Origin of the sequence: Citrobacter sp. wls708, from assembly GCF_005281255.1 — a bacterium.
In the GTDB taxonomy this organism is placed as follows: domain Bacteria; phylum Pseudomonadota; class Gammaproteobacteria; order Enterobacterales; family Enterobacteriaceae; genus Citrobacter; species Citrobacter werkmanii.
Window position 1 is genome coordinate 1 of record NZ_SZXE01000039.1, and the last position, 57,251, is coordinate 57,251.

Annotated in this window: 57 protein-coding genes and 2 pseudogenes (1 of these 59 running past the window's edge); 20 read left to right on the forward strand and 39 right to left on the reverse strand. The window is 51.8% G+C overall.

Annotated features, from left to right (window positions below):
* Nucleotides 1-190 precede the first annotated feature (190 nt).
* On the reverse strand, nt 191-1,564 hold the full coding sequence (gene mdtK / locus FDW97_RS20615; RefSeq protein WP_038640359.1) for a multidrug efflux MATE transporter MdtK: 1,374 nt from the start codon (nt 1,562-1,564) through the stop codon (nt 191-193).
* A 217-nt stretch (nt 1,565-1,781) separates the two neighbouring features.
* Between mdtK and FDW97_RS20620 the strand changes: the two genes are divergently transcribed.
* Nucleotides 1,782-2,423 carry a riboflavin synthase gene (locus FDW97_RS20620; protein ID WP_038640361.1) on the forward strand — a complete coding sequence of 214 codons (642 nt, stop codon included), beginning with the start codon at nt 1,782-1,784 and terminating at the stop codon, nt 2,421-2,423.
* Between the two features lie 47 nt (nt 2,424-2,470).
* Here FDW97_RS20620 and cfa read toward each other — a convergent pair whose 3' ends face one another.
* Together cfa and punC are read right to left on the reverse strand one after the other, a co-directional pair.
* Nucleotides 2,471-3,619 carry a cyclopropane fatty acyl phospholipid synthase gene (gene cfa, locus FDW97_RS20625; protein ID WP_085049407.1) on the reverse strand — a complete coding sequence of 383 codons (1,149 nt, stop codon included), beginning with the start codon at nt 3,617-3,619 and terminating at the stop codon, nt 2,471-2,473.
* A gap of 290 nt (nt 3,620-3,909) precedes the next feature.
* Complete coding sequence (gene punC / locus FDW97_RS20630) at nt 3,910-5,115, reverse strand: purine nucleoside transporter PunC (protein ID WP_087856345.1); 1,206 nt, start codon at nt 5,113-5,115, stop codon at nt 3,910-3,912.
* 113 nt (nt 5,116-5,228) lie between these two features.
* On the opposite strand from punC, the gene punR reads away from it, so the two are divergent.
* Nucleotides 5,229-6,161 (forward strand): DNA-binding transcriptional activator PunR, encoded by a 933-nt coding sequence (gene punR / locus FDW97_RS20635; protein ID WP_038640367.1) that lies wholly within the window; start codon nt 5,229-5,231, stop codon nt 6,159-6,161.
* Here the strand turns inward: punR and purR are convergent.
* Nucleotides 6,158-7,183 (reverse strand): HTH-type transcriptional repressor PurR, encoded by a 1,026-nt coding sequence (gene purR, locus FDW97_RS20640; protein WP_038640368.1) that lies wholly within the window; start codon nt 7,181-7,183, stop codon nt 6,158-6,160. The genes punR and purR overlap by 4 nt on opposite strands.
* A gap of 297 nt (nt 7,184-7,480) precedes the next feature.
* On the opposite strand from purR, the gene cydH reads away from it, so the two are divergent.
* Nucleotides 7,481-7,570, forward strand: a complete 90-nt coding sequence (gene cydH, locus FDW97_RS20645; RefSeq protein WP_003029209.1) for a cytochrome bd-I accessory subunit CydH — start codon at nt 7,481-7,483, stop codon at nt 7,568-7,570.
* A 175-nt stretch (nt 7,571-7,745) separates the two neighbouring features.
* Nucleotides 7,746-8,915, forward strand: a complete 1,170-nt coding sequence (locus FDW97_RS20650) for an MFS transporter (protein WP_137351553.1) — start codon at nt 7,746-7,748, stop codon at nt 8,913-8,915.
* 39 nt (nt 8,916-8,954) lie between these two features.
* Here the strand turns inward: FDW97_RS20650 and sodB are convergent, their stop codons facing one another.
* Complete coding sequence (sodB, locus tag FDW97_RS20655) at nt 8,955-9,536, reverse strand: superoxide dismutase [Fe] (protein WP_137351554.1); 582 nt, start codon at nt 9,534-9,536, stop codon at nt 8,955-8,957.
* Nucleotides 9,537-9,663: 127 nt separating this feature from the next.
* Nucleotides 9,664-10,494: a C40 family peptidase gene (locus FDW97_RS20660; RefSeq protein WP_137351555.1), complete on the reverse strand. Its 831-nt coding sequence runs from the start codon at nt 10,492-10,494 to the stop codon at nt 9,664-9,666.
* Nucleotides 10,495-10,828: 334 nt separating this feature from the next.
* Here FDW97_RS20660 and grxD point away from each other — a divergent pair, with 334 nt between their 5' ends.
* On the forward strand, nt 10,829-11,176 hold the full coding sequence (grxD, locus tag FDW97_RS20665) for a monothiol glutaredoxin 4 (RefSeq protein ID WP_003832760.1): 348 nt from the start codon (nt 10,829-10,831) through the stop codon (nt 11,174-11,176).
* 53 nt (nt 11,177-11,229) lie between these two features.
* On the opposite strand, the gene rnt is transcribed toward grxD, so the two are convergent.
* From rnt to FDW97_RS20685, 4 genes are all read right to left on the reverse strand, one after another.
* Nucleotides 11,230-11,877 carry a ribonuclease T gene (rnt, locus tag FDW97_RS20670; protein WP_038640374.1) on the reverse strand — a complete coding sequence of 216 codons (648 nt, stop codon included), beginning with the start codon at nt 11,875-11,877 and terminating at the stop codon, nt 11,230-11,232.
* 95 nt (nt 11,878-11,972) lie between these two features.
* Nucleotides 11,973-12,380 (reverse strand): lactoylglutathione lyase, encoded by a 408-nt coding sequence (gloA, locus tag FDW97_RS20675; RefSeq protein WP_038640376.1) that lies wholly within the window; start codon nt 12,378-12,380, stop codon nt 11,973-11,975.
* Nucleotides 12,381-12,477: 97 nt separating this feature from the next.
* A complete protein-coding gene (locus FDW97_RS20680) occupies nt 12,478-13,575 on the reverse strand; it encodes an alkene reductase (protein WP_137351556.1) in 1,098 nt (365 codons plus the stop codon).
* 54 nt (nt 13,576-13,629) lie between these two features.
* Nucleotides 13,630-14,229, reverse strand: coding sequence for a TetR/AcrR family transcriptional regulator (locus FDW97_RS20685; RefSeq protein ID WP_038640379.1), 600 nt, complete (start codon nt 14,227-14,229; stop codon nt 13,630-13,632).
* Between the two features lie 100 nt (nt 14,230-14,329).
* Here FDW97_RS20685 and FDW97_RS20690 point away from each other — a divergent pair, with 100 nt between their 5' ends.
* The 3 genes from FDW97_RS20690 (at nt 14,330) to sodC (ending at nt 16,121) form a co-directional block, all read left to right on the forward strand.
* Entirely contained in the window at nt 14,330-14,569 is a 240-nt protein-coding gene (locus tag FDW97_RS20690) for a DUF1289 domain-containing protein (RefSeq protein WP_038640381.1), read from the forward strand.
* Between the two features lie 49 nt (nt 14,570-14,618).
* Entirely contained in the window at nt 14,619-15,515 is an 897-nt protein-coding gene (locus tag FDW97_RS20695) for an aldo/keto reductase family oxidoreductase (protein ID WP_137351557.1), read from the forward strand.
* 81 nt (nt 15,516-15,596) lie between these two features.
* Entirely contained in the window at nt 15,597-16,121 is a 525-nt protein-coding gene (sodC, locus tag FDW97_RS20700; RefSeq protein WP_137351558.1) for a superoxide dismutase [Cu-Zn] SodC, read from the forward strand.
* On the opposite strand, the pseudogene FDW97_RS20705 reads toward sodC, so the two are convergent.
* The 3 genes and pseudogenes from FDW97_RS20705 to FDW97_RS20715 all read right to left on the reverse strand — a co-directional run bounded on the left by FDW97_RS20705 (nt 16,097) and on the right by FDW97_RS20715 (nt 19,236).
* Nucleotides 16,097-18,137, reverse strand: a pseudogene (locus FDW97_RS20705) (FUSC family protein). The gene sodC and the pseudogene FDW97_RS20705 overlap by 25 nt on opposite strands.
* Nucleotides 18,134-18,997, reverse strand: a complete 864-nt coding sequence (locus FDW97_RS20710; RefSeq protein WP_038640386.1) for an HlyD family secretion protein — start codon at nt 18,995-18,997, stop codon at nt 18,134-18,136. The pseudogene FDW97_RS20705 and the gene FDW97_RS20710 overlap by 4 nt, the downstream one beginning before the upstream one ends.
* Before the next feature lie 2 nt (nt 18,998-18,999).
* The gene (locus FDW97_RS20715; RefSeq protein ID WP_038640388.1) at nt 19,000-19,236 is read right to left on the reverse strand and encodes a DUF1656 domain-containing protein; all 237 of its coding nucleotides are present in this window, start codon (nt 19,234-19,236) and stop codon (nt 19,000-19,002) included.
* A 192-nt stretch (nt 19,237-19,428) separates the two neighbouring features.
* On the opposite strand from FDW97_RS20715, the gene slyA reads away from it, so the two are divergent.
* Nucleotides 19,429-19,869: a transcriptional regulator SlyA gene (gene slyA, locus FDW97_RS20720; RefSeq protein ID WP_019076732.1), complete on the forward strand. Its 441-nt coding sequence runs from the start codon at nt 19,429-19,431 to the stop codon at nt 19,867-19,869.
* Nucleotides 19,870-19,915: 46 nt separating this feature from the next.
* On the opposite strand, the gene slyB is transcribed toward slyA, so the two are convergent.
* The gene (gene slyB, locus FDW97_RS20725; protein WP_003029175.1) at nt 19,916-20,383 is read right to left on the reverse strand and encodes an outer membrane lipoprotein SlyB; all 468 of its coding nucleotides are present in this window, start codon (nt 20,381-20,383) and stop codon (nt 19,916-19,918) included.
* A 273-nt stretch (nt 20,384-20,656) separates the two neighbouring features.
* On the opposite strand from slyB, the gene anmK reads away from it, so the two are divergent.
* The 5 genes from anmK (at nt 20,657) to pdxY (ending at nt 25,237) form a co-directional block, all read left to right on the forward strand.
* Nucleotides 20,657-21,778, forward strand: a complete 1,122-nt coding sequence (anmK, locus tag FDW97_RS20730; protein WP_121529009.1) for an anhydro-N-acetylmuramic acid kinase — start codon at nt 20,657-20,659, stop codon at nt 21,776-21,778.
* Nucleotides 21,779-21,871: 93 nt separating this feature from the next.
* Nucleotides 21,872-22,195, forward strand: coding sequence for a C-type lysozyme inhibitor (gene mliC, locus FDW97_RS20735; RefSeq protein ID WP_038640393.1), 324 nt, complete (start codon nt 21,872-21,874; stop codon nt 22,193-22,195).
* A gap of 59 nt (nt 22,196-22,254) precedes the next feature.
* Nucleotides 22,255-22,911, forward strand: coding sequence for a pyridoxamine 5'-phosphate oxidase (pdxH, locus tag FDW97_RS20740; RefSeq protein WP_038640396.1), 657 nt, complete (start codon nt 22,255-22,257; stop codon nt 22,909-22,911).
* Between the two features lie 126 nt (nt 22,912-23,037).
* Nucleotides 23,038-24,312 carry a tyrosine--tRNA ligase gene (gene tyrS, locus FDW97_RS20745; protein ID WP_038640399.1) on the forward strand — a complete coding sequence of 425 codons (1,275 nt, stop codon included), beginning with the start codon at nt 23,038-23,040 and terminating at the stop codon, nt 24,310-24,312.
* Between the two features lie 64 nt (nt 24,313-24,376).
* Nucleotides 24,377-25,237 (forward strand): pyridoxal kinase PdxY, encoded by an 861-nt coding sequence (pdxY, locus tag FDW97_RS20750; protein WP_061381401.1) that lies wholly within the window; start codon nt 24,377-24,379, stop codon nt 25,235-25,237.
* A 107-nt stretch (nt 25,238-25,344) separates the two neighbouring features.
* Here pdxY and gstA read toward each other — a convergent pair whose 3' ends face one another.
* The 12 genes from gstA to blr all read right to left on the reverse strand — a co-directional run bounded on the left by gstA (nt 25,345) and on the right by blr (nt 35,604).
* Nucleotides 25,345-25,950 carry a glutathione transferase GstA gene (gene gstA / locus FDW97_RS20755; RefSeq protein WP_137351560.1) on the reverse strand — a complete coding sequence of 202 codons (606 nt, stop codon included), beginning with the start codon at nt 25,948-25,950 and terminating at the stop codon, nt 25,345-25,347.
* Between the two features lie 104 nt (nt 25,951-26,054).
* A complete protein-coding gene (dtpA, locus tag FDW97_RS20760; protein WP_038640405.1) occupies nt 26,055-27,560 on the reverse strand; it encodes a dipeptide/tripeptide permease DtpA in 1,506 nt (501 codons plus the stop codon).
* A 613-nt stretch (nt 27,561-28,173) separates the two neighbouring features.
* Complete coding sequence (gene nth, locus FDW97_RS20765) at nt 28,174-28,809, reverse strand: endonuclease III (RefSeq protein WP_137347238.1); 636 nt, start codon at nt 28,807-28,809, stop codon at nt 28,174-28,176.
* On the reverse strand, nt 28,809-29,501 hold the full coding sequence (locus FDW97_RS20770; protein ID WP_038640410.1) for an electron transport complex subunit E: 693 nt from the start codon (nt 29,499-29,501) through the stop codon (nt 28,809-28,811). Before FDW97_RS20770 ends, nth begins: the two co-directional genes overlap by 1 nt.
* A 3-nt stretch (nt 29,502-29,504) precedes the next feature.
* Nucleotides 29,505-30,125: an electron transport complex subunit RsxG gene (gene rsxG / locus FDW97_RS20775; protein ID WP_038640412.1), complete on the reverse strand. Its 621-nt coding sequence runs from the start codon at nt 30,123-30,125 to the stop codon at nt 29,505-29,507.
* A gap of 9 nt (nt 30,126-30,134) precedes the next feature.
* A complete protein-coding gene (rsxD, locus tag FDW97_RS20780; protein WP_038640414.1) occupies nt 30,135-31,187 on the reverse strand; it encodes an electron transport complex subunit RsxD in 1,053 nt (350 codons plus the stop codon).
* Nucleotides 31,188-33,212 carry an electron transport complex subunit RsxC gene (rsxC, locus tag FDW97_RS20785; protein WP_137351561.1) on the reverse strand — a complete coding sequence of 675 codons (2,025 nt, stop codon included), beginning with the start codon at nt 33,210-33,212 and terminating at the stop codon, nt 31,188-31,190.
* A complete protein-coding gene (gene rsxB / locus FDW97_RS20790; RefSeq protein ID WP_032943340.1) occupies nt 33,205-33,783 on the reverse strand; it encodes an electron transport complex subunit RsxB in 579 nt (192 codons plus the stop codon). The genes rsxC and rsxB overlap by 8 nt, the downstream gene beginning before the upstream one ends.
* Complete coding sequence (rsxA, locus tag FDW97_RS20795; protein ID WP_003029144.1) at nt 33,783-34,364, reverse strand: electron transport complex subunit RsxA; 582 nt, start codon at nt 34,362-34,364, stop codon at nt 33,783-33,785. Before rsxA ends, rsxB begins: the two co-directional genes overlap by 1 nt.
* Nucleotides 34,365-34,440: 76 nt before the next feature.
* On the reverse strand, nt 34,441-34,881 hold the full coding sequence (locus FDW97_RS20800; RefSeq protein WP_038640418.1) for a DUF2569 domain-containing protein: 441 nt from the start codon (nt 34,879-34,881) through the stop codon (nt 34,441-34,443).
* Nucleotides 34,882-34,972: 91 nt separating this feature from the next.
* Nucleotides 34,973-35,188 (reverse strand): transcription modulator YdgT, encoded by a 216-nt coding sequence (gene ydgT, locus FDW97_RS20805; RefSeq protein WP_008784684.1) that lies wholly within the window; start codon nt 35,186-35,188, stop codon nt 34,973-34,975.
* Nucleotides 35,189-35,478: 290 nt separating this feature from the next.
* Complete coding sequence (gene blr / locus FDW97_RS20810; protein WP_038643149.1) at nt 35,479-35,604, reverse strand: division septum protein Blr; 126 nt, start codon at nt 35,602-35,604, stop codon at nt 35,479-35,481.
* Between the two features lie 240 nt (nt 35,605-35,844).
* Between blr and FDW97_RS20815 the strand changes: the two genes are divergently transcribed.
* On the forward strand, nt 35,845-36,885 hold the full coding sequence (locus FDW97_RS20815) for an oxidoreductase (protein ID WP_038640423.1): 1,041 nt from the start codon (nt 35,845-35,847) through the stop codon (nt 36,883-36,885).
* Nucleotides 36,886-36,962: 77 nt separating this feature from the next.
* Here the strand turns inward: FDW97_RS20815 and add are convergent, their stop codons facing one another.
* The 6 genes and pseudogenes from add to FDW97_RS20845 form a co-directional block, all read right to left on the reverse strand.
* On the reverse strand, nt 36,963-37,964 hold the full coding sequence (gene add, locus FDW97_RS20820; protein ID WP_137351562.1) for an adenosine deaminase: 1,002 nt from the start codon (nt 37,962-37,964) through the stop codon (nt 36,963-36,965).
* Between the two features lie 161 nt (nt 37,965-38,125).
* Nucleotides 38,126-39,136: a cytochrome d ubiquinol oxidase subunit II gene (cydB, locus tag FDW97_RS20825; RefSeq protein ID WP_137351563.1), complete on the reverse strand. Its 1,011-nt coding sequence runs from the start codon at nt 39,134-39,136 to the stop codon at nt 38,126-38,128.
* Nucleotides 39,136-40,542: pseudogene (locus tag FDW97_RS20830) on the reverse strand (cytochrome ubiquinol oxidase subunit I). The gene cydB and the pseudogene FDW97_RS20830 overlap by 1 nt, the downstream one beginning before the upstream one ends.
* A gap of 50 nt (nt 40,543-40,592) precedes the next feature.
* Nucleotides 40,593-41,099 carry a ferritin-like domain-containing protein gene (locus FDW97_RS20835; RefSeq protein ID WP_038640433.1) on the reverse strand — a complete coding sequence of 169 codons (507 nt, stop codon included), beginning with the start codon at nt 41,097-41,099 and terminating at the stop codon, nt 40,593-40,595.
* A 24-nt stretch (nt 41,100-41,123) separates the two neighbouring features.
* Complete coding sequence (locus FDW97_RS20840) at nt 41,124-41,621, reverse strand: ferritin-like domain-containing protein (protein ID WP_137351564.1); 498 nt, start codon at nt 41,619-41,621, stop codon at nt 41,124-41,126.
* A gap of 92 nt (nt 41,622-41,713) precedes the next feature.
* Nucleotides 41,714-41,899, reverse strand: a complete 186-nt coding sequence (locus FDW97_RS20845) for a general stress protein (protein WP_006684659.1) — start codon at nt 41,897-41,899, stop codon at nt 41,714-41,716.
* Nucleotides 41,900-42,384: 485 nt separating this feature from the next.
* Between FDW97_RS20845 and FDW97_RS20850 the strand changes: the two genes are divergently transcribed.
* On the forward strand, nt 42,385-43,584 hold the full coding sequence (locus FDW97_RS20850; protein WP_137351587.1) for a zinc-dependent alcohol dehydrogenase: 1,200 nt from the start codon (nt 42,385-42,387) through the stop codon (nt 43,582-43,584).
* Nucleotides 43,585-43,652: 68 nt separating this feature from the next.
* Here FDW97_RS20850 and FDW97_RS20855 read toward each other — a convergent pair whose 3' ends face one another.
* On the reverse strand, nt 43,653-44,825 hold the full coding sequence (locus FDW97_RS20855; protein ID WP_137351565.1) for a MalY/PatB family protein: 1,173 nt from the start codon (nt 44,823-44,825) through the stop codon (nt 43,653-43,655).
* Nucleotides 44,826-44,835: 10 nt separating this feature from the next.
* Nucleotides 44,836-46,428, reverse strand: a complete 1,593-nt coding sequence (malX, locus tag FDW97_RS20860) for a maltose/glucose-specific PTS transporter subunit IIBC (RefSeq protein WP_038640441.1) — start codon at nt 46,426-46,428, stop codon at nt 44,836-44,838.
* A 169-nt stretch (nt 46,429-46,597) separates the two neighbouring features.
* Here malX and FDW97_RS20865 point away from each other — a divergent pair, with 169 nt between their 5' ends.
* Nucleotides 46,598-47,626, forward strand: coding sequence for a Mal regulon transcriptional regulator MalI (locus FDW97_RS20865; protein ID WP_038640443.1), 1,029 nt, complete (start codon nt 46,598-46,600; stop codon nt 47,624-47,626).
* Between the two features lie 45 nt (nt 47,627-47,671).
* Here the strand turns inward: FDW97_RS20865 and FDW97_RS20870 are convergent, their stop codons facing one another.
* Nucleotides 47,672-49,180, reverse strand: a complete 1,509-nt coding sequence (locus FDW97_RS20870) for a YdgA family protein (protein WP_121530007.1) — start codon at nt 49,178-49,180, stop codon at nt 47,672-47,674.
* 106 nt (nt 49,181-49,286) lie between these two features.
* On the reverse strand, nt 49,287-50,462 hold the full coding sequence (gene manA / locus FDW97_RS20875; protein ID WP_087856361.1) for a mannose-6-phosphate isomerase: 1,176 nt from the start codon (nt 50,460-50,462) through the stop codon (nt 49,287-49,289).
* Between the two features lie 262 nt (nt 50,463-50,724).
* Between manA and fumB the strand changes: the two genes are divergently transcribed.
* Nucleotides 50,725-52,371 carry a class I fumarate hydratase gene (fumB, locus tag FDW97_RS20880; RefSeq protein WP_137351566.1) on the forward strand — a complete coding sequence of 549 codons (1,647 nt, stop codon included), beginning with the start codon at nt 50,725-50,727 and terminating at the stop codon, nt 52,369-52,371.
* 140 nt (nt 52,372-52,511) lie between these two features.
* Nucleotides 52,512-53,915 carry a class II fumarate hydratase gene (gene fumC, locus FDW97_RS20885; RefSeq protein ID WP_085049350.1) on the forward strand — a complete coding sequence of 468 codons (1,404 nt, stop codon included), beginning with the start codon at nt 52,512-52,514 and terminating at the stop codon, nt 53,913-53,915.
* On the opposite strand, the gene tus is transcribed toward fumC, so the two are convergent.
* Together tus and rstB are read right to left on the reverse strand one after the other, a co-directional pair.
* Nucleotides 53,912-54,841: a DNA replication terminus site-binding protein gene (gene tus, locus FDW97_RS20890; protein WP_038640452.1), complete on the reverse strand. Its 930-nt coding sequence runs from the start codon at nt 54,839-54,841 to the stop codon at nt 53,912-53,914. The genes fumC and tus overlap by 4 nt on opposite strands.
* Before the next feature lie 74 nt (nt 54,842-54,915).
* The gene (gene rstB, locus FDW97_RS20895) at nt 54,916-56,217 is read right to left on the reverse strand and encodes a two-component system sensor histidine kinase RstB (protein WP_137347245.1); all 1,302 of its coding nucleotides are present in this window, start codon (nt 56,215-56,217) and stop codon (nt 54,916-54,918) included.
* Between the two features lie 65 nt (nt 56,218-56,282).
* On the opposite strand from rstB, the gene FDW97_RS20900 reads away from it, so the two are divergent.
* Nucleotides 56,283-56,627, forward strand: a complete 345-nt coding sequence (locus FDW97_RS20900) for a DUF1294 domain-containing protein (protein WP_085049349.1) — start codon at nt 56,283-56,285, stop codon at nt 56,625-56,627.
* A 25-nt stretch (nt 56,628-56,652) separates the two neighbouring features.
* Here FDW97_RS20900 and FDW97_RS20905 read toward each other — a convergent pair whose 3' ends face one another.
* Nucleotides 56,653-57,251, reverse strand: the 3' portion of a protein-coding gene (locus tag FDW97_RS20905) for an MBL fold metallo-hydrolase (RefSeq protein ID WP_121529024.1). Its footprint extends 193 nt past the window's final position; only the last 599 of its 792 coding nucleotides appear in the window; its start codon lies beyond the right edge, outside the window — the gene reads right to left on this strand; its stop codon occupies nt 56,653-56,655.

Sequence of the window (57,251 nt, forward strand, 5' to 3'; positions counted from 1 at the left end):
TAAAGGGCGTGGCGAAGAACGCCCTTTACTCGTTCACGGGTATCGATGCTTCAGAGAAACGATGAACATGAGGTGAACGGAATCCTTTCTCTGGGATGGCATATTCATTACTTCCGCCAACACAGGTTGATACTTCCTGAAACTTAAGCGTTAACTGAACGGCATTGGCCTGACGGCGGCTATTGTGAGCTTATCGTGCAGCGCGTTGCAAAATGACGGCAGACGGCTGGCGTTGCAGATAACGCATCCGCAGCATCATTAATACGGCCGCAGAGGTCAGACCGATAATAAAGCCCATCCAAAAACCTGCAGGTCCCATCCTGTCGACCACCAGATCGGTAAGCGCCAGAATATAGCCGCTTGGCAGACCCAGCACCCAGTAGGCTGTAAAGGTGATAAAGAAGATAGAGCGCGTGTCTTTATAACCGCGCAGGACACCGCTGCCAATAACCTGGATAGAGTCCGATATTTGATACACTGCGGCCAGCAACATGAGTTGCGCCGCCAGAGCGACAACTTCCGGATTATCGTTGTAGAGCAGGGCAATGTGCTCACGGAAGGTCACGGTGAAAATCGCCGTTATTACCGCCATGCAGACACCAACGCCCAAACCCGTTCTGGCCGCCGTTTGCGCCTCAAGCGTGGAACCTTGACCCAAACGATAACCGACACGAATAGTGACGGCGGCAGCCAGCGACATCGGCAAAACGAACATTAACGAACTAAAGTTCAGCGCGATTTGGTGCCCGGCCACATCGACGATCCCCAGCGGGGAAACCAGTAGCGCAACCACAGCAAACAACGTCACTTCAAAAAATAACGCCAGCGCGATGGGTAAACCCAGTTGTACCAGACGCTTCATCACTGCAGTGTCTGGCTTCTGGAATCCTCGCTCATTACGGATGTCACGCATTGAACGCGCGTGTTTGACGTAAGACAGCATGGCGGCAAACATCACCCAGTAAACCGCCGCCGTGGCCACGCCACAGCCTACGCCGCCAAGTTCCGGCATACCTAAATGACCATAGATGAAAACATAGTTAACCGGGATGTTCACCAGCAGGCCGATAAACCCCATCACCATCGCCGGTTTAGTCTTGGCCAGGCCTTCGCATTGGTTACGGGCTACCTGGAAAAACAAATATCCCGGCGCGCCCCACAGCAATGCGCGCAGATAACCGACGGCTTTATCGGCCAGCGCCGGGTCGATGTTATGCATGGAGCGGATGATATAACCCGCATTCCATAGCACGACCATAATCAAAACGGAGACGCTACCAGCCAGCCAGAATCCCTGGCGTATCTGATGGGCGATACGATCGCGGCGGCCGGAGCCATTGAGTTGGGCGATTACCGGCGTCAACGCCAGCAGGAGTCCGTGGCCAAACAGAATAGCCGGCAGCCAGATCGACGTACCAATGGCGACGGCCGCCATATCCGTCGCGCTGTATCCGCCCGCCATGACGGTATCGACGAACCCCATTGCGGTTTGAGCGATTTGCGCAAGAATCACCGGTATTGCCAGAGCTAATAACTGACGCGCTTCACTTACATACTTTTGCACGTGTACACCACTATATTGTTGTTATTTGAGAGACTAAAAAAGCCGCCTTATATGGCAGCAAGGAGAAAAAGCTGGGGAAATTTCAGTCTATTGTAGCGAGGAATACGTAATTCTCCAGTGAAAAAACAGGCAGCGGTGGCGCACTGCTGGCAACCTGAATTTCCACCTGCTATTGTGCTGGGCAGAGATGTCTTAATTGAGTTCAGGAGTGAGAAGTATGTTTACGGGTATTGTGCAGGGCACCGCAAAATTGGTGTCCATTGATGAAAAACCAAATTTTCGTACGCATGTCGTGGAGTTGCCTGAATATATGCTTGATGCGCTGGAGACCGGCGCATCGGTTGCCCACAATGGCTGTTGTCTGACGGTAACCGAAATCAACGGTAATCACATAAGCTTCGATCTGATGAAAGAGACGCTGCGTATCACCAACCTGGGCGACCTTAAGGTCGGGGATATGGTTAACGTTGAGCGTGCGGCAAAATTCAGCGATGAGATTGGCGGGCATTTAATGTCAGGCCATATTATGACCACCGCCGAGGTGTCGAAAATTCTGACTTCGGAAAATAACCGGCAGGTATGGTTTAAAGTTCAGGACCCATCGCTGATGAAATATATCCTGTATAAGGGGTTTATCGGCATTGACGGCATCAGCCTGACGGTCGGCGAAGTCACGCCAACGCGCTTTTGCGTGCATTTGATCCCGGAAACGCTGGAGCGTACGACGCTGGGTAAGAAAAAGCTGGGCGCGCGGGTTAATATCGAAATCGATCCGCAAACGCAAGCGGTTGTTGATACCGTTGAACGTGTGCTGGCTGCGCGTGAAAGCGCCATCAGTAACATAGCGGGCGAGGCCTGAGTCCGGCCTGAAACAAAATGCCCCCGTGAGTACGGGGGCGGCAGCCATTAGCGGGGGACGCGCAGACCGTGTTCGACACCGCGGGAGAAAACCACCTGCCAAAGCTGGATATCGCGAGCACGAAACGCACCGGCGCAGGCGTTCAGGTAATAGCTAAACATCCGTTTAAAACGCTCGGTATAGTTATCGGCGATTTCAGGCCAGGAACGCATGAAGCGTTCGTGCCATGCCATCAGCGTGGTATCGTAATCCGCGCCAAAATTATGCCAGTCTTCCATCACAAAATGCGGCTCGCTGGCGTTGGCAATCTGGCGAACTGACGGTAAACAGCCGTTCGGGAAGATGTATTTATTGATCCACGGATCAACATTATTGTCGGTTTTATTCGAACCGATGCTGTGCAGTAAAAACAGACCGTCCGGCTTTAAATTGCGATCGACAACGTCGAAATAGGTGTTGTAATTTTTCGGGCCGACATGCTCAAACATGCCGACGGAGACAATGCGATCAAATTTGTCGTTCAGGTCGCGGTAATCTTGCAGCAAAATGGTGACATCCAGTCCCGCGCAACGCGCTTGCGCCATTTTCTGCTGCTCTGCTGAGATGGTCACACCTACCACGCTCACACCGTATTGCGATGCCATAAAATGGGACAAGCCACCCCAGCCGCAACCAATATCGAGCACCCGCATTCCCGGCTTTAACTGCAATTTTTCGGCAATCATTTTTAACTTCGCCTGTTGGGCAGATTCCAGGGTATCGGCATCTTTCCAGTAGGCGCAGGAATACTGCATGTAAGGATCAAGCATGCGGCTAAAGAGGTCGTTGCCCAGATCGTAATGTTCTTTGCCGACAACCCAGGCGCGCTTTTTGGTCTGTAAATTAAACAGTCGTGCCGTGGCGATACGTAAGGTATCTTTGAAGTGGCGGGGGAGTTGATTTTCAAGCCCGGCGCGCAATACCTTGGTGAAAAATATGTCCAGCCGATCGCACTCCCACCAGCCATCCATATAGCTCTCACCCAAACCTAACGATCCTTCCTGCAGTACGCGTTTGAAAAAATCGGGGTTCTTGACACGAATATCCGCCGCAGCCGAACCATTAATGGTAATGCCTGCACGGCTCAATAATTCATTGGTGATGCGGTACCAGTCATCATCCGGTACGCTGACGTCTTCTATACACGATGAACTCATAGCTTCTCCATCACTGGTCGGTGATCAGAACCTTAAAACAGCGTAGACGCTTTTTTGGGCTTTGTGAGAAATCTCACGGAATTAATCCGCGAATCTTTAATCCGACGTAGAACAGAGGAAGGGAGGAACCCTTACCGAAAAGGCCATCCGTGGAAAAACGGGAACGTTCTTGTCCCCGTTAATACCTAAAAATTATCGTTTTTGTAACAACTGGAAATCAGTATAAGCCTGATTTTTTGACGATTCAATAGAAAATTGTTAGCGGGCTAACTATGTGCCCGCGACAATTATTAGTGAGACTCACCGTGGGCAATTTGCGCCCGGTCATCTGTTTGACGGGTGTTATCGGTCTGCGATTGCATTTTGTAACCGAAGGCTGCCAGCAGCACTGTTGTCAGCATCACGCTGGTGGTGGTGAGCAGCGGGGTGGCGATCAGCCACGACACCACAAGACTTGCCAGGAAGCATAAACCCAGTTGCAGCGTATTTTGCAATGCGGCTGCGCGTCCTGTGGCCTGTGGGAAAGGACGTAACGCCTGAGCGACAACGATAGGATAGATTGCGCCGTTGGCAATCGCCATTACGCAGAATGGGATCAGAATTTCAGCCAGCGCAACATGATGAATAAAGCCGGTAGCCCAGGTGGCAACAACGCTGATGGCATAAAGAATCAGTAACCATGGTAGCATCTGACGACCTTGCCATTTTTGCAGCGCCGCACGGCAACCGTAACCACCAATTAAGAAGGCGATAGTTTGCGGAACATAGCTCAGGCCAATCACTGCCGGGCTGTAGCCCATTTCGCTAAGGATAAACGGTGAACCCGTTAGCCATGCGAAAAAGCTTGCGGAGCAGGCGGCATAAATCAGTACGTTTCCACGATAAGCTTTCGAGCGCAACAGTGTGGCGAAAGTCAGTTTATCCTGGCTGTCGTCGCGTGCTTTAACCGTCGGTTTTAAACGCAGGGCCGGAAGCATCAGAATCAGGGTAATAGCAAACAGGGTGGCGAAAATGGCCTGCCAGGATAAATGGACCAGAATCCAGCTGCCCAATAACGGCGCGAGAGCCGGTGATAACCCGACCAGCGGCATAATGGTGGCAAAGATGCGGTTTACTTTTTGTGAAGGGTAATAGTCTGTAACCAGCGCCTGCCAGATAACCGACGCGGCACAGACGCCAACGGCCTGAATAAAGCGTAGCGCCAGCAAACCAGTGGCGTTTTCAACCCACAGCATACCCAGACTACCCAGCGCAAAAATAGATAAACCCAACAGTAAAATCGGTTTACGGCCATAGCGGTCCGAGAGCGGTCCCCACAGTAGTTGTGCGACGGCGAAACCCGCTAAAAATAAACTTAGGCTGGCGCTGACGGCAGATGCAGGGGTTTGCAGATCGGACTGAATCGCGGCAAAGGCGGGCAGATACATATCTGTCGCCAGAAAACCGAGCACGCTAAGGCCCGCCAACCAGACTAAAAAACCTTTCCCAGGTTGCATCATCATTTCTCTTTTTTTAGCAATAGAACAATGCCGCTGAGTGTAGTGAGTGTAATTCACGCTGTGAAACGCTAATATTTGCTTACTGATTTCAAATTTTTTGTAGGCAGAATATGTGGTCGGAATATTCACTTGAAGTGGTTGATGCGGTTGCACGCAACGGCAGTTTCAGTTCAGCCGCGCAGGAGTTACACCGCGTACCTTCGGCGGTAAGCTACACCGTGCGCCAACTGGAGGAGTGGCTGGCTGTACCGCTTTTTGAGCGACGCCATCGCGATGTGGAATTAACGCCTGCCGGCGCGTGGTTTTTAAAAGAAGGGCGCTCTGTTATCAAAAAAATGCAGATCACTCGTCAGCAATGTCAACAAATCGCCAACGGCTGGCGAGGACAACTGGCAATCGCGGTAGATAACATTGTCCGTCCCGAACGTACCCGGCAGATGATTGTAGATTTCTATCGCCACTTTGATGATGTGGAACTGCTGGTTTTTCAGGAAGTCTTTAATGGTGTCTGGGATGCGCTTTCCGATGGGCGTGTAGAGCTGGCTATTGGTGCCACACAGGCCATCCCGGTAGGGGGGCGCTATACCTTCCGCGACATGGGCATGCTGAGCTGGAGCTGCGTGGTGGCCAGCCATCATCCGCTGGCGTCAATGTCGGGGCCGCTAAGCGATGATACGTTGCGCAACTGGCCGTCACTGGTGCGCGAAGATACCTCGCGTACATTACCGAAGCGTATAACCTGGTTACTGGACAACCAAAAGCGCGTTGTGGTGCCTGACTGGGAATCTTCCGCAACCTGTTTATCTGCGGGATTGTGTGTAGGCATGGTACCAACACATTTTGCCAAGCCGTGGATTGATAGCGGTAAATGGGTGTCGCTGCAGTTGGAGAATCCCTTTCCTGATGCCGCGTGTTGTCTGACATGGCAACAGAACGATACCTCGCCAGCACTGAGCTGGTTGCTGGACTATTTAGGTGATAGCGAAACGCTGAATAAAGAATGGTTGCGGGAGCCAGATGAGGCCCCCGCACAACAGGCTTAACGACGATAATCGCGGAATGGACCGTCAGCAACGGAGCGGCGTTCTACCAGGCGCGGATGAACCTCGATAGACTGCGACTCTTCGCGTTTATTCACGATGCGGTCTAACAGCATATTAAAGGCCGTTTCACCCAGTGAATCCTTAGGCTGGTGAATGGTGGTCAGCGCTGGCGTGAAGAAACGGGCGTTGCGCACGTTATCATAACCGATGAGCGAGACATCCTGCGGTACGCGCAGTCCCATCTCATCAGCGGCGCACAGCGCGCCCATCGCCATGATATCGCCACCGCAGAAGACGGCGGTCGGACGATGCGACTGTGAAAGAATTTGCTGCATGGCGCGATAACCGGATTCAGGTTCAAAATCGCCCTGTACAATCCAGTTTTCGGGAACCTTAATCAGCGCTTCTTCCATCGCTTTCATAAAGCCAGCCAGACGACCGGCCCCGGTATTCCGCTCCATCGGGCCCGGGATCGCGCCAATCTCGCGATGGCCGCGTTCTATCAGATACCGACCCGCCATGTAACCGCCCTCGAAAGCGTTATCAATGACCGTATCGGTAAAATCAGCTTTAGCTTCGCCCCAGTCCATGACAACCATCGGAATATGGCGATACTCTTCGAGCATCGAAAGCAGTGATTCCGGATACTCAGAACACATCACTAACAGACCATCAACGCGCTTTTGCGCCATCATCGACAGATAGGCCTGCTGCTTTTCAAGACTGTTCCATGCGTTGCCCAGAATCAGGGTATAGCCTTTCTGGAAACAGTTTTTCTCAACGGCTTCGATAATTTCGGCGAAATAGGCCGCTTCGCTGCTGGTCGCCAGCAAGCCAATAGACTTGGTGTGATTCACCTTCAGGCTGCGCGCAACTGCGCTTGGAGAATAGTGCAGCTCTTTGATCGCCGCCCAAACCGCATTACGCGTTTCTTCCGCGACAAAGCGCGTCTTGTTAATTACGTGTGATACGGTTGTAGTGGAAACGTTTGCTCGCTTCGCTACATCTTTAATTGTTGCCATTACATCTCACTCCAGACCATATCCTAAGCTCCTGAGAATACTCCAGGTAAACGTTTGCCTTCACACACCCTTAACGCAACGTAGGGGTTGCGGCACGCCGGGAAAACGACACGGAACGTCAGGAAGGGGTCAATGGCCGGTACGCTAATCAAGTAAGCGTGGAATTTTGTCTGATCTTAACGAAAAGGGGAAGAGTTAAAAGCAGTTATCAATATAAATCGTGAGAGATTTTTGCTTTCAAGTGTGTAAAAATGCGCAATATCACTTTTTGTGTGGGAATAAAAAGGAGAAAACTTGATGAGCACCGATCTGAAATTTTCGTTAGTGACTACCATTATTGTTCTGGGTTTGATCGTCGCGGGTGGCCTGACCGCAGCACTGCATTGATTTCCCCGAGGGAGTTAGCTCTCCCTCATCCTTTCCGCATCTATTCCCCCTCTATTGTTTGCGAATAAGCAAAAGTCTTTTGCAATTTTGTTAACTTTATTAATTTTGCGATCAATGTCATGCTTTTGACTCTTATTTTATGTCGCGCCACGGCTCGACGTTACGGAGTCGATATATGAAAATCAATTATCCCTTACTGGCGCTGGCGATTGGCGCGTTTGGCATTGGCACCACCGAATTTTCGCCAATGGGATTATTGCCCGTGATTGCCAAAGGGGTGGATGTCTCGATTCCCGCGGCCGGGATGCTGATTAGCGCGTATGCGGTTGGCGTGATGGTGGGGGCTCCGCTGATGACACTGCTGCTGTCCCATCGCGCGCGACGTAATGCGCTGATATTCCTGATGGCTATTTTCACGCTGGGCAACGTGCTTTCCGCTATCTCGCCGGATTACACCACGCTGATGCTGTCACGTATTTTGACCAGTCTTAATCACGGCGCCTTTTTTGGTCTCGGCTCTGTGGTCGCCGCAAGCGTGGTACCTAAACATAAGCAAGCCAGTGCCGTGGCAACCATGTTTATGGGGTTAACGATTGCCAATATTGGCGGTGTTCCCGCGGCGACGTGGCTTGGTGAGACAATCGGCTGGCGGATGTCGTTTATGGCGACGGCGGGTCTGGGCGTCATCGCTATGGTCAGCCTGTTCTTCTCATTACCGAAAGGTGGGGCAGGAGCGCGCCCTGATGTCCGCAGCGAACTGGCGGTACTTATGCGCCCACAGGTGCTGTCGGCTCTGCTGACCACTGTGCTGGGAGCAGGCGCGATGTTCACGCTTTATACTTACATCTCGCCGGTGCTGCACAGCATTACCCATGCCACACCGGCGTTTGTGACCGGAATGCTGGTATTAATTGGCGTCGGATTCTCGATCGGAAACTATCTTGGCGGCAAACTGGCGGATCGTTCTGTCAACGGTACGCTTAAAGGCTTTTTGCTGTTGTTGATGGTTATTATGCTGGCCATTCCCTTCCTCGCGCGTAATGAGCTGGGGGCGGCGGTCAGTATGGTCGTCTGGGGCGCGGCGACGTTTGCGGTGGTTCCGCCGTTGCAGATGCGGGTGATGCGCGTTGCCAGCGAAGCGCCAGGGTTATCATCGTCAGTCAATATTGGCGCGTTTAACCTGGGAAATGCGTTAGGTGCGGCAGCCGGTGGGGCGGTGATTTCCGGTGGTCTGGGCTACAGTTTTGTACCCGTGATGGGAGCGATTGTGGCGGGGCTTGCGTTACTGCTGGTCTTTATCTCGGCAAGAAGGCAATCTGAAGAAGTCTGCACTGCCTCCAGCTAAGGCTAAAACGCAGAAGGGGGTCCCTTCTGCGTTATCATTTTATGCTGCGAAGTTCTTCGCAACAAATTCCCAGTTCACCAGCGCCCAGAAGTGCTCCAGGTAGCCAGGACGGGCATTGCGATAATCGATGTAGTAGGCGTGTTCCCATACGTCAACGGTCATCAGCGGCGTCGCGTCGGTCGTCAGCGGAGTACCTGCGTTGGAAGTAGAAACGATAGCCAGTTTGCCATCCTTTCCTTTAACCAGCCAGGTCCAGCCAGAACCGAAGTTTTTGATAGCGGCATCGGTGAATTGCGCTTTGAAATCCGCAAAGCTGCCAAAGGAGGCGGCAATTGCATCGGCCAGTTTACCGGTCGGCTCGCCACCTGCGTTCGGCGCCAGGCAGTTCCAGTAGAACGTGTGGTTCCATACCTGTGCAGCATTATTGAATACACCGCCTTCAGAGCTACGAACGATCTCTTCCAGTGATTTACCTTCAAACGCCGTGCCTTTGATCAGGTTGTTCAGGTTGGTCACGTAGGTTTGATGGTGTTTGCCATAGTGGTATTCCAGCGTTTCGGCAGAAATGTGCGGTGCCAGAGCATCTTTGGCATACGGTAATGCAGGTAATTCAAACGACATTGCTTCTCTCCTTATTATTTATATTGAGTACACACAATAGCCTCATTGTGAGTAAGGATAGGGTAGCAAATTGAAAGGTTATGCAAAAGAAGAACTTACCCTACAGCATGTTCTGTAGGGTAAGTTTTTAGCGAATTGTTTTTGGTGTCATTACCCGACGCGCGCCGACATAGTGGCGCTGCCAGTAATCTTCGCTCAGAGAAGTGATTTGAATTTCCTGACCGCTGCGCGGTGACTGAATAAATTTACCGTTACCCACGTAAACTCCGACGTGATCGGCTGTGCCGCGACCTTGGGTGCGGAAAAAGACCAGGTCACCGTTTTTCAGCTCGCCACGTTCAATCGGTGCGGCGTCACGCAGGTGGTACATTTCATTCGCCGTACGCGGAATGCGGAATTTAACCAGATCTTTATAGGCGTAATAGACCAGACCGCTGCAATCAAAGCCGGTTCTTGGCGAAGAGCCGCCCCAACGGTAAGGTTTGCCGATTTGGTTCATCAGGGTGGACATAGCGGTTTTCGTCGCTTTCTGCACTTTGACTTTATGCGCCTCAGCAAGCGTTGTCGGTGCGGCGGTTTTCACCTTCACACAGCGCGGCTTATGACCTTTGCGCGGCGTACATTTTTCAGTCCAGGTAACGGCAGCGGTTTGTGCTGCGGCAGTTTTACTGCGACGGTTTACCGTTTTAGTCGATTTTGCCGGAGTGGCTGTGCGTTTTTTAGAAGAGGAGGCTGTTTTGCTACTGGTTTTGCTGGTGGTTTTTGTCGCCGATTTCTTGTTGGTCCTGGCTGTTTTTTGGCTGGTTGTTGCGCTTTTCTTTTTATCTACCGTTTTGACGGTGTGGGAACTGGTAGGTGTCGTCCTGGCCTGCTTGGAAGCATGCGCCATAGGCGTAAAAGGCAGTGTAGTAAAAAGTAAAGCACAGAGCGTGATCGAGATTCGGTTTATCCGCGCCACTGAGCAGTCCTCTGTTAAGGCAGGTCTATCATACCTGCGTGTGATTTTCAAAACTTGATGATTCTAATCTATCGAAACGGGGAAAGTTAATAGCTTTTTTGGTTTAACGCGGCGTTTCGTTACCGACCGCAAAAAAAAACAGCAAATCAAAGTGTAGCCGGTGAATAAATAATCAAAACCATACACTTCGAGCGGGTAAGTAAGATTAAGAATGCAACTTTTAACGGCAGGCGATAAAATAATAACGCGTAATGAAAATGTTATTTTCCGTTGCCTGCCTGACCCGCTACAATGTCAGACTACTGCCGTAAAAGAAGTTTAAGGAAGCAAGATAATGAGCACCACTATCGAAAAAATCCAGCGCCAGATCGCTGAAAACCCAATTCTCCTGTACATGAAGGGTTCCCCTAAACTGCCAAGCTGCGGTTTCTCCGCTCAGGCCGTACAGGCGCTGTCCGCCTGTGGTGAACGCTTTGCTTATGTTGATATTCTGCAGAACCCGGATATTCGCGCCGAGCTGCCGAAATACGCAAACTGGCCGACCTTCCCGCAGCTGTGGGTTGATGGCGAGCTGGTTGGCGGTTGTGACATTCTCATTGAAATGTACCAGCGCGGTGAGTTGCAGCAGCTGATTAAAGAAACAGCGGCGAAATACAAAACCGAAGAGCCGGACGCTGAGTAATATCAGCTGAAATAAAAAAGCGACCTGTGAGGGTCGCTTTTTTTATCGGTCCGTTATGCGTCTTCCGGCACGGGGAGAGGCCAGCCGCCGAGGCGTTTCCAGCGGTTAACGATTTCGCAAAACAGCACGGCCGTACGTTCGGTATCATACAGCGCCGAGTGCGCCTGAGTGCCATCAAATTCCATTCCTGCCGCCAGGCATGCTTTTGATAACACAGTTTGCCCCAGCGACAGACCGCTTAATGCCGCAGTATCAAAGGTAACGAACGGGTGAAACGGGTTACGTTTCAGTGAGGCGCGTTCTGCAGCGGCCATCATAAAACTGTGGTCGAATGTGGCGTTATGCGCCACCATGATTGCCCGATTGCAGCCGCTGTCTTTAATGCCTTTACGTACCATTTTAAAGATGGCATGCAGAGCGTCGTATTCGCTGACCGCGCCACGTAAAGGATTGTTAGGGTCAATACCGTTAAAGGCGAGCGCTTCAGGCTGCAAATTTGCCCCTTCAAACGGCTCTACGTGGAAATGTAACGTCGTGTCCGGCATCAGCCAGCCTTGTTCATCCATTTTCAATGTGATGGCTGCGATCTCAAGCAGCGCATCGGTTTTGGCATTAAACCCTGCAGTTTCGACATCAATGACGACAGGGTAAAAACCACGAAAACGGTCACACAGACCGGAAAGTTGAGCGTTATCGGACATCTGGGTCTCTTAATACGGGAAAATTGCAGCGCGTATTATGGCAAAATGATGATGATAAAACTACGGGCACAGACGATCTGCGCCCGAGGGGGAGGTTAGTCGCCCAGGCCGCGCCCGGCGTCTTTCTCTTCAATTAATTCAATTTTGTAGCCGTCCGGATCTTCAACAAACGCGATCACGGTTGTGCCGCCTTTTACCGGGCCAGCTTCACGCGTCACGTTACCACCGTTCTGACGAATACGTTCGCAGGCTTCAGCCGCGTTGTCTACGCTCAGGGCGATATGACCGTAGGCTGTGCCCAGCTCATAGTTGTCAACGCCCCAGTTATAGGTCAGTTCGATCACGGCTTCACTGGTTTCAGGACCGTAGCCAACAAAGGCCAGAGAGTACTTGTATTCAGGGTTTTCGCTGGTACGCAGCAGCTTCATGCCCAGCACGTTGGTATAAAACTCGATGGAACGCTGCAGGTCACCCACGCGCAGCATGGTATGAAGTAAACGCATCTTTTTCCCCTTCGAAAATGGCTAATACATTCAAAATGTTGTTTTAGTATAGCGGCGTTGTTACGCCGCTATCAATGGCAGAACGGAGATTGTGACGTTAGAGGGTCGGGTAATCGGTGTAACCTTCCGCGCCGCCGCCGTAGAAGCTTTCGGCACGCTGTGGGTTCAGTTCCGCTTTATGTTGCAGACGCGCCACCAGATCCGGGTTAGCGATATAAGCGCGACCAAAAGCAACGGCGTCGATCAGACCTTTCTCGATCAGCGTTTCGGCTTTTTCAGGCGTGTAAGCGCCCGCGCCAATGATCGGACCGTGGAAACGTGCACGCACTTTCTCGCGGAACGCGTCGGAATACGGCTCACCACCGGCCCAGTCCGGTTCAGACATATGCAGATAAGCGATACCGCGCTTGCCCAGTTGTTCAATCAGATACAGCGCGTCGGCTTCTTCATTCGGACCGTTGTCGACGTTCTGGAAAGAGCCAATCGGAGAGACGCGAATGCCAATGCGCTCGGCACCCCATTCTTTAATACCGGCATCGACAACTTCCAGTACCAGACGCGCACGATTCTCGACGCTACCGCCGTATTGATCGGTACGCTGGTTAGAGGTTGGTGACAGGAACTGGTGCAGCAGGTAGCCGTGGGCGGAGTGCAGTTCTACCATGTCGAAACCCGCTTCACGCGCGTTAGCAATTGCCTGACGGAAATCATTAACGATACCCGGAATTTCTTCCGTTTCGAGTGCGCGCGGCATAGTCGTATCGGCACGCGTCGCCAGACCGTTTTCATCGCGCAGTGAGGTGCGGGTACCGGCGCTAATCGCGGAAGGTGCTACCGGTGGCTGGCCGTTTGGCTGCAGACTGGCGTGGGAGATGCGCCCGGTGTGCCACAACTGGACAGCAATATGACCTTGCTCAGCATGTACGGCTGCAGTGATTTTCTTCCATGCGGCAATCTGCGCTTCGCTGTGTAGTCCCGGCGCACCGGCATAGCCTTTCGCCTGGGCGGAAATCTGCGTCGCTTCACTGATGATGAGTCCCGCGCTGGCGCGTTGACGGTAATACTCGGCCATCAGCGGAGTAGGGATGTCGCCAGGCTCAATGCTGCGCAGACGCGTCAATGGCGCCATAAAAACGCGGTTTGCTGCCGTAATAGCACCCACTTTCAGTGGGGAAAACAATTTTTCAGATGACATGTGGTACTCCTGAATAGACCGGTCGTCTAGTAATAAAAGAAATAAAAACGCCTGTTAAACGGCAGGCGTTGTAATGATGGTTTTAACGTGCGCCAGCGCATTTTCCAGCGGCGTGGCGCTACGAGAAATCTTGGCCTGAAGATTGGCGCCCAGCCACAGCGCATACAAAACCTGCGCCTGCTGTAATGGCTCGCCAACAAAAGACAGACAATGATTGGCCTGACCTTTCTCCAGCGCCTGCGCCAGCAACGCAATAATGTGTCTCGCGCCTTTATCCATCGCGGTACGCATATCTTCTGACAGATCGCACACTTCGGCAGACAGTTTAACGGTTAAACAACCGCTAATAATGCCGTGCTGGCTAAACTGATTCAGGGTTTCCTGATAGTAAGCCAGAATCCTGTCGCGGTAATTTCCCGCCCCCGTATCAAAATGCGTAGCCAATCGCTGATGATAAGCCGCATAGTGGCGTTCCAGCATCGCGACGCCGAACGCTTCTTTTGAGCGAAAATAGTGATAAAACGAACCCTTAGGCACTTCAGCTGTTTTCAGTAGCTCACTCAGGCCCATGCCGGTGAAGCCACGCTGCATGCACAGCAGCTCGCCAGTCGCCAGAAGATGTTCGCGTGTATCGTGTTCAGTGACTTTGTTCATGAAAGAAGCATAATAGACCAGTCGGTCTAATGCAATAGCGCTTGCGAGAAATTCAGTTAACGTCTTCAATAGATATATCAATCTTACTACAGGAGGGGATGTGGCCGAACAGCTGGAATTTTTCCCCGTCCAGAGCCCATGCCGTGGTATATGTCAGTCTGACGAGCGCGGCTTTTGCCGTGGCTGTTTTCGTAGCCGGGATGAGCGTTTTAACTGGCAAAAAATGAGCGATGCCGAAAAGCAGGACGTGCTGCGTCTTTGTCGTCAGCGCCTGATGCGTAAATTACGTGCAAACAAACCCAACCCGCCGGAAGAACCGCAACAACCTTCACTCTTTTAAAAGCGTAATTGCGTATACTCGATGCACATTCATTTATAAGGAAGCTGCTATGGTTCAGCGTATTACTATTGCGCCGCAAGGCCCGGAATTTTCTCGCTTTGTGATGGGTTACTGGCGCCTGATGGACTGGAATATGTCCACGCGTCAGTTAGTCAGCTTTATTGAAGAGCATCTTGACCTGGGCGTTACCACCGTCGATCACGCCGATATCTACGGCGGATACCAGTGTGAAGCAGCGTTTGGCGAGGCGATGAAGCTGGCTCCGCATTTACGTGAGAAAATGCAGATTGTCACCAAATGCGGGATCGCCACGACGGCACGCACGGAAAATGCGCTCGGGCACTACATTACCGACAGCGACCATATTATTGCCAGCGCGGAACAATCGTTAAAGCTGTTGGCGACCGATCATATTGATTTGCTGCTGATCCATCGTCCCGATCCACTGATGGATGCAGACGATGTGGCCGACGCATTTAAAAAATTGCACCATAGCGGCAAAGTGCGTCACTTTGGCGTCTCTAACTTCACCCCTGCGCAGTTCTCGCTGCTGCAATCGCGTCTGCCGTTTACTCTGGCGACCAACCAGGTTGAAATTTCACCGGTGCATCAGCCACTCCTGCTGGATGGCACATTAGATCAATTGCAACAGCTGCGTATCCGCCCGATGGCCTGGTCCTGCCTGGGGGGCGGTCGTCTGTTTAATGACGATGCCTTCCAGCCGCTGCGCAATGAACTGGCCGCGATCGCAGAAGAGTTGAACGCACAGTCTATTGAGCAGGTGGTGTACGCCTGGATCTTGCGTCTGCCTTCGCAACCGCTGCCGATTATTGGTTCGGGTAAAATCGAGCGTGTTCGTGCCGCCATTGAGTCCGAAGCGCTGAGCATGTCTCGCCAACAATGGTTCCGCATCCGTAAAGCCGCGCTCGGTTATGACGTACCTTAATCGCGTTTTTGGCGCTTCACCGTTCAAATTTGTGTCACTGGTTTACACTTATCAATCAGACACCTTTTAGACGGAGGTCTTATGAAGCGTTTGAGTTTAGCCATTATTACCTTACTGACCTGTGCAGGTGCGCAGGCTGCCAGTGAAGAAAAAGTGACGATGAATCTGGTGACGTCGCAAGGCGTCGGCCAGGCGATTGGTACTGTCTCAATTACTGAAACCGGAAAGGGGCTGGAATTTACCCCCGAGTTGAAAGCGTTGCCGCCGGGTGAACATGGTTTCCATGTGCATGCCAACGGCAGTTGCCAACCGGCGATTAAAGACGGGAAGGCGTCAGCGGCGGAATCAGCGGGAGGGCATTACGACCCTCACCAAACGGGTAAACACGAAGGCCCGGAAGGTGCCGGTCACATGGGTGACCTGCCGCTGCTGGTGGTGAATAACGACGGTAACGCCACAACACCGGTCGTTGCGCCGCGGCTTAAATCCCTGGATGAGGTAAAAGGTAAGGCGCTGATGATTCACGTGGGCGGCGATAATATGTCCGATCAACCGAAACCGCTTGGCGGTGGCGGAGCGCGCTACGCCTGTGGCGTTATCAAATAATCAGCTGCTTAGCGTACCCGGTGGTGGTGCCTGTTCAAGCTGTGACAGCGAGCAATGCAGCCGCCAGACGAGGGCCGACAACTCCTGCGCAGCAGGTTGGTGATGGTGGGCGAGCGTATCGCAGATACGCTGTAGCTCGTTTAGCGTGGCATTCAACGGTCGTTGTTGGACGCCGCGCTCACTCATCACGTCGCGAAGCAACGCGATACATACGTCCCTGACGCGAGCCAGCGGATCTGAGCGCGCCTCCCAGGTACGCAGTTGCCACACCACATGCGAGCAGTTCAGCAAGACAACCCCCCAACGTAATAACCAACGCCTCGCCAGCGCATCCTGACTGTTACTCAGTTGGCTGACGTGATGATAGGTCAACGACTCAAATTCATTCTCACTGAGTGCAGGATGTCGGCTGAGCTGATCGACAAAATCCCGACGCAGGGCGCGAATATGACGGCGGCTTTTCCGCGCATCCGATCCGGGCCGTAGAATGGCGAATGCCAGCCATGACAGCGCCACGCCGGTGATTTTCGCCAAATTGTCATTCAGAAAATCAGCAAAATCGTATACCGGGGGATTCGTTACCGCGATGAATGATCCCATAAACACGATAAGCTGCCCCCAAAGCCCCGCCAGCGCAGGCATTTGTAGCTTTAACAACTGCATGGTGGCGAGGAGCGGGAAGAGAAACAGGATGAACTGCCAGAGGTCGGTAATCTGTACCATCAAACCAAACTTGACCACAAAGCTAAACAGCGACAACAGAACCAACGTGCGCATTAACAAGGAAAGTGATTTGAAGGGCGTGGCAACGGCGGAATACAACACGCTGCTGATGGCCGCGAGCGTGAGTGCGCCAGATCCTGATTCCCATTGTGCGCCAATGCTCCATGCGCCGATAAGCATCAAAGTGCAGAACGTGCGCAACCCGCTCCAGATAGCTTCCGCATTATCGGTATGGCGGGCAAGCCCTGGCGTACGAGCAACATTGATACGTTCAGCGGTAACGCCATTTTCCAGCAAATGCAGGTAATGGCTGCTACGTAAGTAGAGGCGGCAAAAATAGCGCAGCCGTTGCCAGAAGGCGACGTGTCGATAATCGCGGGCATCGACGGGCCGTAGTGGGGCGATGATACGCGCGACGGTATAGCTGTCGGTATTGGATTTGACCAGCGCGCCAAGTAATTGCTCAATGATATCGCGGGTATTAGCGGGAGGATTAGGCCAGTTCAGCAGCATTCTGCGCAGGCTGGAAATCACGCTGGTCATACGTAGCTGCTGATGCAACAGCGAATTGAGTAAGGCATTTTGGCGGCGAAAGCGGTAGTGACTCCAGAACGCCTGTATACGCAACAGGTTCATAGTCAGAATCTGGCCGATAACACCTTCATGTGCCGTGCGGATGGCATCCGTTGTCTCCGGTTGCCAGAGCAAACTGGCATGTTCCAGCAAACGCGTATGCATGTTTTTCAGTGCTGTAAGCAACGTGGTGCCATCGGAGGTGCTGGGTAGGATCATCATCATCATACCCCCGCACAAGATGCCGACAATGACCTCGCATACGCGGGCCTGCGCGATATCCCATAACTGCGTGATCTCGACGGTATTGACCATGGGAAACGCGATGATCGCCGCCGTGTAACCCGCCAGTTGAAAGGCGTAGGCGACGTTATTAGTAAAATGCGCGCAGGCCCAGGTACAAAAGCCGATCCAGACTGACATGCTCAGCAGAAAAAGCCACGGTTCATTAAGGGTATGGCCGGCAATAATCAGTGCGGCTGTCGCGCCAAGTAAACTACCGGCTACACGGCCCAGGCTTTTGCTGATCACCCCGCCGACGGTAGGGAAACTCACCACCGCCGCGGAAGTCATCGCCCAATAGGGCTCGTCCAGATTGAGATAATAGGCGAAGGTTAACGCCAGACACATTGCAATGGTGTTACGCAGCGCATAACGCCACTGTGCCGGCGTGGCTTTAAACCATGGCCAATTGCCTGGCGTCAGGGGGGGCATTTTCATTTACGCTGGCCGATGGAGACGCTACAGGTGGTACCAGAAACCAGTGTGACATCCTGCGGTAAAGCGTCAAATTCAATGCGTACAGGGACACGCTGCGCCAGACGTACCCACGGCACGTTAGGTTTGATGTCGGGAATCAGACCGGAATCGCTTTCAACACTTTGGTCATAAATTGCGCGACCGATGCTGGAGACGTGACCCTGTAACTTAACGTTGCCGCTATAGAGTGTAATTAACGCTGGTGCGCCTTCGCGTATGTGACGCAACTTCGTTTCTTCAAAATACCCCATCACATAAAAAGAGTGGCTGTCGACAAGAGCAAACAGCGGCTTACCGGTTGAGGCGTAGTCGCCGGTGCGGGTTGAAAGGTTGGTGACCCAGCCCGCTACGGGCGCTTTGACGACCGTTTGCGACAGTTGCCATTGCGCCTGGCGCAAACTGGCCTCGGCTGCTTCAACGCTTGCCTGCATCGCTTTTACGTTGAGGTTGGCGGTATCCAGATCTTCGGCTGAGATATAATTTTGCGATAAGTGACGACGGCGATTGGCTTCGTTATTCGCTTTTGCCAGATCGGATTGTGCTTTCGCCAGCTGTGCTTGCGCATTCAGTTCAGCAATGTGAAACGGCGTCTTGTCGATAGTAAACAGGACATCACCTTTATTCACGAACTGGTTATCTTTTATATTGAGTTCATTAATGCTGCCCGAAACCTGCGGTGTGATGCTGACCTGTTCTGCGCGCACTTTGCCATCACGTGTCCAGGGCGATTGCATATAGTAATTCCACATCCACCATCCGGCAAAAACTGCGATTGCAGCGACTATAATGGTTGAGAAGTATTTAATGGTTTTGAGCGACATAATCACCACACAATCAGCATAACAAAGGCCAGACCTACGCTAAGCGTAAAGAGAGACAGATCCATCAACAGGGGATGCCAGATCTCACCGGAATAAATCCAGTCGCGCAGCAGGCGATGAACAACCAACCAGAGAATAAACCCTGCGACAAACGCCTTGAAAATGGGAGGGAAGTAGACAGATGCACCGATCATTAAATCTTGTAGGGGCAATCCTGTTGCATTAAACATAAACTTCACGGGCAAAATCCTTGACGGAAGAGAGCATTGCTATAGGTTTAGCAAAAAAGAGACGATGAGTCTCTGTAACACATAATGTCTGAAAAAATGTCAACCGGTAAGCAAATTTGGCAATACATTTGTTTTGAGAATACAAATGCTGCACACTATTCTAAAATCAGTACAATAACTTAGCAAGCTAATTATAAGGAGATGAAATTGGAATCGCCATTAGGTTCTGATCTGGCACGGTTGGTGCGCATTTGGCGTGCTCTGATTGACCATCGCCTGAAACCTCTGGAGTTGACGCAGACGCATTGGGTTACGCTGCACAACATTCATCAGTTGCCACCGGATCAATCGCAGATCCAGTTGGCTAAAGCGATTGGCATCGAACAGCCTTCGCTGGTACGTACGCTTGACCAGTTGGAAGAAAAGGGACTCATTTCACGACAGACTTGCGCCAGCGATCGTCGGGCAAAGAGAATTAAACTGACTGAGAAAGCCGAACCACTGATCGCAGATATGGAAGCGGTTATCAACAAGACACGTGGAGAGATTCTGGAAGGGATTTCAGCTGAGGAAATTGATCTGCTGATAAAACTGGTCGCCAGACTGGAACACAATATTATTGAACTGCAGTCTCAGGGCTGAGACGAGAGATGACGTGTGGCCAGAGCCTGACCACACGTAAATTCGATTAACGTGGAGACACGGTAACCTGGCTGCCGTTGTTCGCCATAACAACACGCTGACCCGCAGAGAATTTGGTCGCGCCCTGTTTCTGAACCACCATGATGGTATTACCATCATCCTTACGGATTTCCAGTTCGACACCCTGAGTTTTATTCATCGCGCCTTGCACGCCCTGGCCCGCAACGCCACCGGCAACTGCGCCTGCAGCCGTCGCTAATGAACGACCCGTACCGCCGCCGACGGTGTTACCCAGGAACCCGCCGAGCACCGCACCACCGATAGCGCCAATTACGTTTGCGTCATCGCCACCCTGGATTTGCACCGGACGAACATGAACAATCGTACCGTAGGTAACGTTCTGAACTTGTTTCGCTTCGGATGCGGTATATACGTCGCCTGAAAGGCTATCATTGTTCACGCAGCCCGCTAAAGATACGCCCATTAATGAAACAATCAGCACACGTTTAATCATTTACAAATCTCCTTTGTCACCACGAAACGCTAATAAAGCCCCATCATGGTTAAATTATATGGCATTTGTGAGCCTGAGGTCACATGTTCCACTGGCACAATATGAAAATCTTAACCGAAATCGGATCAACCGAGTATAAACGAATCATTCATATAATTGATGTAATTAAGCGACCGTTGGCATGATTTCCTCTCAAAAATCATTCAGGAAGCATGGCATTAGTCTGCACTTTATGGTTGAGTGTCAAGGCTAATTTGCTTAAAAGGATGACGTATGAAATCGGGCCGTTTTATCGGTGTTATGTCTGGAACCAGCCTTGATGGCGTCGATGTTGTGCTGGCGACAATAGATGAAACGATGGTTGCACAGCAGGCGAGTCTGACCTGGCCTATCCCTGGTCATGTAAAACAGGCGATTCTGGATATCTGCCAGGGGCAGCAGCTTACGCTTTCTCAGTTTGGTCAATTGGACGCGCAACTGGGTTATCTTTTTGCTGAGGCGGTAAATGCGCTACTGGCGAAGGAAAAATTGAAACCGCAGGATATCGTGGCGATTGGTTGCCACGGACAAACCGTGTGGCATGAACCGAACGGCGCCGCGCCGCACACGCTGCAAATTGGTGATAACAACCAGATTGTCGCGCGTACCGGGATAACCGTCGTCGGCGATTTTCGTCGACGTGACATCGCGCTCGGTGGGCAGGGCGCGCCACTTGTTCCTGCGTTTCATCAGGCACTGTTGGCTCATCCTACGGAACGGCGGATGGTGCTGAACATCGGCGGAATTGCCAATTTGTCTCTGCTTATTCCGCAACAACCCGTTCGTGGATACGACACCGGGCCGGGCAATATGCTGATGGATGCCTGGATCTGGCGGCAATGCGGTCAACCTTACGACAAAGATGCGCAGTGGGCCATTTCAGGAACGGTAGTCCTGCCGTTGCTGCAAAATATGCTTAACGACCCTTATTTTTCCACGCCTGCGCCCAAAAGCACTGGTCGTGAGTATTTCAATTACGGCTGGATAGAGCGTCATCTGGCGCAGTTCCCGGGAATCAGCCCACGCGATGTACAGGCGACGCTTGCCGAACTGACGGCCGTCACCATTTCAGAGCAGGTCTTGTTAAGCGGCGGCTGTGATCGCCTCATGGTATGTGGCGGTGGAAGCCGTAATCCGCTGCTGATGATGCGTCTGGCTGCATTATTGTCAGGTACCGAAGTCACCTCTACCGATGAAGCCGGGATCAGCGGCGACGATATGGAAGCGTTAGCCTTTGCCTGGCTGGCGTGGCGAACGCTGGCTGGATTACCGGGAAATTTACCTTCTGTGACCGGGGCGTCAGAGCTGAGCGTGTTAGGGGCGATTTATCCTGCCAATCCGCGAACTCAGAGTTAACTGAAATTATTCAGCGCGGCATACCGGTAAACTAGGGATATTAGGGAGGGTGCCATTACCCTCCGGGACCAGGAAAGTCTTCAGGATAGGGCTATGAAAAAACTGTTGTTAGTATGTCTGCCGGTACTGCTTAGCGGGTGCAGCGTGTACAACCAATTTGTTGAGCGTATGCAAACCGACACGCTTGAATACCGCTGTGATGAAAAACCGCTTACCGTGAAGCTGAACAATACGCGCCAGGAAGTGAACTTTGTTTATGATAATCAGCTATTGAACCTCAAACAGGGCATGTCGGCATCGGGGGCGCGCTATACGGATGGTATCTACGTCTTCTGGTCTAAAGGCGACGAGGCAACGGTCTATAAACGAGACAGAATTGTGCTAAATAACTGTCAGTTACAGAACCCGAAGCGTTGAGATTTTCACCTGGGCGGCGCACAATAGCGTCACCCACTGACAATCCGTAGCCCAACATCATGTCTGATAACGACGAATTGCAGCAAATCGCGCATCTGCGCCGTGAATACACGAAAGGCGGTCTGCGCCGCCACGATCTTCCCGCCGAGCCCCTTGCGCTGTTTGAGCGTTGGCTGGGGCAAGCCTGCGATGCCAAACTGGCAGATCCTACTGCTATGGTTGTTGCGACCGTTGATGAAAACGGTCAGCCGTATCAGCGCATCGTGTTGCTCAAACATTATGATGACAAAGGGCTGGTTTTCTATACCAACCTCGGTAGCCGCAAGGCGCATCAAATCGAGAAGAACCCCCGTATCAGTCTGTTGTTCCCATGGCATACCCTGGAACGGCAGGTGATGGTGATTGGCAAGGCTGAGCGCCTTTCCACGCTTGAGGTGGTGAAGTATTTCCACAGTCGCCCACGCGACAGCCAGATTGGCGCCTGGGTATCTAAACAGTCCAGTCGAATCTCCGCTCGCGGCATTCTTGAAAGCAAATTCCTTGAGCTGAAGCAGAAGTTTCAGCAAGGGGAAGTTCCGTTGCCCAGTTTCTGGGGCGGCTTTCGCGTAAGTATTGAACAAATGGAGTTTTGGCAGGGCGGCGAAAATCGTCTGCACGATCGTTTTTTATACCAACGTGAAGATAACGCGTGGAAAATTGATCGTCTGGCCCCCTAAAGATGCAAAATTCTTGTTTTAAGCGCTGGTGCTGATCAATCCGGCGCTTTATTCTATGTTTCTTTCGCATCAGGCGAAAAGTCGTGTACCGGCAAAGGTGCAGTCGTTTTATACATGGAGATTTTGATGGCAAGCAGTAACTTGATTAAACAATTGCAAGAGCGGGGGCTGGTGGCCCAGGTGACGGACGAGGAAGCGTTAGCAGAGCGACTGGCGCAAGGCCCGATCGCGCTCTATTGCGGCTTCGATCCTACCGCTGACAGCTTGCATTTGGGGCATCTGGTTCCATTGTTATGCCTGAAACGCTTCCAGCAGGCAGGTCATAAGCCTGTTGCACTGGTAGGTGGCGCGACCGGTCTGATTGGTGACCCGAGCTTTAAAGCCGCCGAGCGTAAACTGAATACCGAAGACACCGTGCAGGAGTGGGTGGATAAAATCCGTAAGCAGGTTGCACCGTTCCTCGATTTCGACTGTGGCGACAACTCGGCGATTGCTGCGAACAACTACGACTGGTTTGGCGGTATGAATGTACTGACTTTCCTGCGTGATATCGGCAAACACTTCTCTGTTAACCAGATGATCAACAAAGAAGCGGTTAAGCAACGTCTGAACCGTGACGATCAGGGGATCTCCTTTACCGAGTTTTCTTACAATCTGCTGCAGGGCTATGACTTTGCCTGCCTGAATAAACTGCACGGCGTGACGCTGCAGATTGGTGGTTCTGACCAGTGGGGTAACATTACCTCAGGTATCGACCTGACCCGCCGTCTGCACCAGAATCAGGTATTTGGTTTGACCGTTCCGCTGATCACCAAAGCGGACGGCACCAAATTCGGTAAGACCGAAGGCGGCGCAGTGTGGCTGGATCCGAAGAAAACCAGTCCGTACAAATTCTACCAGTTCTGGATCAACACCGCCGATGCGGACGTTTATCGCTTCCTGAAATTCTTCACGTTCATGGACATTGAAGAGATCAATGCGCTGGAAGAAGAAGATAAGAACAGTGGTAAAGCACCGCGCGCCCAGTATGTTCTGGCTGAGCAGGTCACACGTCTGGTTCACGGTGAAGAAGGTCTGGTTGCGGCAAAACGCATTACCGAAAGCTTGTTCAACGGCAACCTGAGCGATTTGAGCGAAGCGGATTTCGAACAGCTGGCGCAGGATGGCGTGCCGATGATTGAGATGGAGAAAGGTGCGGATCTGATGCAGGCGCTGGTAGATTCCGAACTGCAACCGTCTCGCGGCCAGGCGCGTAAGACCATTGCGTCTAACGCGGTGACCATCAACGGTGAGAAGCAATCCGATCCGGAATATTTCTTCCAGGAGAGTGATATCCTCTTCGGGCGCTACACCTTATTGCGCCGTGGCAAGAAGAACTATTGTCTGATTTGCTGGAAGTAAGATTTAGTTAGCAGGGGCGTGGGAAACTACGCCCCTTTATTTTTTCAGGGTTGTGATAAGTAAAATGAAAAATATCCTCGCCATCCAGTCCCATGTTGTTTTTGGTCATGCGGGCAACAGCGCGGCTGAATTTCCGATGCGTCGTCTTGGCGCAAATGTCTGGCCGTTAAATACCGTGCAGTTCTCTAACCACACGCAGTACGGCAAATGGACCGGTTGCGTTATGCCGCCGACTCATCTGACTGAAATCGTGCAGGGTATTGCCGATATCGATAAACTCCAGACCTGTGACGCAGTACTAAGCGGCTATCTTGGCTCGGCAGAGCAGGGTGAGCATATTCTGGGTATTGTGCGCCAGGTTAAAGCGGCCAATCCGCGGGCAAAATACTTTTGTGACCCCGTGATGGGGCATCCGGAGAAAGGGTGTATCGTCGCGCCGGGCGTGGCGGAATTTCATGTGCGTCATGCGCTTCCCGCCAGCGACATTATTGCCCCGAACCTGGTTGAACTTGAAATTCTGTGCGAACATGCGGTTCACAATGTGACTGAAGCGGTGATGGCTGCCCGCGAACTGATCGCCCAGGGGCCAGAAATTGTGCTGGTGAAGCATCTGGCCCGCGCAGGTATTAGCACCGATCGTTTCGAGATGCTGCTGGTCACTGCGCAACAGGCGTGGCATATCAGCCGCCCATTAGTCGATTTTGGCGCGCGTCAGCCGGTTGGCGTGGGTGACGTTACCAGCGGCTTGCTGCTGGTGAAACTGCTCCAGGGCGCGTCTTTACAGCAGGCGCTTGAGCATGTGACGGCGGCAGTGTACGAAGTGATGATCGCCACCAAAGAAATGCATGAGTATGAACTGCAGGTAGTGGCCGCTCAGGATCGTATCGCGAAGCCTGAACACTACTTTAGCGCGACGCAGTTGTAATCAATGCCCGATGGCGCTCACGCTTATCGGGCGTACGTTTGGCCGTCGGCCAGCCAAGTAAGTAGGCCGGATAAAGCGCCTGGCGCCGCCATCCGGCACATTAGTGATTAGCTCAACCCTTCTGCTTTAAGCGCTGCGGCAACCGCCGGGCGTTCAGCCATACGCGCCATATACGCCTCGATATGGCTTAATCCTGCCATATTCAGCTTAACCGCATAAGCCCAACGCAGCACGGTGAACAGATAAGCGTCTGCAATGCTAAAGCGTGGGCCGCAGATCCATTGCTCATCTTTCAGCGATTCATTCACGTACTGCATTTTTTTCTCCAGCTGCGCGCGAACGGTGGGCTTGTACTCTTCCGGCGTATCGGGACGGAACAGCGGGGTAAAACCTTTATGCAGTTCTGTCGCAATGTAATTAAGCCATTCGATGGTTTTGTAACGGGAGAGGCTGCTGGTAGGGGCGAGGAGGTGGCGGTCTGGCACTGTGTCCGCCAGGTACTGCATGATGGCGACGCCTTCGGTTAGTAATGTACCGTCGTCCAGCAGCAGCGCGGGAACTTGTCCTTTGGGGTTTACCGCGAAAAAATCATCGCCGTTTTCCAGACGTTTCTTCATCAAATCGACACCATCCAGCGTGAAATCTTTACCGCTCTCACGCAGCGTGATGTGGGAAGCGAGAGAACAAGCGCCCGGTTTGTAGAATAGTTTCATCGGTAACTCCTTTTGGCTGAGGTTTATCGTATGGTAGTGCTACCTCTGGCAAAAAAAAAGCCGCTAACAACAGTTAGCGGCCTGAAAATGAGTTTCCCTGAGAATTACGCTGTCGCGGCCTTAGAGGCTTTCTCATTAACGTCATCGTCCTGAGTCATACGATTCAGTTTCGGCGCCGTCAGCAGCATCAGAACAGCGATAACCGCCGTTGCAACACCAATCTGCAGGAACACACGACCGTAGACTTCCAGAGACATCAGCGGGTCAGTCACGTTTTCTGGAACTGCCATCATGTTGGCGACGTAACCGCCGATGATGTTTGCACCGGCAGTGGTCAGGAACCAGCTACCCATGATGAAGCCCATCAGACGCTGCGGAACCAGCTGCGCCACCATGGCCAGACCCAGACCGGAAATCATCAGTTCACCGATGCTTTGCAGGCCGTAGCAGATGATCAGCCAGTTAACAGAAACGATGCCCGCATCGGTGGCGAATTTCGCACCCAGCGGCAGGATCAGGAACGCACCGGAACATAGCACCATACCAATCGCGAACTTGGTCGGCATCGGCAGCGTATCACCCATCTTGTTATAGATAGCGGCGAGGATTGGGCTACCAATGATGATCCAGAACGGGTTCAGCGCCTGGTACTGCTCAGGTTCAAAAGCAATACCCAGAATAGAGTGTTCAACGTTACGAATCGCGAAGAAGTTCAGTGAAGTCGGCATCTGGCTGTACAGCACGAAGAAGATAATCGCTTCCAGCATCAGAATGAAGGCGACGATCATTTTACGACGCGCAGCACCGTGCATGGTGAAGGCTTCTTTACCGAAGATAAATACGATACCAATGGCAATCACACCCAGAACCATACGGGCGATTTCCTGGTTGTGCAGCAGCCAGGTCGCAATCGCAATCAGAACCACAACCCCAGCGATGGTCAGCAGCAGGTTACGGAAGTTGATCGGCTCAAAGTCAGGTTTAGAACCGTACTGTTTAACCCAGCGCTGACAAAATGCGAAGTTAACCACGGTGATCAGCATACCTACGACGCTCAGCGCGAACGCGGTGCTCCAGCCGTAACGCGCAGCTAACCATGGCGTTGCCAGCATAGAGAAGAATGAACCGATGTTGACGGACATGTAGTACATGGTAAATGCACCATCAAGACGCGGGTCATCTTTTGCATAGCAGGTAGAGAGCAGGGAGGATGGGTTGGCTTTAAACAGGCCGTTACCGACCGCGATGGCTGCCATGCCCATATAAACAATACCGGCATCGTGACCGGACCATGCAACCAGCGCATAACCGATGGCCAGAACAATGGCGCCCAGCATAATGACACGTTTTGTTCCCAGAACTTTATCACCTAACCAGCCGCCGATGGCAACCAGACCATACACCAGGGCGCTAAAGGACGAGAAAAGGGTGATGGAATCCGCTTCTGACATACCCAGTTGCTTAACCAGGTAGACGGCCATAATCCCTTGCAGGCCGTAATAACCAAAACGTTCCCACAGCTCTATCGAGAAAATGAGATAGAACGCTTTCGGTTGTTTGAAGGCGTTTAAACTAACGCTTTCTGTTGGTTTATTGTTTGCAGTAGACACTTTTACCTCTTTTTTTACATCCCATATCAACGGGGGTGTTCAGGTACGTGATGAATCAAGTTCATCCGTCCGATTGTTATAGTGGGAGGGGAAACGGCAAGTAATGTTCACTATCTTGACCATTCAGACAAGTGGTTTGTAATAATCTGTTACATATATCCTGGGTGGTGAAATCATCGGTACAGAGAAATGTTATCTAGCGTTAAATTTTTTCATTTGAAAAATCGCAGATTTTTACACTGTTTAAGTGACCCAAAAACCACAATGCGGCGATATGTTCTGCTATTTGCGGTTGAATCCAGTGATATAGGCCATTATCTGAAAAATAGCCAGTGTAATGTTTTGTTTAGAAACTGTTCAGTAAGGTCATCTGATTGTCACTTTAACTAAAAAATAAAAATTATTTAACATTGTGTTGTCTGAGTGATCTGCATCACGTATAGATAGAAATTTCTATTACTAAAAAAACGATTAACCTGCTCAGGTGTTTATACACAAGAATAATGCGTTAGATATGCGCAGTTGAATGGCATCATCGACGGGAAAAGATTGTTTAGGGAGTGCATAACTAATCGTTATGTGTCAAAGGGGCAAAGGGAACGCCCCATCAGTATCAGATATCAACTTTCTCTTTGAATTCGCAGAGATCTTCGATGATGCAAGAACCGCAGCGCGGTTTTCTGGCAATACAGGTGTAGCGGCCATGAAGGATTAACCAGTGATGGCAATCGACTTTAAATTCACTCGGTACGACTTTCAGTAATTTTTCCTCTACCTGCTCGACGTTTTTGCCTGGCGCAAATTGCGTGCGATTACAGACGCGAAAAATATGGGTATCTACCGCAATGGTAGGCCAACCGAAGGCGGTATTTAACACCACGTTGGCTGTTTTTCGCCCAACCCCGGGCAGGGCCTCTAATGCGGCCCGGTCTTCTGGCACTTCGCCATTATGTTTGTCCAGCAGAATGCGGCAGGTCTTAATCACGTTCTCCGCTTTGCTGTTGAACAACCCGATTGTCTTGATGTAGGACTTAACCCCGTCTACGCCGAGTTCCAGCATAGCGGCAGGTGTATTGGCGACAGGGTACAGCTTAGCCGTGGCTTTATTGACGCTGACATCGGTGGCCTGCGCGGAGAGCAAGACCGAAATCAGCAGTTCGAACGGCGATGTAAAATTCAGCTCAGTGGTCGGATGCGGATTGTTATCACGCAGGCGTGTCAGTATTTCCAGCCGTTTTGCTTTGTTCATTACACATTCCCTGTTTCACCAACCGGACTGTCTGCAACAGCCGCTTCGGCACGACGTTTCTTCATTTTCTCATCGATCAGATATTTCACCGCCAGCATCAGGCCCAGACCAATGAAAGCGCCCGGTGGCAGCATGGCCAGCAGAAACGGCGTATCGGTATGGAAGATCTCTACGCGTAGTACTTTAGCCCAACTGCCTAACAGACCGTCTGCGCCATCAAATAGCGTGCCGTTACCAATTATTTCACGCAGCGAGCCCAGAACAAACATGGCCCCCGTTGCGCCCATACCGATGGAGAACCCATCAAGGGCGGATAATGCCGGGCCTTTTTTAGCTGCGAAGGCTTCAGCACGACCAACAACAATACAGTTGGTCACAATCAGCGGAATAAAGATCCCCAGAGACTGATACAGGCCAAAAGCGTAAGCATTAATTAGCATCTGTACCGCACTCACGACGGAAGCGATGATCATGACATAAATCGGAATACGAATTTCAGACGGTGTCCAGCGACGCAGGGCTGAAATGGTCAGGTTCGTCAGCGTCAGGACGAGCGTAGTCGCCAGTCCCAGACCTAACGCATTGGTGGCGGTAGACGTTACCGCCAACAGCGGGCACATACCAAGTAACTGCACAAGCGCGGAGTTATTTTTCCATAACCCCTGGACAATGACATCTTTAATTTCGCTCATGGTTTATTCTCCACAGGCGCTAAGTTGAGGGAGTTGCGCTGGCAACGTCTGCGCATACAAACCGGCGCGTTTCACCGCATTAACTACCGCACGCGGCGTAATGGTTGCGCCAGTAAACTGGTCGAAGTCGCCGCCATCTTTCTTCACCGCCCAATGGGCATCGTTACCCGCGCCGATCGTTTTGCCGCTAAAGTGGGTGATCCAGTCGGACAGACGCAGCTCAATTTTATCGCCCAGCCCCGGCGTTTCATGGTGTTCAGTCACGCGTGTGCCCAATACGGTACCTGTGAAATCCACACCAACCAACAGCTGAATAGCGCCGGAATAACCATCTGGGGCAGTGGCTTCGAGAATTGCCGCAACAGGTCGATCGTCCTGGCGCGCGATATACACACGGTGAGTCCCTTTACCTAACGCCTGCGCATTCACCAGATAGCAACTCTCAGACAACGCGTTATTGTAGCGATCGCCAGGCAGAACCTGATCAAACAATACTTTTTGCTGCAACGCCGCTTGTTCATCGATAGTGGATTTGGTTAATTGATTGATTGCCGCGGTTAACCCCGTAGATCCGGCGGCAAACAGCGCCAGAGTAATACCGTGTTTACGAATCGTTTTCAGCATATGTTGTCCTTAGCGATGTCCGTACACGCGAGGGCGGGTGTAATAATCAATCAGGGGAACCGTAATATTTGCCAGCAACACGGCAAAGGCCACGCCATCAGGATAGCCACCAAAACTGCGGATTAACCACACTAACAAACCCGCAAGCGCGCCAAAAATCAGGCGACCACGGTTGGTGGTCGATGCCGTAACGGGATCGGTAAGAATAAAGAAAGCGCCGAGCATCGTCGCGCCAGAAAGTAGATGTAACTGAGGCGATGCCAGCGACTCTGGCGAGAAAATCCAGCCTAAAGTAGCGCAAACAGCGAGCGACAGCAGGAAACTAACCGGGATATGCCAGCGAATCGCTTTTTGCCATAACAGCACAATGCCGCCAGCCAACCAGGCAAGGTTAACCCACTGCCATCCGGCGCCCGCGAGCATGCCGCTGTAAATCGGGTACTGCATTACCTGTTCAACCGTTCGTCCCGCATGCAGAGAGGTCTTGAAGGTATCAAGGGGGGTAGCCTGGCTGATGCCGTCGATTCCCATACGGAGCGCGTTCATATCGCTGCCGCCCGCGGTATGTCCGGTAAAGATTACGTTCAGAGCGTCAAAGAATCCGGGTACCGTGGCTGCAATTTCCTGCGGCGGCAGCCAGCTTGTCATCTGCACCGGGAATGAGATAAGCAGTACGACGTAGCCAATCATGGCGGGATTGAACGGGTTTTGTCCGAGGCCGCCATACAGCTGTTTTGCAATGATAACGGCAAATACCGTGCCTAATACCACCATCCACCAGGGGGCCAGCGGAGGAATACTCACGGCCAGCAGCAACCCCGTAAGGAGCGCGGAGTTATCTTTTAAAATCGGCGCAATGGGTTGTTTCCGCAGTTTAAGTACGACCGCTTCGGCGCCGATGGCGCTAATGGCGGCCAGAACGATCTGCAACAACGTCCCCCAGCCAAAGAACCATAGCTGCGCGACGATTCCCGGCAATGCAGCAAGTAACACCAACATCATGATACGTGATGTCTGACGTTGGTTATGGGTATAAGGGGAGCTTGCTATTCTGAATACCATTTATTCCTCGTTTACAACCTGCTGCTGTGCGGCTTTTTTAGCCTGGGCGCGTGCGATAGCGGCCGCGACGGCGGCTTTACGCGGATCCACCGGTTCTGCTGTTTCCGTTACCGTCTGCTGCTCAAGCTTACGGGCTTTGGCGCGGGCGATTGCCGCTTCGACGGCGGCTTTACGCGGATCCACCGGTTCAGCGGTTTCAGTCACCGACTGCTGCTCAAGCTTACGGGCTTTGGCGCGGGCGATTGCCGCTTCAACTGCCGCTTTACGTGGGTCAACCGGTTCAGCGATTTCAGTCACCGGCTGCTGCTCAAGTTTACGGGCCTTGGCGCGGGCGATTGCCGCTTCGACTGCCGCTTTACGCGGGTCGGTACCCGCGCTGCTGTCTTCAATTTTGTGTGAATTTTCCGTCCGGGCCGCACGAGCCTGTGCTTTACGCGCCTCGCGAGCGGCAATCACTGCGCTATTGTCAGGTTTTTCGCCAGCCTGAATAACAACCGGTTGCATTGCCTGAGCCTGTTTCTCTTTTACGCGAGCCAACGCGGCGGCGATGGCATCATGATCTTTAGCCGCAGGCTGTACGGCAGCGCTTTTGTGGCGTTCAAGACGTGCGGCTTTTTCACGCTCAAGTCGCGCCTGTCGCGCTTCAAAACGTGCTTTGGCTTCCGCGGCGCGTTTTTCTTCCTGGCTAATAGCGTAAATCTCGGCCTTTTCCTGACGGAAATACTGCACCAGCGGAATATTGCTTGGGCATACCCATGCGCAAGCGCCGCATTCGATGCAGTCTGCAATATTGTGAGTTGTGGCTTTATCGTGCTGCTGCCCTTTACTGAACCAGTAGAGTTGCTGCGGCAGAAGATCGGCCGGGCAGGCATCGGCGCAGGCGCTACAGCGAATGCAGCCTTTCTCCTCCGGTGTTTCACCCATTTCACTGGCAGAGGGGGCCAGAAGGCAGTTGGTGATCTTCACCACCGGTACATCCAGCCATGGCAGCGTAAACCCCATCAGCGGCCCGCCCATAATCACCATCTGGTCGGCGGAAGGGCAGAAACCCGCGTCGCTGAGCAGATGACGAACCGGCGTGCCTAAACGCGCCCAGACGTTGCCCGGACGGCTGACGGCTTCGCCTGTAAGCGTCACAACACGCTCGGTAATAGGTTCTCCGTCAATGACCGCACGTTTAATCGCGTAGGCGGTCCCGACGTTTTGCATCAGCACGCCAATATCTGAGGAGCGTCCGCCATGAGGTACCTGCTTACCGGTCAGAATTTGCGTTAACTGCTTGGCGCCGCCGGACGGGTACTTGGTTGGGATCACGCGTAAGCTGATATCGTGGGAATCGGCCAGCACCGCACGCAGCATGGAAATTGCCTGCGGTTTGTTATCTTCTATTCCCAGCAGGATCTCACGCGGCTGAAGAATGTGCGCGAGGATGCGGATACCCTCGACGACCTGAGCCGCGCAGTCCTGCATCAGACGGTCATCCGCCGTAATGTACGGCTCGCATTCTGCGGCGTTGATGATCAGCGTTTCAATTTTATCGCCGCCGCCCTGTAGCTTAACCCCGGTTGGGAAACCTGCGCCGCCCAGACCGGCGACGCCGTACTGATGAATACGTGCAATAAGCTCTTCCCGACTACGGGAACGGTAATCGGCCCAGCCATCACGCTCAATCCAGCGGTCTTCGCCATCGGCATCAATGATGACGCTTAGCTCGGCTAATGCCGAAGGGTGTGCGGTGGAGTGCGGCGCAATAGCAACAATAGTGCCTGACGTTGGCGCATGTACCGGCAGCATTTTGCCACGCCCGATGGTTAACGCCTGGCCACGCAGGACGGTGTCGCCCACGTTGACACACAGTTCACCTTCCGCGCCAATATGTTGTTTCAGGGGAATAACGAAGCGCGGCGCCAGCGGAACCTGCCGCAGCGGCGTACCGTTTGACTGGGTCTTCATTTCTGGTGGATGAATGCCGCCATCAAAATCCCAGATTTTGTTTTTTCTGAATGCAGAGAATAACTTAAACATGTTGTTCCACAGGAATGATGCGCACAGGGATAGTGTTTAAATCCCATTTCCAGCTATCGGGCGTCTCAGCCACCGGGCGTAATTCGATACATTGCGTTGGACATGGGTCAACGCACAGGTTGCAGCCGGTGCAGAGATCGCTCATCACTGTGTGCATGGCGCGGGTCGCACCCACAATGGCATCGACCGGACAGGCCTGAATGCACTTTGTGCAACCAATACAATTATTTTCATCAATGACCGCCAGCATTCGCACGGGCGTAACATCTTGTTCATCACCATCAATCGGCTGCGGGTCGACGTTCAACAGGGCAGCGATTTTTAACATCACGGCTTCACCACCGGGCGCGCAACGATTGATTTTTTCACCCTGCGAGCCGATCGCTTCAGCATAGGGATGACAGCCTGGATAACCGCACTGTCCACACTGGCTTTGCGGGAGAATTTCATCAATTTTCTCCACGACCGGGTCATCCTCAACGGCAAAGCGTCGCGAGGCGTAACCCAAAATAGCGCCGAACGCCAGACCCAGCAGACTCACTGCGGCAACGGCAATCCAGATAGCATTCATTACAACTTCACCAAACCACTAAAGCCCATAAAGGCCAATGACATTAAACCGGCGGTAATCAGCGCAATCGCATTACCGCGAAACGGAGCAGGGACGTCTGCCACAGCGAGGCGTTCGCGAATGGCGGCAAACAGTACCATTACCAGTGAGAAGCCGACGGCGGCAGAAAAACCGTATAGCGCCGACTGTAAGAAGTTATGGCCGAGGTTAATATTCAGCAACGCCACCCCCAACACCGCACAGTTTGTGGTGATCAGCGGTAAGAAGATCCCCAGCAGGCGGTAAAGCGCAGGGCTGGTTTTACGGACCACCATCTCGGTAAATTGCACGACGACGGCGATGACCAGAATAAAAGCCAGCGTGCGCAGATAGATGAGATTGAGCGGAATGAGGATCCAGGTATCAATCAACCATGCGCAAATAGAGGCCAGCGTCATGACAAACGTCGTGGCCAGGCCCATACCCATTGCGGTTTCCAGTTTTTTGGAAACGCCCATAAACGGACAGAGGCCCAGAAACTTAACCAGTACAAAGTTGTTGACCAGCACAGTTCCGACAAACAGCAGCAGGTAATCAGTCATTTTTCGGCCTGAAATAAAAAAGCCGCCTATTATCTGACAATCTACAACAGGCGACAACAGGTTAACTGTAGGGTTATTACGGGTTCACAAACGTCGACTTAACGCGCTGTGAGCGCTTGAAGTAGGGCACCAGCAGTGCTGCTGCTAACAAAGGGAACAGCAGTTGGCGCACGGCAAAGGCGTCCGGGACGGGTGAAAACGCAAACGCTTTAATCGCCAGTAACACGGAGATCAACAGCCATAAAATATAGTGCTTCGGCACGCAGGTTCTGCGTTTGAAAAACGCAATCGTCAGCCATAACGTGTAATACCACATGGCGATAGCCGTAATAAAAGAGACGCCCCATAACAACAAATTGGTCGTACTTTGCTCACCAAGCGTTTGGAAGGTTTGCGGTGTGGCCAGCGCAGTGACGTAAAGTAACAACGCCAGCGAAGCACTCAACAACGCAACTAACAGCCAGGCCAATGGCCCAAGTAGCCAGCCTCCGATACGTTGTGCCGGTGTGGTAGTCATCTCTTCTCCAGGTTTACGCGCGCGATCAAACATGCCATTCATTTTGGGGCAATTATTATAAAGCTTTTAACGTTGAGCGCTACTTTCTTCTTTATTGCACGTAATGCCAGACTGATTTAGGCACCTGACCGACGTCAAACAGACGACCTCCGGAGATGAGCTCCGCACGACGGTGGTCTGCTGCACGGTACATATTGATAATGTCGTTATCGTCGGTGAGCGTGTAGTTAAGATGATCGAACAGTTTTTCCAGACTTTCGAGTGAACTAATTTTACGGAATTTTAATAAGTAATCCTGAACAGTCATAAAGAGCAATCCATATATAAAATAATACCAACGGAGTAGAAAATATTAAGAAATAAACAACGTGCACAGGTAAAAGCGGATTTGCGCGCAAATGTAAGAAGAGTATGCATACCTGTAAAAAGCAGGCGCTATTTACGCCTGCGGCAAGGTTAGCGCGCTTCGCGATCCCAGGCAATACGCGCGGGAGCGGGATGCGGCATAATTCGCTTTTTTTGACAGAATTGGATCTTTTACAGCCGGACCCAGCAATGCGTAAAGGTGAATTGCGGGTCGAAAAAAGCTGATGACGCTTATTTTTTCTGCACTGCTGCAATTGGCTCCGGTGGCTGGTAATTGTCAATATGATTGGCAATACCCAGCAGGATCACGGAGACCGCAAGAACAATCCAACCTGCTAACTCAATAAGACGATTCATTACTGATGACATTTGCTTTGATTTATCCATAAACACAGGCTGCAAATGTTACTAATCTCTCCATAATACAGCAAGAAGATTGGGAACGATTTCAGCCACTTTTTCGCGGCAAATTCAGCTTAAGAAGCATATGTTTGACTTAAGTTAATAAACAACCTTTGTAGCGCAAAGGTTATTAAACTATTGAGACGTTGCAATGTATGGTGTGAAATAGGTCAGTCTGAATTGAGAGGCAATAACATGAGTGACAACATCCGCGTTGGGCTAATCGGCTATGGTTACGCCAGTAAAACCTTCCATGCCCCCCTGATTGTGGGCACACCAGGCCTGGAACTGGCCGCGGTGTCCAGTAGCGATGAAGCAAAAGTGAAGGCCGACTGGCCTACAGTGACGGTTGTTGCTGAGCCTAAGCACCTTTTTAACGATCCTAATATTGACCTGATTGTGATCCCTACGCCAAATGACACGCACTTCCCGTTAGCGAAGGCCGCACTGGAAGCGGGTAAACATGTGGTTGTTGATAAACCGTTTACCGTGACACTGTCACAAGCTCGTGAGCTGGATGCTCTCGCGCGTAGTCTGGGGCGCGTACTATCCGTTTTCCATAACCGGCGCTGGGACAGTGATTTTCTGACGTTGAAAGCGCTATTGGCGGATGGCGTTTTGGGCGAAGTTGCCTATTTTGAGTCCCACTTCGATCGTTTCCGCCCGCAGGTTCGGGACCGTTGGCGTGAACAGGGCGGTCCGGGCAGCGGTATTTGGTATGATTTAGCGCCACATCTTTTGGATCAAGCGATTAATCTGTTTGGTTTGCCGGTCAGTATGACGGTGGATCTGGCGCAACTGCGTCCGGGCGCGCAATCGACAGATTACTTCCATGCCATTCTGACGTATCCACAGCGTCGTGTGATTCTGCATGGAACCATGCTGGCTGCCGCAGAATCGGCCCGCTATATCGTGCACGGCTCACGCGGTAGCTACGTCAAGTATGGTCTTGACCCACAGGAAGAACGTCTGAAAAATGGCGAGCGCCTGCCTCAGGAAGACTGGGGTTACGACATGCGCGATGGCGTATTGACGCGAGTTGAAGGCGATGAGCGGGTTGAAGAGACCTGGCTGACCGTGCCAGGTAATTACCCGGCGTACTATGCAGGCATCCGTGATGCGCTGAACGGTAATGGTGAAAACCCGGTCCCGGCGAGACAAGCTATCCAGATTATGGAGCTGATTGAGCTTGGCCTTGAGTCCGCAAAACACCGCTCCACGCTTTGCCTTGCCTGATAAGGCACATGCCGGATGGCGGTTGCCCCGGCATTTGCTCCGGCCTACAATGCAACGCCACGTAGGCCGGACAAGCGTCACGCTGCGGCGACTTTCTCGCGCAGCGTACGTTTCTCTTCGTTACTCAGGAATGCCATTTCCAGACCATTGATTTGCGCCTGGCGGATCTGTTCGCGAGTTAAACCTGCGGCAGGAGCGGCAATGGTGTACTCGTGAATAATATCGACACCCTGAACAGCCGGATCGTCCGTATTCAGACTGGCCACAACGCCATGTTCAAGAAATGTTTTCAGCGGATGGGTCGCCAGCGTAGCGACGGTGCTGGTCTGGATGTTCGATGTCAGGCAGGATTCAATGCCGATACGGTGTTCGGCGAGATAATCCATCAATGCGCGATCTTCGACCGCTTTAACACCATGACCAATGCGTTCAGCGCCCAATTCTTTAATGGCCTGCCAGATACTTTCTGGTCCCGCGGCTTCGCCGGCATGGACGGTGATATGCCAGCCTGCATCGCGTGCCAGGTTGAAATGTGACAGGAACAAACTACCCGGGAAGCCCAGTTCGTCACCGGCCAGATCCAGCGCAGTAATATGGTCACGGTGTGCTAACAGCGCATCAAGTTCCTGCAGGCAGGCGGCTTCGCCGAAGGTACGACTCATAATGCCAATTAAACGCGCTTCAACGCCAAAGGCCTTGCAGCCTTCGCGCACGCCTGCAATAACGGCTTCAACCACGCCTGCTACAGGGAGTTGATGGGTCATTGCCATGTAGCCAGGGGAAAAACGTAGCTCAACATAGTGCAGGCCGTTACGTGCGGCATCCTCAATATTTTCAAACGCGACGCGGCGGCAGGCGTCCAGCGAGGCCAGAACCTTTACGCCCAAGTCCAGTTTGGATAAAAAGCTGACCAAATCAGGCTCGGTTGACGTCACTTGCACATGAGGGATCAATGTTTCCAGCGCCTGTGCCGGGAGGGTTAAATTGAACTGGCGACCCAGATCGAGGATCGTTTGGGCACGGATGTTACCATCAAGGTGGCGATGGACGTCGGTTAAGGGGAGAGAAGTATCAATCATGGTCGCACTCGTATTTTTAGGTAAAGTGCAGGGCATTATACAACAGAATCATAATTCTCTAATAACTTTGAATAAAGCGCGCCAACACTTTGTAAAAGGGTCACATTGTGGACATTTATTTCAGATTTTCAATGAGTCAGGCGATCGGCGTGCTATCCTGGTCAATGGTAGCCTTCTCCGTCAGATACTTTGCCGCGAAACACATAGTAGCTCCATGCCGTATACATCAGAATGACCGGAATAATAATAAGTGTGCCAATCAGCATAAACATCTGACTTGCAGGAGGAGCCGCCGCATCCCATAAGGTAATATGCGGCGGAATAATATAGGGCCACAGGCTGATGCCTAAGCCGCTAAAACCCAGAAAGATTAATCCCAGCGTCAGGATAAAAGGTCGTGCATGGCTGGTGTTGTCGCTGCTCAGACGCCAAATCCACAGGCTGAATATCGTCACCAGAATGGGGACCGGCACAAACCAGTAGAAATTAGGTAGCGTGAACCAGCGCTCTGCGATGTATTGCCAGCTAAGGGGGGTCCAGATGCTGACCACGGTAATAACCGCCAGCAGAGCGAGCAAAACATAGCGCGTTAATTTACGCATCCGTTCCTGAAGCGCGCCATCGCTTTTCATTATCAGCCAGGTGGTGCCGAGTAACAGATAGGCGGCAACCAGTCCGAGTCCGCAAAACACATTAAATGGGGTCAACCAATTCAAGGTCGACCCGGCAAAGCGTCGTTCTGCTATATCGAAGCCGTTAATCATGGCGCCAACAACGATACCCTGACTCACGGTCGCCAGCAACGAGCCGCCGGCAAAGGCGTAGTCCCAAAATAGCCGATGCGAAGGCGTGGCTTTAAAGCGAAACTCAAATGCCACGCCGCGAAAAATCAACCCAATTAGCATCATCGTGAGTGGAATTGCCAGTGCGTCAGCAATCACAGCATAAGCCAGAGGGAATGCGCCAAAGAGACCGGCTCCACCGAGCACCAGCCAGGTTTCGTTCCCGTCCCAGACGGGGGCCACGCTGTTCACCATCACATCTCGCTCGCTGGGGGCATGTACAATGCTAAACAACATACCAATGCCCAAATCGAAACCGTCCATTACGATGTACATCAGCGTGGCAAAGACAATGATAATAAACCAGATTACGGTGATATCGATGTCCATCAGATTTTCTCCTCTTCATCCGTTACCGGTTCTGCGGCGGAAAGCGGACGCGCAGGGGTGCCATCGGTTTGTGAGGTCAGTTCACTGACCGGCTGAGGTCCTTTTTTAATCAGCCTGAATATGTAGTGATAACCCACGCCAAAGACGGTGCTATAAACGACGATAAATACCAGCAAACTGATGACCATTTGCGTTGTGCTGTGCAATGAAACGGCATCCCTCGTGCGCAAAAAACCGTATACGACCCAGGGCTGGCGGCCAACTTCCGTGGTCACCCAGCCGGCCAGTAAGGCCAATAGTCCGGCAGGCCCCATCAAAAGCGCAAACCACTGGAATGGGCGGGAATGGTACAGGCGTTTGCGCCAACGTAACCAGACACTGCAGACACCCAGGGCGATCATCAACACGCCCATGCCAACCATGATGCGAAACGACCAAAATACAATTGCGGAGTTGGGGCGATCTTCCTTGGGAAAATCCTTCAGCGCTGGAACCTGCTTGTCCAGGCTATGGGTCAGAATCAGACTGCCCAGCGCAGGGATCGCAAGAGCGTATTTGGTGCGCTCTTCCTCCATGTCAGGCATGCCAAACAGCGTCAACGGCGTTGCCTCTCCGGGGGGATTCTCTCAGTGTCCCTCAATGGCCGCTATTTTCGCAGGCTGATGCTCAAGGGTATTGAGGCCATGCATATCTCCAACAACGGCCTGAATAGGGGCGACAATCAGAGCCATCCACAACGCCATCGAAAACATTTTACGAATGGCAGGGGTATCGTTACCCCGGAGTAAATGCCAGGCGGCAGATGCGCCAACGAACATCGCGCTACTCAGAAAAGCAGCAATCGACATATGCAATAAGCGATACGGAAATGAAGGGTTAAATACGATAGCCAGCCAATCCTGGGGAATGACATGCCCATTTTCGAGGCTAAAACCTTGAGGTGTTTGCATCCAACTGTTGGAAGCCAGGATCCAGAAGGTAGATAGCAACGTGCCCAGCGCCACCATACAGGTGGTGAAGAAATGCAGCGCTGGAGATACTTTATTCCAGCCGAATAACATTACGCCAAGGAAGCCCGCTTCGAGGAAAAAGGCGGTCAGGACTTCATAAAGCAGCAGTGGTCCGGTAATACTGCCGGCAAATTGCGAAAAGCCGCTCCAGTTGGTACCAAACTGATAAGCCATCACCAGGCCGGATACGACGCCCATCCCAAAATTGACGGCGAAGATTTGCAGCCAGAAATTATAGAGCGAGCGCCAGAGATTGTTTCGCGTGCGCAGCCACATCCCCTCCAGCACCACCAGATAGCTGGCCAGTCCAATCGTAATCGCGGGAAAAAGAATATGGAAAGAGACAGTGAAGGCGAACTGAAAACGGGCTAAATAAAAAGCGTCAAGTTCAGGCACGGTACAGACCTCATCCGAGGAAGCTCTGCCTGAAGCAGAGCGTAATGAGATTATTTTTTGGCTACAACGCCGTCAGCGTCAGACCGTAAGAGAAATTGTTCTGTCGTTTGCGGAATATGTTTAATCAGCCAGTCGGCCATCTCACGTTCCTCTGCCAGAATCGTTTCGATAGCGGGGATAGAGGCGGTATCACCGACCTTTTTAGCGGCGGCCAAAAGCGATGTGTAGCAGGCTATTTCAAATTGCTCGAATACATAGCCGCTAATTGCGCCTTTTACAATTTCGTCAGAAGGAAACATGCCGCCAATCGACTGGCCAAAAGCCGCCATTTTACTCATTGAGTCTTTTAATACAGAGCGCGAGATATCGTTTCGATCGAGGATCTCTTCCAGCAGAGTAATTTGCCGTTTTGTTTCATTAATATGTTGCTCAATTCTGGCACGCAAATCAGGATAATTATCGATACGACTCGCCATCGATTCCAGCATTGACTCCGCTTGCTTTTCCATCGCGTGTGCATCGCGTAGCCAGTCATGGTAATGTTCTAAGTGATTCATCGTAATTTCCTCGTGTCAGTATGGTTATCGTTTTTCAGCGTCTTTATTAATGTTACCAACCGCAAGATCGGTTAATTTCAGATCGGTTTGTTTCTCTTCTTCAAGCGTTTCTGCGAGGAGTTTTACGGCTTTTTTATATCCAAGTTGTTCTGCCAGGGTTGCCAGTGTGCCGTAGCTGGCAATTTCATAATGTTCCACTTTCTGTGCGGCTGCGATTAATGCCGCATCGCGTACTTCATTTTTCTCGGTGCTTTCAATAACCTCATTAGCCTCTTCAATTAAGCCTTCCATCGCCACACATTTCATGCGTTTAATCTTAATTCCCGCCTCTTGCTCAACGATTTGGTCAATACGTTCAATTTGCCCCTGAGTTTCTTCCAGGTGGGCATTAAAGGCTTTGCTGAGCTTTTCACTTGATGCGGCTCTGGCGAGTTTAGCCAGTCCGCGCGTTAATTGTTTTTCGGCGCTATAGGTATCTGAAAGTAGGTGAATAAATACGTCTTCAATGCTTTTCATATGCATATTAATATCCTGTAGAGGTTAAAAATAACTGCGAGCCTCATACAGACCCGCAGGACACTCTTTTCATTAAAAGATGAAAATAACGCTAACTATCAGGAGTTGTCAGACTTACGGCCACCACCGTGGCTGCTTTGTCCACCTTTTTTGCCAGCTTCAGATGCGCGTTGCGGATCGTTTTTGAAGTTACCACCGCTATGTTGACCGCCTTTACGGCCCGCTTCTGATGCTTTTTCTCGGTCTTCTGCGAAGTTACCGGAACCACCACGATGCTCTGCCATATATCACCTCATATATCGGTTATGTCAGTCAGATACAAAAAAATAATTTCGTATCCGTCGTTGTTCAAGGCTTAAAGTTAGCGGCTATTTGTATTAAGTCAAATTTAATGTTGATAGGCGAATCAGTCCGTATTGATAATTTTCAATGGATTGCGGTAAATACCGCTTCGCTTATTATGGTTGACGTTTAATTAATAAATTGCTGTAACCGTCTGAGATTTAGAAGGAATAAAGGCATAATTGCCTGATCAGGATTATTCTTGTAAATTTTCTTAAATTATAAATAGATCGCAATAAAACCGAAGCGTTCCGCTCAGTCTTAAAATGACATTATTAAATGTCATGGTATTCATTTTGTTCTACGCTTACTACTCTTTTGGGCAAAAACAATACGGAGCGAAAACATGGTTAACTTAAATAATGAAGGAACCAGCCAAATACGATAATTTTTTACTTTTAAGATGATGACTTAAAGGAGAAAAATGATGAAAGCACTGACTTATCATGGCCCTCATCATGTTAGCGTTGATAATATGCCAGATCCCGGCATAGAAGAGCCGGATGATATCATTCTGCGTGTTACTGCGACAGCTATATGCGGTTCGGACCTGCATCTTTATCGCGGTAAGATCCCTGGAATTCATCATGGCGATATATTTGGTCATGAGTTTATGGGCGAAGTGGTTGAAACGGGATCGCAAGTGACGGCTGTAAGAAAAGGTGATCGCGTGGTGGTACCCTTTGTCATTGCCTGTGGCGAATGTTTTTTCTGTCAACTTCATCAGTATGCCGCGTGTGAAAGCACTAACAGTGGCAACGGCGCAGCGCTGAACCGCAAGAATATCACGCCACCGGCGGCACTGTTTGGCTACAGCGATCTGTACGGCGGTATTCCTGGCGGTCAGGCCGAATATGTTCGGGTGCCAAAAGCGAACACAGGTCCATTCAAAGTGCCGGATACGTTGGCAGATGAAAAGGTTCTTTTTCTGTCTGATATTTTACCGACGGCATGGCAGGCTGTGAAGAATGCCGACATTAAGCCAGGCTCCAGCGTTGCTATCTTTGGCGCTGGACCGGTAGGGTTATTAACAGCTGCCTGTGCTCGTCTCAACGGTGCCGAACAGATATTTATCATTGATCATAACGATTACCGCCTTGAATTTGCACGACAACGCTATGGTGCGATTCCCATTAACTTTGATAAAAACGAGGATCCCGCAAAATGGATTATTGATAACACGGCAGGTCATCGTGGCGTGGATGCGGTGATTGATGCCGTCGGTTTTGAGGCAAAAGGGAGCCTCACTGAAACTGTACTCAGCACATTAAAAATTGAAGGCAGTAGCGGAAAAGCGCTCAGGCAATGCATTGCGGCAGTGCGCCGGGGAGGAATTGTCAGCGTCCCTGGCGTTTACGCCGGTTTTATCCACGGATTCATGTTTGGTGATGCTTTTGATAAGGGATTGACGTTCAAAATGGGGCAGACACATGTGCATGCTTACTTACCTGATCTGCTTAATTTGATAGAGAAGGGATTGCTTACCCCGGAAGAGATTGTGACGCACCATATGCCGCTGGAAGATGCCGCAAGAGGATATGAAATTTTTGAGAAACGGGAAGATGGGTGTCGAAAAGTTATTCTGGTACCGGGAATGAAAGCGGGATTATCCACGGTGAATGATTGACGCTGGCTTAATGGAGGAGGCGTCAGGCTGATAAGGCGCGCAATGAGGTTTTCATTGCGCAAACCTGCTTAACGAATTGTACGGATGGCGTTAATCAATCCCTGAACGCCTTTTTCAAGTTTTGAGCGCGGGCATCCGGCATTCAGGCGCACAAAACCGCGTCCTTCTTTGCCGTAGGTGTATCCTGGCATGATGGCGACTTTCTGCTGGTGGATAAGCGCTTCCTGCAATTCGCGATCATCAATGTTGAGCGGACGCAGGTCAATCCACGCCAGATAGGTAGATTGCGGAACCTGCCAGCTCAGTTCGGGGAATGCGGCATTAAGCTCGCGTGAGACGTAATGCAGGTTGCTGGCAAGGTAATCCCGCAGCGCATCAAGCCAGCTTGCGCCCTGTTGATAGGCGGCAATATGAGCGGTCAGCGCCAGTACCGCCGGCGAGGAAAGACCATCGCGACCTTTTAATGCGCTGAGATAATCGTTACGACTTTGAGCGTCTTCAATCATCCCGTAAGCCCCGGTCAGTGCCGGAATATTAAAACTTTTTGAACCGGAAGTGAGCAGCGCCCAGCTGTCACGTGCGACGTTACTCCAGGGAATATGTGGGTGATCTCCCCATACCATATCCATATGGATCTCATCGGAAATAACTTTTACACCATGGCGCTGACACAGTTCCGCCATGGTTTCCAGCTCATCACGCGTCCACACTTTACCCGTCGGATTTTGTGGGCTACAGAGCAGAAGAATTTTGCTCTCTGGACGAGACAGGGCACTCTCCAGCGCGGCCATGTCGCAGTACCAACCGTCAGTGTGTTTTTCCAGTTCGACAGCGCGCACCACGCGCTGATTACCCTCGATAGCTTTGTAAAACGCGTCGTAAGCCGGAGTGTGGATAACTACCGCATCACCCGCGGAAGACCACTGGCGAATCAGCTCTGACACCATATAGATGACCGAGGGACCATATACCAGCGACTGAGGATCGATTTTGGTATTGTGACGCGTAAGAAACCAGTGCTGAATGGCCGCCAAAAATTCATCATTTTTCCAACGGCTATAACCCAATACGCCATGGGACAGGCGCTGGGTAAGCGCCTCAAGAATGCAGGGGGCAGTGGCAAAATCCATGTCAGAGATGGTGAACGGTAGCAGATCGGCTGAGCCAAAACGGTCGGCGACGTAATCCCATTGGGTACACCAGGTGCCGTGTCTGTCCACAACCTTTGAAAAATCAAACATAGTGTTGTCCTTAAGCCTGTACGGTATTCATCAGAACCGCGATTTCGTCTTTCACTGACTGGACCTGCGGACCAATAACAACCTGGAGGTTATGCTGATTGAGTTGTACTACGCCAATGGCACGATTGTCCTTCAGAGCTTGTACGTTAACAAGCGACATATCTTTTACTGACAAGCGCAAACGAGTAATGCAGTTATCCAGGCTAACAATGTTTTCCGCGCCGCCCAACGCCGCCAGAATAGCTGGCACGTTGTATCCCGATTTACCTGGCGCTCCAGCCATCACTTTTTCGATAGTGCTGGCCATTTCGACTTCGCGACCCGGTGTCTTCAGATTGAAGCGCGTGATGGCGAAGCGGAAGATAACGTAATACACCGCGAACCAGATAGCTGCGACGACAGGGACCAGATACCACTTGGTAGACAATCCATGCAGGATGCCGAACACCACGAAGTCGATCAGGTTACCGTCAGTATTACCGATGGTAACGCCAAGCACCGCCATCACGGTGAAGCCGAGGCCGGTAAGCAAAGCGTGGATCACATACAGAACCGGGGCCACGAACAGGAACAAGAACTCAAGAGGTTCGGTCGTACCACCAATGACACAGGCAATCAGACCGGAAATTAATAACCCTTTAATTTTATGACGATTCTCTGGACGTGCGCAGTGATACATCGCTAACGCTGCACCCGGTAACCCGCCGAGGAACGCTGGCATTTTACCCTGGGACAGGAAGCGGGTTGCGCTTTCAGAGAAGCCTTGGGTTGTCGGGCAGCTCAATTGAGCCTGGAAAATAGTCAGTGCGCCGCTCACGCTATGACCACAGACTTCCTGCGTGCCGCCGGCTTCGGTAAAGCGAATCAATGCCACCAGAATATGATGCAGGCCAAAAGGCAGCAACAGACGTTCGCCGGTGCCAAACAGCATAGGACCAAATTCACCTGCACTGTTGATGATGTGACCGAGTCCGGTAATGCCCATGGCGAAAACCGGCCAAATCAGGGGAATGACCAGACCGACCAGGCCCATCACTACCGAGGAGATGATGGGAACGAAGCGAGTGCCGCCGAAGAAGGCGAGAGCATCCGGCAGACGAATGTTATGGAAGCGTTCATGCAGCATCCAGACGATGATCCCGGCGATGACGGCGCCGAGGATCCCGGTGTCGATCGACTGGATCCCCAGAATATTTTGCACGTTGTTGGCTTTCAGGATCGCCGCATCAGTGGTGGGTAAGATACCTTTTGCGGTTAACCAGAAGTTGACGGCAAGGTTCATTACCGCGTAACCGACAAAACCAGCAAACGCCGCCACACCTTTGTTCTCGCGCGCCAGGCCAAGAGGAATGGCAATACAGAACATCACCGGTAGGAAGCTAAACGCAAATGAGCCAACCTTGCTCATCCAGGTAAAGATGGCCTGTAGCACCGGATTTCCTAACGCCGGGATTAACGTTAAGACATCGTGGCTGCTTAACGAACTGCCGATCCCTAACATGATCCCGCAAAATGAGAGCAGAGCCACGGGCAACATAAAAGTTTTGCCCAACTGCTGGAAAAATTCCCATAACGTTATTTTTGGTGTGGTTCTCGTCGTCATTAAACGACTCCTTGTTAAATCAGGCTGGCTAATGATGGCGAGAAGATAAAACGTTTTACCTAATTATAGTGCGGTATAAATCACATTATCGAACGATAATAGGGGGTATAAATATAAGTGATTGATAAAACGTTTTATCCGTCACGTTATCAGGGAGTTTTCTGTTTTTATGGCTATAGCCAAAAAAATAACGATCCATGATGTTGCGCTGGCTGCGGGTGTTTCGGTCAGTACCGTCTCATTGGTACTCAGTGGCAAAGGACGTATTTCATCAGCAACCGGTGAACGGGTAAATGCTGCCATTGAGCAACTGGGGTTTGTGCGTAATCGACAAGCATCAGCCCTGCGCGGTGGGCAGAGCGGGGTAGTGGGGTTGATCGTGCGCGATCTTTCTACGCCGTTTTACGCCGAGCTAACGGCGGGGCTGACGGAAGCATTAGAAGCCCAGGGGCGCATGGTCTTCTTACTGCATGGCGGTAAAGACGGCGAACAGCTGACACAGCGCTTCACCCTGTTACTTAATCAAGGGGTTGATGGCGTGGTGATCGCCGGGGCCGCAGGCAGCAGTGACGCGCTACAGCAACTGGCCGCTGAGAAAGGGATCCCGGTGGTGTTTGCGTCACGCGCCAGCTATATGGATGACGTTGACACCGTCAGACCTGATAACATGCAGGCCGCGCAACTTCTGGTTGAACAACTGATACGTCATGGGCATCAGCGCATTGCCTGGCTGGGCGGGCAAAGCTCTTCATTAACCCGGGCAGAGCGCGTCGGCGGCTATTGTGCGACATTGTTGAAGTATGGTTTGCCATTTCATAGCGACTGGGTGCTGGAGTGTTCATCCAGCCAAAAGCAGGCCGCGGAAGAGGTGACGGCGCTGTTACGCCGGAATCCCACAATCAGTGCGGTGGTGTGCTACAACGAAACCATTGCCGTAGGCGCCTGGTTTGGCCTGATGAGAGCAGGGCGACAGAGTGGTGAAACAGGCGTAGATCGCTACTTTGAACAGCAAATATCCTTGGCCGGATTTGCCGATGTGGCGGAAAGCGCGCTGGATGATATTCCCATTATTTGGGCCTGCACGCCTGCCCGTGAAATGGGATACACCCTTGCGGAACGCATGCTACAACGCATTGGCCACGATGAAAGCCATTCGCGCAATCTGACGCTTGCCGCCCGACTGGTCGTCGCGAAATAAAAAAAGCCCGATAAGCAAAGTTATCGGGCCTGTCGTAAGGGATATTTACTGTTGCGGGGCAGCAGGCGCGTCCGGCTCAGCAAAGGTAGGCATACCGAACATGCCAACAAACTCATCCAGCGACATTTTCTGTCCGTTCAGTGTTACCTGACCGTTCGCATATTGCAGGCTGGAACCGATAACGTTGTCCTGCAGCGTCGTAATACGGAACATCTGACCCATCGCCGCGAGGCCATTAACCTGCTGCTTCGCCAGACCCGCCGCTTCTTCCTGCTGATATCCTTCCAGTTTGGCAATCTGCGTCATGAATTCAGTCGCCATGTCGACAGGGATCGTCAGCTTAGCGTCCAGTGATTTGACGGAGCGATCCACTTCCTGGGCCAGCGTTTGCGGCTCCACGGTGTTAGCGGTCGGATCTTTCAGCAGTAGAGACAGATTAAAGGCGGTTTCACCTTTCGCATTTTTCCAGCTCAGTGGCGCAATGGTGATAACCGGTTCGCCTTTCATCAGAATCGGCAGGGCATTAAAGAAGGCTTCGGTGACTTTCTGCTGATATAGCTCCGGGTTTTGCACCACATCTACCTGTGACATCAACGCCTTGGTCTGGGCGCTATACTGCTGACTGAACTGGTGCAGGGCTTCACCATCAATCTGACCCACTTTCAGCGTCAGTTTGCCGCTACCCATATCCTGGCCCTGCAGTTTAAGGCTGTTCAGAGTGTAATCCAGCTGGCTGTTAACGGTTTTACCCTCGTTGATCAGATCGGATTTACCATCGATACCCATGCCTTCCAGAACCGCCAACTCTTTACCCTCGACTGAAATTGACAGTTTTTCGAGTGACAACTTCTGGTCGCCAATACGCTCACCAAAGCTGGCGATACTGCTGGAACCTTCAGTTTTCAGGTTATTGAAGGTAATTTGTACCTTCTGGTTGTACTCATTGACCGCATTAACCAGACCACTTTGCGCATCGCCAGTCAGCGAAACCGCATTACCGTCTTTGTCAGCCGTAAACTGGAATTCCCCGCCGCTGAAGGCCACTTTTTCATCGCCATTCTCGTAGTTCAGCGGTTTGAGGGAGAGATCGGAGCGGGTATCGCCGCTGTAACCGATACGGGAGTTAATGATGAATGGCGTTTCACCTTTGGCAATGTCGAACAGTGGTTTGGTGACGTCGTTATTCACCAACGTTGTTTTCACCGAGGCCATAGCGGGAACCAGATTCAGCGACTTCAGCTGTGCCAGTGGGAAAGGGCCGTGATCAACCGTTTCATTAAGGACGATGCTTTGCCCCGGCTTCAGCCAGGAATCTTGCTGCCCGGTGATGGGTTTAACCACCAGTTGCAGTTGGCTATTGAACACGCCGCGCTGATAGTTTTGATAACTCAGTTCAATTCCCGCCTCAGGGGAGTAGCGTTTCAACTGATTGTTTGCCTGTGTCACCATCTCGGCGAGATGCGTTTCGAGTTTTTTACCTGTGTACCAGGCGCCGCCCGTCCAGACGATACCCAGTGCAACCACTACACCCGCAGCTACCAGCGATTTTTTCATTTTGATATCCATAAAATAAAACCAGGCGTTTGAAGACGCCTGGAGGAGTGACTTGTCTTTAACTCACTACAGCTTAGCAAGAGTTGTTAAAAATATCAGTATCTTGCTACAGCTTGTTATAAACCCGAGCTAAACGGCCCTTGCCGCTGACGTTGACCGGCGATTCATTCGCACTAATAAAGGCCGACTCACCCGGCTGCAGTACCAGACGCTGCTCACCTTTGCTCAACACGGCTTCACCCTCAATGCAGAACAGAATTGCGGCGCTTTGCTGGCCGATCTCTGCGCCAGTGGCCGTTAACTCATGTAGAGAAAACGCGAAATCGTCGACCGGAATGGGGAAGTCCAGTTCGCCATCCGTCTTAACCGGTGTGGTCAGCAACTGGTTTGCAGGTTTAGCGACAAATTTAACGTTGGCGACCAGTTCCGGGATATCAATATATTTTGGCGTCAGTCCGGCGCGCAGCACGTTATCTGAGTTCGCCATCACCTCCAGCGCCACACCCTGCAGGTAGGCGTGCGGGGTTTCAGCAAACAAGAACATGGCCTCGCCGGGATTGAGTTTAACCACGTTGAGCAGCAGTGGGGAAAAGAGTCCGCTGTCGTTAGGGTAGAAGTCGGCGATCAGGCGGATGGTTTGCCAGGGTTCACCCTGCTGGCTGTTTAGCGCCGATTTCAGGATCGCCAGAGCATGGGATTTCTCCTCATCCTGCATATTCAGCAAACTGGCGAATAGATAGCTCAGACGCTCTGCACTCGGCTCCTGCAGGAAATGCGCAATAGCCGGATGCGCGGCGGAAACGGGTTGTAACAAGGCAACAATTTCGGAGAACTCACGAAATGCGTTCATTGCCAGGAAAGGCGTCAAAGCAAAAACCAGTTCTGGTTTGTGGTTAGGATCTTTGTAGTTGCGCTCGGCGGCATCCATTGGGATCCCGGCGGCGTTTTCTTTGGCAAACCCGATTTCAGAATTGTGCTTGTTAGGATGAACCTGAATCGAAAGGGGTTGCGCGGCGCAGAGCACTTTAAACAGGAAGGGCAGTTCACCAAAGCGTTTGGCAACGGCATCACCTAATAGCGCGGATTTATCGCGTTCAATAACGTCGCGCAAAGCAACCGTCTGACCATCAGCGCTCTGAACCTGCGAACTGCTTTTTGGGTGCGCCCCCATCCAAAGTTCAGCCATCGGTTGCTGAGTTGGGTTGGCAATCCCATAAAGTTCCGTTAACGCAGTTTTACTTCCCCAGGCGTAGTTCTGCACTGAGTTGATGAGTTTTTGCATTCTCAAGCCCTGTTTGAATGTGGAATTTTCTCTGGCTATTAAACCAAGAAACCCTGAGGGAAGTAACCTGCGCATGTAAAAAGTCGTACTTGTCTCAGTTTTTGTTAAAAAATTGTGTAGGATATGGTGACTCGCTTTTAATACCCTGAGTATTTCCGGTTGCAGAAAGCCTTGCTTTCTCCAACCCGACTTATGGCAGGGCAGCAGGGCAATGGAACATCTGCCCAGAGAATAACCAGACCTAGCAGTAAGTGAGAGCACAATGTCAAACAAACCCTTTCATTATCAGCATCCTTTCCCGCTTAAAAAGGATGATACCGAATACTATCTGCTGACCAGCGACTATGTCTCCGTTGTCGAATTCGAAGGGCAGGAGGTTATTAAAGTCGCGCCGCAAGCGCTAACCCTGCTGGCTCGTCAGGCTTTTCATGATGCGTCGTTTATGCTGCGTCCTGCACATCAGCAGCAGGTTGCTGATATCCTGCGTGACCCTGAGGCCAGCGAAAACGACAAATATGTGGCCCTGCAATTCCTGCGTAACTCCGACATCGCGGCGAAAGGTATTTTGCCGACCTGTCAGGATACCGGCACAGCGATAATCGTGGGTAAAAAAGGTCAGCGTGTCTGGACCGGCGGCGGAGATGAAGCGGCACTGGCACGAGGGGTCTATAACACCTACATCGAAGACAACCTGCGCTATTCGCAAAACGCCGCGCTGGATATGTATACAGAAGTGAACACTGGCACTAACCTGCCGGCGCAGATCGATCTGTATACCGTTGACGGCGATGAATACAAATTCTTGTGTATTGCTAAAGGCGGTGGTTCGGCAAACAAAACCTATCTGTACCAGGAAACCAAAGCGCTGCTCACGCCGGGCAAATTAAAAAATTACCTGGTCGAGAAGATGCGTACGCTGGGAACAGCGGCTTGTCCGCCGTATCATATCGCGTTTGTTATTGGTGGAACGTCGGCGGAAGCGACGCTGAAAACCGTCAAGTTGGCTTCGGCGAAATACTACGACGAACTGCCGACCGAAGGTAACGAGCATGGTCAGGCATTCCGCGATGTGGAGCTGGAAAAAGAACTGTTGATAGAAGCGCAGAATTTGGGGCTGGGCGCGCAGTTTGGTGGGAAGTACTTCGCTCATGATATTCGCGTGATCCGTCTGCCGCGTCACGGCGCGTCGTGTCCGGTTGGTATGGGGGTTTCTTGCTCCGCCGATCGAAATATCAAAGCTAAGATCAACCGTGAAGGCATTTGGATCGAAAAACTGGAGCATAATCCTGGTAAATATATCCCAGAAGAGCTGCGCCAGGCGGGCGAAGGCGAAGCGGTGCGCGTTGACCTCAATCGGCCGATGAAAGAGATCCTGGCCCAGTTGTCGCAGTACCCGGTGTCCACGCGTCTGTCGCTCAACGGAACCATTATTGTTGGACGTGATATTGCGCATGCGAAACTGAAAGAACGTCTGGATAACGGTGAAAGTTTGCCGCAATATGTTAAAGATCACCCGATCTATTACGCCGGTCCGGCAAAAACGCCGGAAGGCTATGCCTCTGGTTCACTTGGCCCAACTACAGCCGGACGTATGGACTCATATGTCGACCAGCTTCAGGCCGCGGGCGGCAGTATGATCATGCTGGCGAAAGGCAACCGCAGCCAGCAGGTGACCGATGCCTGCCATAAGCACGGCGGCTTCTACTTAGGTAGCATTGGCGGCCCCGCAGCGGTGCTTGCCCAGGGCAGTATCAAGAGTCTGGAATGCGTGGAATATCCTGAACTGGGGATGGAAGCCATCTGGAAAATTGAAGTGGAAGATTTCCCGGCGTTTATCCTGGTGGATGACAAAGGTAATGATTTCTTCAAGCAAATTCAGACGTCGCAGTGCGCACGCTGCGTTAAGTAACGTCAGCCGCCCTTAGGGGCGGTTTTTTTTCCGCACGAACCACCAAACGACAGTTTAATCCTCGTTAATACTGATAAGACCAATGCAAGTGGGCAATGTCGAAACATAACCTAATCAATTCTTAATGTAAGGAGCAGGTAATGGTAACGGTACGCCGCGAGAATGATTCAATGGGCGCAATTGATGTTCCTGCCGATAAGCTTTGGGGGGCGCAAACCCAACGTTCGCTGGAGCATTTTCGTATCTCTACGGAGAAAATGCCGGTCTTGCTGATCCATGCGCTGGCGCTGACGAAACGGGCGGCTGCCAAGGTTAATTTAGATCTCGGGCTGCTGGCGGAAGATAAAGCCACCGCGATTATGCAGGCCGCAGATGAAGTATTGGCGGACAAACATCGGGATGAGTTTCCGTTGGCCATTTGGCAGACGGGGTCCGGCACGCAAAGCAATATGAATATGAATGAGGTGCTGGCAAACCGTGCCAGCGAATTGCTGGGCGGCGTGCGGGGAATGGAGCGAAAAGTTCACCCCAACGATGATGTTAATAAAAGCCAAAGCTCGAATGATGTCTTTCCGACAGCGATGCATGTTGCCGCGCTGCTGGCGCTGCGCAAATCACTGATCCCGCAATTAACGGTGTTGACCAAAACGCTCAGTGATAAATCCCACGCGTTTGCCGATATCGTCAAAATTGGCCGGACGCATCTGCAAGATGCTACCCCGCTTACGCTTGGGCAGGAAATTTCCGGCTGGGTGGCGATGCTCGAACATAACCTCAGACACATTGAAAACAGTTTACCCCATGTGGCGGAACTGGCGTTGGGGGGAACGGCGGTGGGAACCGGACTGAACACCCATCCTGAATATGCGCGTCGGGTCGCGGATGAGTTGAAGGTCATTACCTGCGCGCCGTTTGTTACTGCACCGAATAAATTTGAAGCACTGGCGACCTGCGATGCGTTGGTTCACGCCCACGGAGCGCTCAAGGGGCTGGCGGTATCACTGATGAAAATCGCCAACGATGTGCGTTGGCTGGCATCCGGTCCGCGCTGTGGTATTGGTGAAATTTCAATTCCTGAAAACGAACCGGGTAGCTCCATTATGCCGGGTAAGGTCAATCCGACTCAGTGTGAGGCGCTGACCATGCTTTGTTGCCAGGTGATGGGCAATGATGTTGCCATTAATATGGGCGGGGCGTCAGGTAACTTTGAGCTTAACGTTTATCGACCGATGGTCATCCACAACTTTCTGCAATCAGTGCGTTTGCTGGCGGACGGGATGGAAAGCTTTAACGAGCACTGCGCGACGGGTATTGAACCCAATCGTGAGCGAATCGACCAGTTACTCAACGAGTCGCTGATGCTGGTTACCGCACTCAATACCCATATCGGTTACGACAAAGCCGCTGAGATAGCCAAAAAAGCGCACAAGGAAGGGCTGACGTTAAAAGCATCTGCCCTGGCGCTGGGATATTTAACCGAAGCGGAGTTCGACAGTTGGGTACGACCGGAACTGATGGTTGGCAGCATGCGACCGGGCAGTTAATCAGCAACGTACAGGTGCAGTCGGGGAATAATCAATCTCAACGGCTGCGCCTGAGGTTTAAAACGATGCTGAACGTTGTCGGCATCGTAATTCAGTAACTCGCCGATATCGGGTACGGTCATACCGTTGTTGTTGTTGATTAGCGCAATCAGCGGCGTTGGGCAGGCGTATTGCACCTGTTTTTGCTCTCCTTTGTACCAGACGCGGGCGATGGGCTGCACTTTCACCGGTCTTTTAATCTTCAGTTTTGCCTGCTGTGGCAGGGCTGCGATGTCCTGATATTCCCGCTCCAGCTTCGCCTGCCACTCTTCACGCGTCCATGGGTGTACGCTGCGCGGCGACGTCAGACTCTTTTCCAGTTGCTGCAGGACTTCATCGCGCTTCAGGTTTTTAATGATGTGTTTGTTAGCCCAGCCAAAGCGCAGGGTGGCGGGTTCTTTCACCAGCGTGAGGGTACGATAGGCATTCAACGTAATCAGTCCTGGCAGGTGGCGATGCACCCATTCGAAACGTGCCGCCGGCGCCAGTCCCGATTCCACAGTGACAATGCGCTCAAACGTCGTTTTCAACTGGTTAATACGCTGAATTTGTTCTTCCAGAGCGCGCTGCGCCGCGTTATCCACCTGATAGCACAACACGCCAGGAAGACGGACGGCCGCTTTGCTGCTGCGGTTCTCGGATTGCTGCTGAATAAACAGATGGCGATAGTGACGCAGTGCCAGCGATTCAGCCTCTTTGCCTAAATGTTGTTTTACATCGATGCTCTGCAAAGGGGCATGTTCTGCCTCCTTGACGACTTCTGGTAACGAGAACACGCGCGCAATCAGCAGCGTCTGCTGCAACAAATTTTCGCTCAGCAGCGCCAGCTCCTGTTCCATCTGGCGGAAGGTGCTGTTCAGACGGTCAACGAGATCGTAACGGGCCATGTGTTTTACCCTTTTAGTTACAACATACTTTTTTATAGCACAACATTTGCCGCCTGACCACCGAGCGGCATGGGTCAGGCAGTGGGAAATTCAGGAATGTTATGCCAGACAGGCCAACTGAAAGAAAAACGAGCCCCGCCCAGTTCACTTTCATCGCAGACGACCGTACCGCCCATAGCCAATGCGATCGAATGGACGATGGCTAACCCAAGTCCGCAACCACCGGTCGCCCGGTCACGACTGGGATCGAGGCGTACAAATGGCTCAAAAACTTGTTCACGCGCCGCAGGTGCGATACCCGGACCGTCGTCTTCCACGATCAGTGTCGCCTGGTTGCCGTCCAGCTGCAGACTGGCTTGTACCGTCGACTGGCAATAGCGCAGGGCGTTATTCAGCAGATTATCCAGCACACGCTCCATCAGGCGCATATCCAATGCACCGTAGTCGCCACTCTGAAGATGGCGTAGCCGCACCTCATGGTCAGGATTGACGCTTTGCACATCCTCAAGATGGGTTGTCAGCCAAAGGGGCAGGTCGGGTACGCTGAGCTTCAATTCATTTTGTGGGCGATCCAACCGGGCGTAGGTCAGTAACTCTTCGATCAACGCTTCCAACTGGCCGATATCACGATTCAGTGCCTGAGATTCTTGCTCGGTGAGGTTCTCACTCATCTCCAGTCGGTAACGTAAGCGTACCAGTGGAGTCCGAAGCTCATGGGCAATACCATCAATAAGCTGTTTTTTACTGGCGATCAGCGCATTGATATTATCCGCCATCTGGTTAAACGCCACACCAAGACGCTCAAAACTGGAACCGTTATCAAAATGGAGGCGTTCGCCCAGATGCCCCTCACCAAAACGTTGTGCTGCGGCTTCCAGTCGGAGCATTTCCTGCCAGTGGGGGCGCATCCAGATAAACACCGGGAAGGCCAGCGAAATGGCAATGAACGCCATCAGCGCGATGTCCAGCAAGCGCATTTGATGCAGAAAATAGAGATAGGGTACCGGGCCGACGGCCAGCACGTAATGGCTGCGCGGGATTCGTTGAATAAAAGTGTACTGATCGTCAAGCGCGACAATATCGCCTTCGCGCAGGCGCTGCATGGTTGGGGCATCCAGCGTGTATTTATTCAGCGGTTCAACGCGCAGATCAAAAGAGAGGTTCAAATCCATCTCCTTTAGCGTCTTACCCCAGTCACGTGGTGGGATCTCGCGCAGTTCACTGCGCATCAGGTACAACGAGCTTTTCATTAAATCGTCGAGCGACTGTCTGCCCGCGCGTTCTGCGGTGAATTTGTATACCAGGCCGACCAGCAGGGTCATCACCAGAAAGCAGACAAACAGCAGGAGATAAAACTGTACAAACAGCTTCTTCATATAAAATCACCGAATACGCAATATAATGCGTACTGATACTCTCAAAATTGTTGTGATATAAAAATATGAATTTCAATCGTTGTTGTTATTTGCTACTCATTTTCGCAGCAATAGGCTGTATTTTCACCGCACAACCTGTGGTTATGTGGCTAATAGTTGCCAATATACTGACGATGGCGCTATATGGCCTCGACAAAATGGCCGCTCGTAAGGCCTGGCGCAGGGTGCCTGAGTCTACTTTGCTGATGTTTGGTGTTGTTGGCGGGTGGGGGGGCGCGATAGCGGGTCAACAAATTTTCCGCCATAAAACACAAAAGCAGCCATTCAAAACCTATTTTGTTATTAGCGTGATAGTCAGTCTCTCGCTGATGGGGGCGGTTTATCAGTTCTATCCATTTTCATCTTCCTGAGTGAGGGAGAGAGTAAACGGCCCGATTATCTAAGGCAGGAGATATACTTTTCGCCTGAACGGCGTACGATTTCATCGGCATTGTCCTTAATATCTTTTCCCTCAAATGCGCCGTAGAGTTGTTTAAATTTTACCGTACTCAGGCGGTGAGTGATGTCGCTGACCGTTGCGGCTGGCAGCGGCAGCATATTGGGGTAACTCCACATAAAGGAGACGGCATGCGTCCCTGGTGTGACCTGAACGATGTCGCCGGAAAGCACCAGGCCTTCATTTCGTGCCCAGTGCAAAACACAGCCGCCGGAAAAGTGTCCCCCCAGTCGTATCACACTGACGTCCTGGGCGAGTTCAAGGGTGTCGCCTTGCCAAAATCTAATCCACGGGCTGTTGCGCATCACCCACTCGCTATCACTGGCATGGAGGTAAATCGGGGCGTTAAATTCTGCAGCCCAGTCCTGCATCGTTGTGTAGTAGTGAGGGTGTGATATCGCAATAGCCTTAAGCCCGCCCAGAGACGCTATTAGCATTTTCGTGGCATCATCGAGCGTAGCAATACAGTCCCACAGAATATTGCCCTCGGGAGTACGTAGAATAAATGCCCGCTGATTAATCGCAAAATCAGGAACGG

Coding starts and splice junctions, on each gene's coding strand:
- rsxA (WP_003029144.1), bottom strand. CDS start 34,364: ATGACTGATTACCTGCTGCTGTTTGTCGGAACTGTGCTGGTCAACAAC.
- FDW97_RS20855 (WP_137351565.1), bottom strand. CDS start 44,825: ATGTTTGATTTTTCAAAGGTTGTGGACAGACACGGCACCTGGTGTACC.
- rstB (WP_137347245.1), bottom strand. CDS start 56,217: ATGAAGAAGCTGTTTGTACAGTTTTATCTCCTGCTGTTTGTCTGCTTT.
- FDW97_RS20685 (WP_038640379.1), bottom strand. CDS start 14,229: ATGAACAAAGTCACTGAACACGATACACGCGAACATCTTCTGGCGACT.
- blr (WP_038643149.1), bottom strand. CDS start 35,604: ATGAATCGTCTTATTGAGTTAGCAGGTTGGATTGTTCTTGCGGTCTCC.
- FDW97_RS20800 (WP_038640418.1), bottom strand. CDS start 34,881: ATGACTACCACACCGGCACAACGTATCGGAGGCTGGCTACTTGGGCCA.
- slyA (WP_019076732.1), top strand. CDS start 19,429: ATGAAATTGGAATCGCCATTAGGTTCTGATCTGGCACGGTTGGTGCGC.
- FDW97_RS20845 (WP_006684659.1), bottom strand. CDS start 41,899: ATGGCAGAGCATCGTGGTGGTTCCGGTAACTTCGCAGAAGACCGAGAA.
- rsxG (WP_038640412.1), bottom strand. CDS start 30,125: ATGCTGAAAACGATTCGTAAACACGGTATTACTCTGGCGCTGTTTGCC.
- FDW97_RS20650 (WP_137351553.1), top strand. CDS start 7,746: ATGAAAATCAATTATCCCTTACTGGCGCTGGCGATTGGCGCGTTTGGC.
- ydgT (WP_008784684.1), bottom strand. CDS start 35,188: ATGACTGTTCAGGATTACTTATTAAAATTCCGTAAAATTAGTTCACTC.
- gloA (WP_038640376.1), bottom strand. CDS start 12,380: ATGCGTTTACTTCATACCATGCTGCGCGTGGGTGACCTGCAGCGTTCC.
- FDW97_RS20900 (WP_085049349.1), top strand. CDS start 56,283: ATGAATTTCAATCGTTGTTGTTATTTGCTACTCATTTTCGCAGCAATA.
- anmK (WP_121529009.1), top strand. CDS start 20,657: ATGAAATCGGGCCGTTTTATCGGTGTTATGTCTGGAACCAGCCTTGAT.
- pdxY (WP_061381401.1), top strand. CDS start 24,377: ATGAAAAATATCCTCGCCATCCAGTCCCATGTTGTTTTTGGTCATGCG.
- fumB (WP_137351566.1), top strand. CDS start 50,725: ATGTCAAACAAACCCTTTCATTATCAGCATCCTTTCCCGCTTAAAAAG.
- FDW97_RS20620 (WP_038640361.1), top strand. CDS start 1,782: ATGTTTACGGGTATTGTGCAGGGCACCGCAAAATTGGTGTCCATTGAT.
- rsxC (WP_137351561.1), bottom strand. CDS start 33,212: ATGTTTAAGTTATTCTCTGCATTCAGAAAAAACAAAATCTGGGATTTT.
- FDW97_RS20870 (WP_121530007.1), bottom strand. CDS start 49,180: ATGAAAAAATCGCTGGTAGCTGCGGGTGTAGTGGTTGCACTGGGTATC.
- pdxH (WP_038640396.1), top strand. CDS start 22,255: ATGTCTGATAACGACGAATTGCAGCAAATCGCGCATCTGCGCCGTGAA.
- FDW97_RS20695 (WP_137351557.1), top strand. CDS start 14,619: ATGGTTCAGCGTATTACTATTGCGCCGCAAGGCCCGGAATTTTCTCGC.
- sodC (WP_137351558.1), top strand. CDS start 15,597: ATGAAGCGTTTGAGTTTAGCCATTATTACCTTACTGACCTGTGCAGGT.
- rnt (WP_038640374.1), bottom strand. CDS start 11,877: ATGTCCGATAACGCTCAACTTTCCGGTCTGTGTGACCGTTTTCGTGGT.
- FDW97_RS20835 (WP_038640433.1), bottom strand. CDS start 41,099: ATGAATCACTTAGAACATTACCATGACTGGCTACGCGATGCACACGCG.
- tus (WP_038640452.1), bottom strand. CDS start 54,841: ATGGCCCGTTACGATCTCGTTGACCGTCTGAACAGCACCTTCCGCCAG.
- cydH (WP_003029209.1), top strand. CDS start 7,481: ATGAGCACCGATCTGAAATTTTCGTTAGTGACTACCATTATTGTTCTG.
- FDW97_RS20850 (WP_137351587.1), top strand. CDS start 42,385: ATGAAAGCACTGACTTATCATGGCCCTCATCATGTTAGCGTTGATAAT.
- FDW97_RS20865 (WP_038640443.1), top strand. CDS start 46,598: ATGGCTATAGCCAAAAAAATAACGATCCATGATGTTGCGCTGGCTGCG.
- FDW97_RS20710 (WP_038640386.1), bottom strand. CDS start 18,997: ATGTCGCTCAAAACCATTAAATACTTCTCAACCATTATAGTCGCTGCA.
- punR (WP_038640367.1), top strand. CDS start 5,229: ATGTGGTCGGAATATTCACTTGAAGTGGTTGATGCGGTTGCACGCAAC.
- purR (WP_038640368.1), bottom strand. CDS start 7,183: ATGGCAACAATTAAAGATGTAGCGAAGCGAGCAAACGTTTCCACTACA.
- cydB (WP_137351563.1), bottom strand. CDS start 39,136: ATGGACATCGATATCACCGTAATCTGGTTTATTATCATTGTCTTTGCC.
- rsxB (WP_032943340.1), bottom strand. CDS start 33,783: ATGAATGCTATCTGGATTGCCGTTGCCGCAGTGAGTCTGCTGGGTCTG.
- FDW97_RS20815 (WP_038640423.1), top strand. CDS start 35,845: ATGAGTGACAACATCCGCGTTGGGCTAATCGGCTATGGTTACGCCAGT.
- cfa (WP_085049407.1), bottom strand. CDS start 3,619: ATGAGTTCATCGTGTATAGAAGACGTCAGCGTACCGGATGATGACTGG.
- FDW97_RS20840 (WP_137351564.1), bottom strand. CDS start 41,621: ATGCATATGAAAAGCATTGAAGACGTATTTATTCACCTACTTTCAGAT.
- mliC (WP_038640393.1), top strand. CDS start 21,872: ATGAAAAAACTGTTGTTAGTATGTCTGCCGGTACTGCTTAGCGGGTGC.
- fumC (WP_085049350.1), top strand. CDS start 52,512: ATGGTAACGGTACGCCGCGAGAATGATTCAATGGGCGCAATTGATGTT.
- punC (WP_087856345.1), bottom strand. CDS start 5,115: ATGCAACCTGGGAAAGGTTTTTTAGTCTGGTTGGCGGGCCTTAGCGTG.
- slyB (WP_003029175.1), bottom strand. CDS start 20,383: ATGATTAAACGTGTGCTGATTGTTTCATTAATGGGCGTATCTTTAGCG.
- nth (WP_137347238.1), bottom strand. CDS start 28,809: ATGAACAAAGCAAAACGGCTGGAAATACTGACACGCCTGCGTGATAAC.
- malX (WP_038640441.1), bottom strand. CDS start 46,428: ATGACGACGAGAACCACACCAAAAATAACGTTATGGGAATTTTTCCAG.
- grxD (WP_003832760.1), top strand. CDS start 10,829: ATGAGCACCACTATCGAAAAAATCCAGCGCCAGATCGCTGAAAACCCA.
- gstA (WP_137351560.1), bottom strand. CDS start 25,950: ATGAAACTATTCTACAAACCGGGCGCTTGTTCTCTCGCTTCCCACATC.
- FDW97_RS20680 (WP_137351556.1), bottom strand. CDS start 13,575: ATGTCATCTGAAAAATTGTTTTCCCCACTGAAAGTGGGTGCTATTACG.
- tyrS (WP_038640399.1), top strand. CDS start 23,038: ATGGCAAGCAGTAACTTGATTAAACAATTGCAAGAGCGGGGGCTGGTG.
- rsxD (WP_038640414.1), bottom strand. CDS start 31,187: ATGGTATTCAGAATAGCAAGCTCCCCTTATACCCATAACCAACGTCAG.
- manA (WP_087856361.1), bottom strand. CDS start 50,462: ATGCAAAAACTCATCAACTCAGTGCAGAACTACGCCTGGGGAAGTAAA.
- add (WP_137351562.1), bottom strand. CDS start 37,964: ATGATTGATACTTCTCTCCCCTTAACCGACGTCCATCGCCACCTTGAT.
- sodB (WP_137351554.1), bottom strand. CDS start 9,536: ATGTCGTTTGAATTACCTGCATTACCGTATGCCAAAGATGCTCTGGCA.
- FDW97_RS20770 (WP_038640410.1), bottom strand. CDS start 29,501: ATGAGCGAAATTAAAGATGTCATTGTCCAGGGGTTATGGAAAAATAAC.